Genomic DNA, 57,078 nt, shown 5'->3' with positions numbered 1-57,078 from the left:
CCCGCATGACGCCGCTGACGGATTCCCAGCAGGTGGTGCTGGAGTCCGTGGTAAAGGTTTCGCCGTCGCAGGCTGCCGTGAGCACCTACCGGGACTACTGGGGCACCAGGGTTACTGCCTTCGACATGCAGATGCCGCACGATCACCTTGAAGTTGTTTCCAACATCACGGTGGAGGTCCACCGGGCCGAGAAGATCCCGTCGGAGTCGGACATTGCCGGCTGGGACGTCCTGGCCTCGCCCGAGACGCTCAATACCTTCAGCGACTGGCTTCCGCAGTCCAGGCTGAGCGGGCCAGGAGACGAAGTCCTGGGCATCATCCCGGGCGTCGTGGCCGGGAAGAACCCGCACGAGGCCGCCATGGCAGTGTTCGAGTGGATGCGCGGCGAAATGACCTACATGTCCGGTTCCACCGCGGTCACCACCAACGCGGAAGAGGCCTGGGGCCAGCGCCAGGGCGTGTGCCAGGACCTTGCCCACCTGGCCATCGGTGCGCTGCGCAGCTGCGGCATCCCGGCGCGTTACGTCTCCGGTTACCTGCACCCCCGTTCCAGCGCCGGAATCGGCGAAACCGTGGCCGGCCAATCCCATGCATGGCTGGAGTGGTGGGACGGCGACTGGCGCAGCTGGGACCCCACCAACCACAAGCCGGCCGGCGACTTCCACGTGACGGTGGCCCGGGGCAGGGACTACCGCGACGTGCCGCCGCTGAAGGGCATTCTTTCCGGCGGGGGCGGTTCAGCCCTGAGCGTCAGCGTGGAAATCACCCAGCTCGCCTGACGGGCCCGCGGGCTTTTACTCCTGCGCGGTCCTCACAGCGCCGCTGAGCTGGGTCCACCAGGTCATGGGTTCGGTCACCTTGAAGCGCCGGCCGGTGATGGAGTCCGGCGTGATCCGGACGAAGATGTCCTTTTTCCCTGCCTGCCAGGGAAAGAGGAAGAGCTGGGTGGTTTCCAGGACCTGCTCCGTGCCGGTGACGATGGCGGCCGTGCCCTTCACCACCACGCTCCAGGCCAGTCCCGTATTGGGGTCCACCCCGTCCGCCTCCAGCGCCACCGGGGCGTCCTCTGAGGCGCCGGAAAGCTTGGTGCCCTCGCTGGTGCGGAACACCAGGGTGCCCCGGTCAACCGTGTAGTTGATGGGGAAGATGTCCGGGCGTCCCGCCACCAGGACCGCCAGCCGGCCGACGGACACGGTGCGGAGCACGGCCCAGCACTCATGGTGTTCAAGATTCTGTACTTCAGATACGGGTTCGGCACTCATGCGGCGAGCTTACTCTCACCAGGGGCTGGGTTTGTAGTCCTTGAGGAACACGCCGTACTGGTCCTCGCCGTTCTCCCCCATGACGATGGGATCGTAGACGCGGGCGGCACCATCAACGAGGTCCAGGGGCGCGTGGAAGCCTTCCTCCATGAGCCTGACCTTGGTGTAGTGGGGACGCTCGTCGGTAATCCAGCCGGTGTCCACGGCGGTCATCAGGATGCCGTCACTGTCCAGCATCTCCTGGGCGCTGGTGCGCGTCATCATGTTGAGCGCTGCCTTGGCCATGTTGGTGTGCGGGTGGCCCGGACCCTTGTAGGCGCGGGAGAACTGGCCTTCCATCGCCGAGACGTTAACGATGTACTTCCGGCGGGCGGTGGATCGCTTCATGGCTCCCCGCAGCCGGCTCACCAGCAGGAAGGGCGCGGTTACGTTGCAGAGCTGCACCTCGAGCATCTCGAGCGGATCCACCTCGTCCACCACCTGGGTCCAGCTGTTGATGGTGGCCAGGTCCGGTACCAGCCCGCCCGCGTCGATGGCCGTTCCTGACGCAATGCGCTCCAGCGAGGCCGATCCGGTGGACAGTGCCAGCGACGTGATGGCGTCCCCGGCCAGGACCGGGTGTTCTGTCACGCTGCTGGCAAGCGCCAAGGGGTGCTTGTCATGGGCGTGGCCGAACGTCACCAGTTCCGGGCCGCCGTTGGCCTGCTCCAGCGCGGCCGGAAGCGGTTCATCCTCGGCGTCCACCAACGGCTTGTAGGCATTGCCGGAACGGCGGACCGTCTGCGCCGCGTTGTTGATGATGATGTCCAGCGGGCCTGCCTCATTGAGCGAGTCCGTGAGGGCCATGACCTGGGCGGGGTCGCGGAGGTCGATGCCCACGATCCGGAGCCGGTGCAGCCATTCGCCGCTGTCCTCCATGGCGGCGAACCTGCGGGCGGCGTCCTTGGGGAAGCGGGTGGTGATGGTGGTGTGGGCACCGTCGCGGAGCAGTCGAAGCGCGATGTACATCCCGATTTTGGCCCGCCCCCCGGTCAGCAGGGCGCGGCGGCCGGTCAGGTCGGTCCGGGCGTCCCGCTTGCTGTGGCTGAAGGCAGCGCACTCCGGGCACAGCTGGTGGTAGAAGGCGTCAACCTGGGTGTAGTGCTGTTTGCAGATGTAGCAGGGGCGTGAGCGGATCAGGTGCCCGGCAACCTTGCCGGTGGCCGAGGTGGCCAGCTTGTTCCCGCGGGTCTCGTCGTCGATCCGGTCCGGCGCGGCGGTTGCCGTCCGGGCAATGACTGCCCGGTCCGCCTCGGAGATCAGGTCGCGCTTTGTGACCCTGCGGTGCCGCTTGACGGCCTTGAACATCTTCCCCGTGGCGCGCCGCACCGAAACATAGTCCGGGTGCTCCTCGTCATAGGCATGGATGGTATTCAGGACCTTGAGGCAGGCCTGGATTTCCTCAGGGGTCAGATCGGGGGAGCTCACCGTATCGATTTTACAGCCTGGGATCAAGCCGGCCGCACCCCCTTGGGGTGGGCCGGCCCGCTGAACGATGTCAGGAAATCCGCGCCCCCTGCGCAGAGTCTGCAGCAGCCGCTGCGTGGTTCTGGGCGACCCTGTCCACGGACTCCCGCACTCCGGGGTGGAGGTCTGCAGCCGCCTTCACGGCGTTCGGGACGAGGTGGAGGTTCCTGGCAGCGAGCGTCCGTTCCTCCTCGCCGGGCTCGGGAACGTTCTGTCCCTTGGCGAGCACCGTGATGCCCGAGTCGGTGACCTTGAAGCCGCGGGCCCGGTCCAGCTCCGCGTCCAGGCCAATGGCCGCGCCTGCCGGTACCTTGACGTTCTTGTCAATGATGGCCCGGTTGATCACCGCGCCCTCGCCCACCTGCACTTTGTCCATCAGGACCGAGTCGATGACACGGCTGCCGGTGGCCACGTAGACGTCGTTGGACAGGACGGAGCCTTCCACGATGCCGCCGGAGATCACGACGCCGCTGGAGACGATCGAGTCCAGGGCCGTGCCCACCGTGTTGTTCTGGCCGCGGACGAACTTGGCGGGCGGCGAGATGCTCTGCCGCGTGTAGATGGGCCATTCCGAGTTGTAGAGGTTGAAGACCGGGAGCGGGGAGATCAGGTCCATGTGGGCGTCGTAGAAGGAGTCGATGGTGCCGACGTCGCGCCAGTACGTGCGGTCGCGTTCGGTGGAGCCGGGAATGTCATTGAGCGTGAAGTCGTACACGCCGGCCTCGCCCTGGTTCACGAAGTAGGGGATGATGTCTCCGCCCATGTCGTGCTTGGTGTCCAGCCGCTCGGCGTCCACGTGCAGCGCCGCTACCAGGGCATCGGCGTCAAAGACGTAGTTGCCCATGGAGGCCAGGAACTGCGACGGGTCCGCGGCCAGTCCGGGGGTGGTGGCAGGCTTTTCCACGAACGCGGCAATCTTTTGGGGATCGTTCTGGTCCACTTCGATCACGCCGAACTGGTTGGCCATGTGCAGTGGCTGCCGAACAGCGGCCACTGTTGCCTTGGCGCCGCTGTGGACGTGCTGGGCCACCATCTGGGCGAAGTCCATGCGGTAGACATGGTCCGCGCCGACCACCACAACAATGTCCGGGTTGGCGTCGTGGATCAGGTTCAGGGACTGGTAGATGGCGTTTGCGCTGCCCAGGAACCAGCTCTTGCCCACGCGCTGCTGGGCCGGAACCGAAGCCACGTAGTTGCCCAGCTGGGTGGACATGCGCCAGGTCTCGGAGATGTGGCGGTCCAGGCTGTGCGACTTGTACTGCGTCAGCACCACGATCTGCAGGTAGCGGGAGTTCACCAGGTTGGACAGCGCAAAGTCGATCAGGCGGTAACTCCCGGCGAAGGGGACCGCGGGTTTGGCCCGGTCCGCCGTCAGCGGCATCAGCCTGTTTCCCTCGCCCCCTGCGAGGACAATGGCCAGGACTCTTTTGTTCAACGGCATAATGGTCGCTCCTGTACGCCTTCGTATCTCCCCAAGACAGTCCGGCATGCCCGGACTCCTTCACACTAGAACAGTTAAGCGTGAAGGACTACCTTGGGTCTTGTGCGAATAGACATTGTGACTAAAGAGTTCCCGCCGGAGATCTACGGTGGCGCCGGAGTCCACGTAGCCGAATTGAGCAGGGTGCTTAGTAAGCATGTTGACCTGCAGGTTCGTGCTTTTGGCGCTCCCCGCGATACCGACTATCATGGCGCCACCGTGACGTCCTACCAGGTGCCCGAGGACCTTGGCGGGGCCAACGCCGCGGTGCAGACCCTCGGGGTGGACCTCCGGATCGTCCCGGACGTGGAAGGCGCGGACCTGGTCCATTCGCATACCTGGTACGCCAACATGGCAGGGCACCTGGCATCCCTGCTGCACGGCATCCCGCATGTCCTCAGCGCCCACAGCCTGGAGCCGCTGCGCCCCTGGAAGGCGGAGCAGCTCGGCGGCGGGTACGCGCTCTCTTCCTGGGTGGAGAAGACGGCTTATGAGGCTGCGGCAGCCATCATCGCTGTTTCCGAGGGTATGCGGCAGGACATCCTGCGCAGCTACCCGGACGTTGATCCCGCGAAGGTCAAGGTGGTCCACAACGGCATTGACGTCGAGCTGTGGCAGCGCGACGAGAATGACGACGCCGTCCGCGCCCTGGGCATTGATCCGGCCAAACCCAGCGTGGTTTTCGTGGGCAGGAACACCCGCCAAAAAGGCGTTCCCTACCTGCTGCGGGCTGCCGCGAAGCTGCCCGCCGATGTTCAACTGGTCCTGTGCCTGGGCGCAGCGGATACCCCCGAGCTCGCTGCCGAGACTGCCCGCCTGATCGAGGACCTGCAGAGCCAGCGAACCGGCGTGGTGCTCATTGAGCGCATGTTGCCCCGGCACGAGCTCATCCAGGTCCTCAGCCACGCCACCGCGTTCGCCTGTCCCTCGATCTACGAACCCCTCGGCATCGTGAACCTGGAAGCAATGGCCTGCGGCGCCGCAGTGGTGGCCAGCGCCACCGGCGGCATCCCGGAGGTGGTGGAGCACGGCCAGACGGGCCTCCTCGTGGACCTTGAGCAGGTCACCGACGGCACCGGGACCCCCCTTGATCCGGAGAAGTTCGTCACCGAATTCGCGGCCGCCCTCACCGAGGTTGTGTCTGATCCGGAGCGGGCACGCGCCATGGGCCAGGCCGGCCGGCTGCGCGCCGAGAAACACTTCTCCTGGGAGTCCATCACCGAGACCACCCTGGACGTGTACCGCTCGGTGCTGCCGTCCCACGGCTAACGACCCCTCACTATTAATTACGACGGCGCCGCTCCCCTCACGAGGGGGCGGCGCCGTCGTTCATTAGGCCGTTGGCCGTCAGTTCCGTTTCGCCGCAGCGGTCCTGGCCAGCAGGACCTTCTCATCCACCGGGGACTGGCCGCTTGCCCGCTGGCTGCGGAAGTAGGCCCGCGCCTCATCCTGCCGCTTCTTCTCCGCACCGGTCGCGATTGCGGCGCGCACGTGGTCGCCGCCGTAGCCAAAGGCGTCCACGAGGTCCAGCGCATGCGGGCGGATCTTCACCAGCAGCCTGTTGATGTATTCACCCACCGTTCTGGCCCGCTGCATGGAAAGGCGGCCGTTCATGAGGTACCAGGACAGGTTCTTTTCAATCAGCGACAGGCCGAAGAGGTCACGCAGCCACGTCAGCACCGTCCTGGTGCCTGGGTCCTCCACCTCGCGAAGCGCGTCGGTGAAGGCCTCCCATTGCAGCAGTTCGGCGTGCGCCTGGGCGGCATCGATGAGTTCGTTCTGGTGACGGTTGAAGAGTGCTGCGCCCTTTTCCTGGGAAAGCCGGTTGCTGCCTTTAAGGGCTGTTGCCGCTTCCGCCACCATGGTCTGCACCCTGTCCGTAAGGAGGGCACGCTGGCCCTCCTCGTCACGGAGGGCGATGGCGGCTTTCTGCACCGAGCCGGTGTCCGCCATGAACTGGACCACCTGCCGCAGTCCTGTCCGGTGGATTGCAGCGCCGGTTGCCTGGCCCACCACATAGCGGGCCAGTACCCCGAAGTCCACGTTCCGGAACTCCTTGGCGTAGTCGGCCAGGAGGCGCTTGGCCACCAGCTGCAGCAGCACGGTGTTGTCGCCCTCGAACGTGGCGTAGACGTCAAGATCGGCCCGCAGCGACGCAAAGCGGTTCTCGATCAGGAAGCCGGCACCGCCGCAGGCTTCGCGGCATTCCTGCAGGGTGTCCAGCGCATGCCAAGTGCTCAGGGCCTTCAGTGCGGCGGCGAGTGTTTCCAGGTCCTGGCGGTCGGCGTCGGTGTCGTGGGCGCCGGAAAAGACGTCGTCGAACTTCTCCAGGAGCTGCTCATGGGCGAACCCCGCTGCGTAGGTAGTGGCGAGCCGGGTGAACAGCCGGCGCTGGTGGCGCTGGTAGTCAAGCAGGACTTCTTCGTCCGTATGGGAGGAGGCGTTGAACTGGCGGCGCTCGGTTGCGTATCGGATGGCCGCCGTCAGGGCCACCCTGGACGCAGCCACGGCGGCGCCGTCCAGCGACACCCGGCCCTGGACAAGGGTTCCCAGCATGGTGAAGAACCGCCGGCCCGGGCTGGCGATGGGGGAGGTGTATGTGCCGTCCGGGGCTACGTCGCCGTAGCGGTTCAGGAGGTTCGTCCGGGGGATCCGGACGTTGGTGAAGTGCAGCCGCCCGTTGTCGATTCCGTTGAGTCCACCCTTGATGCCGTCATCCTCGCCGCCGATGCCGGGCAGGAACTCCTTGGTTTCCGGGTCCCGCAGGTCCACGTAGAGGGCATGTACGCCGTGGTTGACGCCGCGGGTGACAAGCTGGGCGAACACCACGGCGCCCAGTCCGTCGTTGGCCGCGTTCCCGATGTAGTCCTTCCAGGCGGCGCGGAACGGCGTGTGCACCACGAATTCTTCAGTGGACGGATCGTACGTGGCCGTGGTCGCGATGCTGGCCACGTCGGAGCCGTGTCCCGTCTCGGTCATGGCGAAGCAGCCCGGGATATCCAGGTTCATGATGCCGGGAAGCCATTTCGCATGGTGTTCGGCGGTGCCAAGGTGCATGACGGCGGAGCCGAACAGGCCCCACTGCACGCCGGCCTTGATCTGCAGCGAGGGATCGGCCACCACAAGTTCCTCGAAGCCGGCGATGTTTCCGCCGTGGTCGTCGGCGCCGCCCAAGGCTGCCGGGAAGGCGCGGTGCACCGCCTCATTGTCCACAAGGTACCTCAGCTGTCCGAACACCCTGGTCCGGTGCTCGGTGTGGGTCAGGCCTTCAATCTTGTGAAGCTCGGGGCGTGCGGCAAGGTCCCGGGCCTGCAGCCGGACGGCCGACCACTTGCCGAGCAGCTGCTTGCCCAGCGTTTCGACGTCGACGGCGGGCTGGGGCCGGGCGGCGGTGCCGGGGACCGCTTTTTGCGGTGCTTCCGGGCGCTTCCCCTTGCCGGTGGGACGGTCCACTACTTCAGTCATGTCAATGTCCTTCGTTGGTGCTGACAGTGTTTGGTGGTTTGCATTGGAGTTAGGTCATTCCCGCGCGGCCGGGGTGAGCTCGGGAGCTATGCCGACGCAGAGCCAGGCCGTGATCTGGCGTGCCATTGCTTCCTGGTCAGGTTTGGCGGGGGAGTCCGGCGTGCTGAGCCATTGCTCGCCGGCATTCCGTACCAGTCCAATCGCGGCCTTCGGCCAGTAGCCGATCACGGCGTGCTTGCCGTCCCCCAGGTGGGACCGCATGGGCGTAGCGATCATCTCCGCGATGGCGTCGAAGAAGTGCCCCAGCGCCCCGGAGACAGCTCCCGATGAACCCTCCGGGTCGCCGCTGCCATGCCGGGTGACAAACGTATAGACGTTGGGGCTGGTCTCCGCCATTTGCAGGTAGGCCGAGACCATGGCCAGAAGCCCTTCACGGGGGGTATGGGCGCTCTGCGCGGCTTCCTTGATCCTGCGCTGCATCTGGCTCAAGACCACTTCACCCACCGCCTGCTGAAGCCCGGCCTTATCGCCAAAATAGCGGTAGAACACGGACTTTGAGGTTCCTGCAGCAGCGGCAATCTCCTCCATGGAGGCGTCACTTCCCAGCAGGTGCACAGCCCGCCGCGCCGATTTGATCAGCTCCCTCCGGCGCTCCTCCCGATGGCTCTGCCAGCGCGAAGAACGTCCGTCGGGGCTGCCTGGCACAGAGGCATCCGGGGGGTCCGTGTGGGTGATGTTCACGATACCCAGCGTATCAGGTACGCTGGGTATCGGTAACCGAACGTGACCCGAGGAGAACCCATGTCCATTGACGGACAGTCCAGCACCGGACCCGAAGACCCAAACACCCGCACGGCAGGCACCCCTGCCACGCGCCGGGCCGTGATCGTCGGCGGGAACCGGATCCCGTTTGCCCGCGCCGGCGGATCTTACGCAAAATCCTCCAACCTGGACATGCTGACCGCCGCCCTTGACGGCCTGATCGCGCGCTTCGGCCTCCAGGACGAGCGCATCGGCGAAGTGGCCGCAGGCGCCGTCCTCAAGCACTCCCGGGACTTCAACCTCACCCGCGAAGCGGTCCTGGGTTCCGCCCTCTCCGCCGAGACCCCTGCCTATGACCTGCAGCAGGCGTGCGCCACCGGGCTGGAGACCGTGGTGGGCCTGGCCAACAAGATCAAGCTGGGCCAGATCGATTCCGCCATCGCCGGCGGGGTGGATTCGGCGTCCGATGCTCCGATCGTGGTCAGCGAGGGCCTCCGCGAGGTGATCCTGGACCTGAACCGGGCCAAGACCCTTACGCAGCGCCTGCAGGTACTCGGGCGGCTGCGGCCGAAGGATCTCGCCCCGCTGGCACCCGGCACTGCCGAGCCCCGGACCGGACTTTCGATGGGCGAGCACCAGGCCCTGACCACGGCGCAGTGGAAGATCTCCCGCGAGTCCCAGGACGAACTGGCCTACAACAGCCACAGGAACCTCGCCGCCGCCTACGAGTCAGGGTTCTTCGATGACCTCGTCACGCCCTACCGGGGACTGGTGCGGGACGGCAACCTCCGTGCAGACACCTCGCTCGAAAAGCTCTCTACCCTGAAGCCGGTCTTCGGCAAGAACCTCGGTGCTGCGGCCACCATGACTGCCGGCAACTCCACCCCCCTCACCGACGGGGCGTCCACGGTCCTGCTGGCTTCCGAGGCCTGGGCAGACGCCCGCGACCTGCCCAAGCTCGCTGCCGTGGTGGATGCGGAAGCCGCGGCCGTGGACTTTGTCCATGGCAAGGACGGCCTGCTGATGGCCCCCGTGTTCGCCGTGCCCCGGCTGCTGGCCCGCCAGGGCCTCACACTGGCGGACATTGACTTCTTCGAAATCCACGAGGCATTCGCAGCCACGGTCCTCGGCACCCTGGCGGCCTGGGAGGACGAGGAGTTCGGCCGTACCCGCCTTGGCTTGCAGGGCGCTTTCGGCAGCATTGACCGGTCGCGCCTGAACGTAAACGGGTCTTCGCTGGCTGCCGGCCATCCCTTCGCCGCCACCGGCGGCCGGATCGTGGCTTCGTTGGCCAAGCAGCTGCATGCCACGGGCAGCACCGCCGGCCGGCCCGCGCGCGGACTGGTCTCGGTCTGCGCGGCCGGCGGCATGGGCGTCGTCGCTGTTCTCGAATCACTGTAGGAGGTTCCGGTGACAGACAAGTACGCACAACTGGTTAACCAGGGCCCGGGCAGGAATGTGGCCAAGAAGCTCGGCCTGCCCCAGCCCGCGGTCCTTCGCCGCTACGAGCCCGGGCAGCCCTTGATCAACGGCCCCATCCTGGTCCAGGGAAGCACGGCGGGTGCCGATGCCCTGTCCGCGGAACTGCTTTCCTGGGACCTTGATGTCCGGCGGCACGCCGTACCGCGCGAAAAACTCGGTGCCATCATCCTGGTGCTGGATGAAGTGGCGCACCCCGGGGACCTCGAGAAGCCGATTCTCCCGGCAGCGGCTTCCCTGCGGGACCTTGCCGCCGGCGGACGCGTCGTCACGGTCTCCCGGCCGGCGTCGGACGCCGATTCGCCTGCAGCTGCCGCTGCCAGGCAGGGGGTTGACGGGTTCCTCCGCTCGCTGGCCAAGGAACTTCGGGGCGGCGCCACGGGCAACGGCATCATCCTGAGGGACGGTATCGAGCCGACCAGCCCCAGCGCCCTGGCAGCCCTCCGATTCTTCCTCTCCGGCCGTTCGGCATTCGTGGACGGGCAGTTTGTGACCGTGTCCGGCACCTCCGGAGAACTTGCCGGGGACCCGGACAAGCCGCTGGCCGGCAAGATAGCGGTGGTGACCGGAGCGGCACGCGGCATCGGAGCGGCCATCGCCCGCACCCTGCACCGCGACGGCGCAACCCTGGTCCTTGTGGACGTCCCCGCGGCCGGCGACCAGCTGGCGGCGGTTGCGAACGAGGTGCGGGGGACCGCGCTCCAACTGGACATCAGCAGGGAGGACGCGGGACAACGCATTCTTGAGCACGCCGCGCAGCGCCACGGACGACTGGACATCATGGTCCACAACGCCGGGATCACCCGGGACAAACTGCTGGCCAACATGGACCAGCCCCGGTGGAACTCGGTCATCAGCATCAACATAGCCGCGCAACTCCGCATCAACGAGGCTCTCCTTTCCTCAAAGCACTTCCGGGAATCGCCGCGCATAGTGTCAGTTGCTTCAACCAGCGGCATTGCCGGCAACCGGGGGCAAACCAACTATGCGGCGTCCAAGGCCGGGGTGATGGGAATGGTCAGGGCCACCGCTCCGCACATGGCCGCGCTCGGCGGCAGCATCAATGCGGTGGCCCCGGGCTTCATAGAAACCGAGATGACCGCCAGGATCCCGTTTGCCCTCCGCGAGATCGGCCGGCGGCTGAACTCCCTGCAGCAGGGCGGCCTGCCATTGGATGTTGCCGAAGCCGTGTCCTTCCTTGCCAGTGATGCAGCGGCCGGCATCAACGGCGAGGTGCTCCGGGTCTGCGGGCAGAACATGGTGGGGGCATGATGCCCGCCCAGCCGGTCATCCTGGGGGAAATGCCCTCGCTCTCCAAGCTCTACGTCAACGCCGCTGCCCAGGCCGCACGCCGCCGGCTGCTGGGCAGCCAGGATGGATCCGTCCTGCCGGCCGAAAGCCATGAAGTACGCGGGGTCAGCGTGGACGTTGCCACGCTCACCGCGTACCAGCACCTGATCGGCGAGACGGCCAGCGACGTGCTGCCTGCCGGGTTCATCCACGCACTCGCCTTTCCGCTGGCCATGAGCGTGCTGAACAGGGACGACTTCCCTTTGCCCCTGCTCGGCATGATCCACCTTCGGAACAGCGTGCAACAGCGTTCCCCGGTACTCTTCACCGACAGCCTGGACGTCTCCGCCAGGGTGGAAAATCTCCGGGGTCACCGTGCGGGGACGGTGGTGGATGTGGTGGCGGATGTGCGGTTGTCAGGGGCACCCGAGGCCTCCTGGCGGGGGGTGTCCACCTACCTGGCCAAGGGAGTCTTCCTGCCCGGGATCGACAAACCGTCCCCGGCCTCCGCCCGGGCGGAATTCAAGGCGCCGAACCCCACCGCTATCTGGCAGCTTGGTGTTGACACCGGCCGGGCTTACGCGGCGGTATCGGGTGACTTCAATCCCATACACCTAAGCGTGCTTTCCGCCAGGGCTTTGGGGATGCGGCGGTCCATAGCCCACGGCATGTACCTGGCGGCCAGGGCGCTCGCCGACGTCGGCCCGTCCCGTGGCGATTCCTTCACGTGGGATGTGGATTTTGACTCCCCGGTGTTTCTTCCCGGCATGGTTGCCCTGGAGATCAATACCGGAGAAGGGGACTCCGGCGCGCGGACGCGTTCCAGTTTCGTGGCATGGAATCCCAGGTCGGGGCGCCGCCACTTCAGCGGTTCGGTCAGCGCCCTCTAGTCGCGTGTCCGGACAGCGCGCAGGATGCGGTGGAGGCTCAGCAGGACCGATTCGGACGCGGGGACCATTCCCTGCTCCGCATCCCTTCCGGCGGTGGCAGCCATGCAGGCTTCCACCGCCTCCTTTGCCGCCCCGAAATGGCCGTCCTGCGCGGAGGTGTCGTCGTCGCTGAACGAGCGGAGAAGGTTGCCGGTGGCTGACAAAGCATCGGCTAGCGGACCGGTGTCCTGCAGGGGAACGCTGTAGGGTGCCTCGCTCTCCCAGATCACGTCCGAAAGCACGTCGGTGATGTCCTGGATGTGGAAGGTCACCCTCTCCAGTTCGCGCAGGTTCCGGTAATCAAGATCGACGTCGCGGGGGTGCAGTTTGCGCCTCGGATTGGCCCGCCGGCTTGCGTCAGCCTCCTTGACCAGGTGCCGGACTGAGCGGGCCGCCTCCGCCAGTTCGTCTGAACGGCTTGACCAGTCCTCGTGTTTGGGCGGCCATTCTTCCTTTAGGGCCGCCCCCATGTCGGTGAGCTGGCGGCCAAGGGCTTGGCGGAGCTCATCCAGGCTGGCCGCGGCGGCGTTCAGGTGCAGCGGCGGAAAGATCAGGAAGTTGACGCCGATCCCAACGGCGACTCCAAAGCCCATCTGCAGGAGGTAACCGAACGAAAAGTCGTCCGGATTACTGCCGCCCACGAGCAAAACCAGCAGCGCCGCCGTCGGAATCCAGTCACTGCCCGAACCGATTCCCGGCAGGCCCCCAAGCAGGACGCCTATTCCCATGATCAGCGCGACGGCGAGCGGCGACGGATCCGTGACGGTAACCAGCACATACGCCAGGCCGATGCCGACTGCGAGTCCGGCAAGGGCCTCGAGGCCCTGCCGTACCGAGCCGGCAACGTTGTGGTACATCGCCACCAGCGCACCCAGGGGGGCGTAGTAGGGATAGTTCGCAGCAGCTCCGGGCAGATGCGGTGCGATGGCGAAGGCCAGTCCGGCTGCAAAAGCCGCCTTGGCCGCCAGTTGCAGCCGCTGCGCGGCAAAGGCCGACGACAGGCCGGACACCGCCTGTTTGAGAAAAAGGGTCCCCCTGGCCCACCTGGTATCCGGGCGTGCTTGAGACTGGCGCATTCGTACCACCCTACGGCGCCCCGGCGGCTGCCTACAAAGGTGCTGGTCAGGGAGGCGGGCACAGTGTTCCCGGGGTGCGGTTCAGGACAGATCTGCCGCTGAACGGCGCACCTCTGCCGCCAGCCGGTGGGCACGGCCGGGCGTTCTTCCGTCCTCCTGCCGCCGCGGAATGTAACCGAAGCCCAGGCCGTAGGCAGGATCCGCGAACCCGAGCGCCGCGTTGGCGCCCTCATGCCCGAACGCGCGATGGCTCCCGAAGCTCCGCGACGGGTGCGGCTTCATGAACACGACGGCGAACGCGTTGTCCAGGCCTGAGGACCGGTCAAGGCCCCACACCTGTTCCTGCGACATCTGCTCGACGGTGGCTGCGGTGAGGAACGGTTCGCCGCCCTGGATTCCGGTGGTGGCTGCCGCGTAGAGGCGGGCCAGGCCCGAGGCTGCTCCCACGCCGCCTGCCGCGGACATCCCCGCGGCCCGGACCGGGCGGATATTGGGAAGCTCCATGATGGTGCTGACCGGGGCGTTGCTGTTCAGGCCCTCGAGGCTGAGCGGATCGAGCCAGGGCTCCACCGGTCCGGCCGCATAGAGGACGTCGCGGTAACGGTACTCCTGTTCCTCAGGCAGCCCAAGGAAAAAGTCGATACCGTACGGGCTCCTGATTCGCCCTTCATAGATCTCCTGCAGGGTTTCCCCGGCTGTGCGCCGGCACAGCTCTTCCATGATGATCCCGATGGTGAGCGCGTGGTAGCCAAACTGCCGGCCGGGCTGCCAGGTTGGAACAGCCCTCGCCAGCCGGGCCGCGGCGGCAGGGGTGGTGAACTCGTCCAGCCCGAAGCCGCCCTCGATGCCCATGAGCCCGGCCTGGTGCGACAAAGCCTCTCGGACCAGGAGGCGGTCCTTGCCATGCACGCGGAATTCCGGCCAGTAGTGCGCTACGGTTTGGTCGAGGTCGAGCAGACCGTCCTGAACCAGCAGAGCAATGACCATGGCAGCCACTCCCTTCGAACAGGAGTACGCCCCCGTCAACGTGTCCGGCGCCATGTCCGGCCCGCCCGTCAGTTCCACGACCGGGACCCCGTCCCTGTAGACGGCCAGCTGTGCACTGTACTGCGGATCCTCGCGCAGGAATGTATCGAACAGTTCCAGGACGTTGTTGAAACCGGACGCTACGAAGCCGTGATGTCTATGCATGGCACCCAGCTTATCCAGAAAACGCTTACTGCCCTTCGGCGTCCGCCCCGTGCCCTGGCATGACCTCTTCCCCTGCCCTTACGGGCCCGGGCGGTGTCCCGTCCCCGAAGGGGCGGCCCCCCAGCGCTTCCCGGCCATGGGGCTCCAGCCAGCCCCTCAGATCCGGTCCTGCGGGGACTATGCCCGTGGGGTTGATGTCCTCATGGACGATGTAATAGTGCTGCTTGATCTGGACAAAATCGATGGTGTCGCCGAAGCCTGGCGTCTGGAACAGGTCCCGTGCGTAGCCCCACAGGGCTGGCATCTCGCTGAGTTTTTGCCGGTTGCACTTGAAGTGGCCGTGGTAGACGGGATCGAACCGGGCAAGTGTGGTGAACAGCCGCACGTCGGCTTCAGTGATGGTGTCACCCACCAGGTAGCGCTGCCCCGAGAGCCGGTCTTCGAGCCAGTCCAGGGCTGTCCACAGCCGGGCGTAGGCCGAGTCGTAGGCTTCCTGGGATCCTGCGAAACCGCAGCGGTAAACACCGTTGTTGACCTCGGTGAAGACGCGTTTATTGACCTGGTCGATTTCTTCGCGAAGATGCTCCGGGTACAGGTCCGGCGCCCCTGCGCGGTGAAACTCGGTCCACTGGGTGGAAAAGTCCAGCGTGATCTGCGGAAAGTTGTTGGTCACCACGGCACCGCTGGCAACGTCCACGATCGCGGGAACGGTGATGCCGCGGGGATAGTCCGGGAACCTCTTGAAGTAGGCGTCCTGGATCCGTTCGATACCGAGGACGGGGTCCGTCCCGCCTGGATCGAGGTCAAAGGTCCACGAACGGGCATCGTGGGTGGGACCCGGCTGTCCCAGTGAAATGGCGTCTTCGAGGCCAAGCAGGCGCCTGACGATGACGGTCCTGTTGGCCCAGGGGCAGGTACGCGCCGCGATCAGCCGGTACCGTCCAGCTTCCACCGGCCAGCCCGGTTCGCCGTTCGGACCCGGAGTTGCGTCCCTCGTGATGCGGTCCTCAATGTAGTTGGTGTCGCGGTTGAACTCCGCTCCACCTGTGACGTAGGCGCCGCGGGTGCTGTGTTCTGCGCTCTTTCCCAAGGCATGTGCCTCTTCCGCCTGCTGCGTGGTGTCCGTTTCCTGGGTCATGGGACCACCCTATGCTCCGCGGGCAGGACAGTGGAGATCGGCTGCCAGGCCCACAGCCACGAGCCGGCCACCAGGGCCGCGAACAGAAGGATCCAGACGCCGGAGGGAACGGACGTGGCACGCCAGAGCAGGTATGCGTCGGAACTGGCCAGCCGGTCCCGGCGGCGCAGGTGCACATGGGTGAGCTTGATGAGGTCGCGCACGGCAGCCACCAGCAGTGCCAGGCCCAGGATGACAGCCACGTGGCCAACAAAGGCAGCCGGCACAAAGAGGATCAGGGCCAGGGTGATGGCAATTGCGGCCGAAGTGATAACGACGCCGGCGAGGTTCCGGAGGAACACCAGCGAGGCAGCCAGGGCCACGGCGCCGCCTGAGATTGCCGCCGGTCCCCACCCGTTGAAGCCGGACCACACGAACGCCGCACCCACCAGTGCCGGTACGGGGTACCCCCAAAAACATGACCAGGCGGTGGCGAGCCTGCTGCGGCTGTACGTGGTGGTGGTGCCTGAGTGGTCAAGGAGGAGCCGGATCCCGGCCAGTCGCTGGCCGCTCAGCACCGCAGCAACAGCGTGCCCCATCTCATGCGTGGCCGTGGCCAGCAGGCCGAAGTACCGCCAGGAGCGGCGGGGCACTGACAAGGCGGCAGCTGTCATCACCGCCAGTGCCAGTTCCGTCAGTGTCACGTTGGGAGGATCCGCGCGGCTGAATGCTGCCAGTAATGTATCCCAGGGGTCTCCGGGCATCGTCATCAGGGCCTCTCGCCGGCAGGGTCGTGGTGAGCCATAGCCGCCACGGTACCCGGCCTGGCTGGGTGCAGGCTTAAAACCGAAAGGCACGCCGACTGCCGGGCGTGCCTCAGGATCGACGGGACTGCGGACGTTCCCGCAGCCCCACGTCGGCTGTATTAACTAGCCTTCGCACTCAGTGCAGTAGCTGTGGCCATCCTTCTGGCGCGCAATCTGGGACCGGTGACGGACCAGGAAGCAGGAGTAGCAGGTGAATTCGTCTTCAGCCTGCGGGATGACCTGTACCACGAGCTCTTCGGCCACGAACTCGCCTCCGGGCACGCCGGCGCCGTCAAGCCCGTCAGCTTCATCCAGTTCCAGCACAACGCTGCGTGCGTCGGGAGCATTTGCTGACTGGAGCTGCTCGAGAGAGTTGTCCTGCGATTCCTTGACGTCGGAGCGCAGTTCATCGTAATCGGTTGCCACTTTAGGTGCTTCTCTTTTCTTTGGTTCGCCTGTCGCGTATGAAACGTACAGCATCATGCGGGTATTCCCCAATAGCCGGAGTATATTGACCGTCCCCTGGGTAATGGTTCAAAGGAGGCAGCCTGCGGTGTTAGCGGCGAAATAGGGCTGCATGGCAGCGGATGGCGCCGCAAACGGTGCAGTCCGCACTACTGGTAAGGGGTGCACGTGGAGCAGCTCACTGCGGAATTCGGTGGTTCGGCGCGGGTGGGTACCGGTGTTGGTCCTGTCCTGGAGAAATTCGAGTCCGTGTCAAGGATCGCAGTGTTGCGGGGCGGAGGGCTCGGCGACGTGATCTTCGCCATACCCGCCATGGCCGCGCTCAAGGCAGCCTACCCCGCCGCAACCCTTACCTTGCTGGGAACTCCCGTGCACCAAGCGCTGTTTGCCGCAACCAAGAGCCCGGTGGATGAGGTGTGCATGCTGCCACACGCTGAAGGCGTCCGCCCGGGAGAGGAGGACCCGGCGGAGCTGGACGCGTTCTTTGATGACATGCGCGGACGCCGGTACGACCTGGCCGTCCAGCTCCATGGCGGTGGCCGGTACTCAAATCCGTTCCTGCTTCGGCTGGGGGCCCGGCACACGGTAGGCACGCGGACGTCGGACGCTGCCAGTCTCGAGCGGACGGTTCCCTATGTCTACTACCAGCACGAACCACTCAGGGCGCTGGAGGTGGCCGGCATGGCCGGCGCTTTCCCCGTTGACCTGGAGGCCCGCCTGGCGCCGGCGGACAGCGGCGCTTCCGCCGCCGTCCAAATGCGCGACGGCGGCGCCGGCCCTTGGGTGGTGCTGCATCCCGGCGCCACTGATCCCCGACGGCGCTGGCCCGCCGGCCGGTTCGCTGAACTTGCGGCAGCATGCGCCGCGGATGGCTTCCGTGTTGCGGTCATCGGGGATGAGAGCGAACGCGCCCTTGCCGAACAGGTTGTGGAGCAGGCAGCCGCCGCCCACGTCCATTCATTCGCCGGGGACCTTGACATGGGCGGGCTCGTGGCACTGTTGGTCCGGGCCGCCGTAGTTGTGGGGAATGACAGCGGACCGCGGCACCTTGCCCAAGCGCTTGGGGTTCCGACGGTGGGAATCTTCTGGGCGGGCAACGTCATAAATGCCGGAGCGCTGGGCAGGAGCCTCCACCGCATCCACGCCTCCTGGGTGACCGCCTGCCCCACTTGCGGTATAGACATCACCCAGGTTGGCTGGACGGCGCCGCGGTGCCCGCACGATGACTCGGCGGTGGCCGGTGTTGCGGTGCGGGAGGTGCACGAGGATGTACGCAGCCTGGCAGCCACCGAGTTGACGAAAGTGGACGCATGAGCGGCACGGACGTTTTGACGGAGACGGCCCCGGGCAACCGCGTGGACAGGAAGCCGGAGCTTCTTGTCCTGCGGGCCTTGAAGCTCGGGGACCTGCTGGTTGCGGTGCCTGCCCTGAAGGCCCTTCGCCGCACGTTCCCCGAACACCGGCTGCGGTACGCGGCCCAGGGCTGGCTCACGGAGGCCCTGGGGCTGGTCGGCGGCTACGAGCTGCTGCCCACCCACGGCCTGGACGAGCCGCTGGCCCTGGAAGCGGGCGTCGTTGACGTGGCAGTGAACCTGCACGGCAGCGGCCCGGAAAGCCAAGGGCGCATCGAAGCCCTCAAAGCGCGGCAGACCATCGGCCACCGCAGCGGGCACAGGGACGGGCCGCCCTGGCGTGCAGAACTGCATGAGCGGGAACGGTGGGTAAGGCTCCTGGAATGGCACGGGATCGACGCCGACCCCTTGGACGTGGGCTTGAACACACCGCATGTACCCAGCCCGGTTCCCGATGCGACGGTCCTTCATGTCGGCGCCGCCTACGGCAGCCGGCTCTGGCCCGCTGATCGCTTCGCTGCTGTTGCGGCAGCGCTGGATGCGGCAGGACACAACGTTGTCTTCACCGGGGGCAGCGGGGAACGGGACAGGGCGGTTGACGTCTGCCGGCGTGCGGGCCTCCCGGATGGAGCGGTGCTGGCCGGGCGGCTTGGACTGGGGGAGTTCGCTGCAACCATCGCTGCCGCGCGCCTGGTGATCTCAGCTGACACCGGCGCTGCACATCTCGCGTCGGCTTATGGCACGCCGTCGGTGGTGCTTTTTGGACCAGCCCCGCCCGAGATCTGGGGGCCCCCGCCAGGACCGCACGTTGTCCTGACCCGTGCGGAGCTGCGGCGGGGGGACACTTTTGCCGACCAGCCCGACCCCGCACTGCTGGGAGTCACTGTGCCGGATGTCCTCGCCGCGGTCGGCGGGCTGGGTCTGCTGTAGCGCTGGCGGGCACGTGAACCGGTCCGTTTGGGGCTCCTCCACGGGGCGGCAAAGTCCTAAGATGGGTTATGGGCGCTGACATTGAGATTGCGTTGGTTCTTGCAGTGGCGTTCCTCTGGATGACGGGAACGTTCGCGATCCTGTCCCGGATAGACCGCCCGGAACGGAAGGCCCGGCGTCAGGAGCGGAGAGCCAGGCGGTCAGGGAAACGGTGGGTCAGGTACCGCCCGGCTGTGCACGACTCCCGGCCGGAGGAACGGACCAGGCGCCACCGGCCCCGCAGGCTGCGGGTGCACTGACAGCGGACACCCAGGCGCGGGGCAGGCCGGCCGCCGCTCTCAGCGCACGATCACGATTGAGGCTGCCTCCCGATTCGCTGCCGCCGTGAAGGATGCGATGGCCCGGGCGATCTTCCGTCCGCCTTGTGATGACGGTTCGATCACGTTTGCGTAGTCCGCGTCCTCGCTGCAGATGAGCCGAAGGTCGATAAGGGCAGCACCGCGGGAAAAGGCGGCCCTGGCGATGGCATCGTTGAAGAGGCACAGTGCTGCCTCGATGACATTCCTGCCGGGCGCTGACGGGGGAGTGTCATAAATAGTGCATACCGCATACGGCAGGCCGGCCGCTTCGACCTGATCCACCATTTCCTCATAGTCCGCTGCAAATCTTTCCCGGGCTTTACCAAGCAACGCGAGCGCATCACCGACGGAGGGCGCACGCTCCTGCAGCAGTGGCGCATAGCCCAGGGCGTCGTTGCCGCCCGCACTTACCACCAGATGGGTTGCGTCGGACGGCAGTGCAGCCAGTTGCCGGGAAACGCCGGGGAGCACGTCGCCGTCGACCGCCAGGAGCGTGCACTGCCATCCCTGAAGTTCCTGCCTCAGCTGGGCGATGACGGCAGGCCCGCCACCGACATAGGCGCCGTTGTCAAAGATGGAATCGCCCAGCAGGACGATGTGGCCATTGCCGGCGACCGCCGTCGGACGTTCCTCCATGAGCTCATACTGCACCGTTCCCACCTGCCCTGCCATGGGCACGGCGGTGTGACCGGCACAATGCCCAAGCCTGCCATGGGCCGGAAGACAGTCCGGGTAGCGTGGAGGGAACCCCAATTATTCGAAGGAAACAACCATCAACAGGTCCGCCGCCACCACATCTGCCGTCCTGACCGGCCTCCTGCTGGCAGGCGCGCTCGCCGGCTGTGAAGCGGCAGCACGGGCAGGAAGCGAAATTGCCGAAGTCCTGGCAGGAAGTCCGGAAGCCGCTGTTGAACCTCCCGGAGGTCCTGGAGCCGATCCGGCTTACGAGGGGGATGCGGCCGCTGCTGCGCTCTCGCAGCTGGAAACGATTCCGGTGAAGGGCCGCGCACCGAGGACGGGATACACCCGGGAAGAGTTCGGTCCGGCGTGGGCCGACGTCGACCGAAACGGCTGCGACACCCGCAACGACATCCTCGCCCGCGACCTTGAAGCTGAGACGTTCAAGCCCGGAACGCACGACTGCGTGGTGGCCTCAGGCGTTCTGGCCGATAAGTACACCGGAACCACCATAAACTTCGTCCGTGGCGACGGGACCAGCTCCGCCGTCCAGATTGACCACCTCGTTCCGCTAAGCGACGCCTGGCAGAAGGGGGCCCGGCAGCTTGGAACGGAACAGCGGAAGCAGTTCGCCAACGACCCCCTGAACCTGATGGCGTCGGACGGCGGCACCAACGGTGCGAAGGGAGACAAGGATGCTGCCTCGTGGCTGCCGCCAAACAAGGCCTTCCGCTGTGAGTACGTAGTGCGTCAAACCGCCGTCAAGGCCAAGTACCAGCTGTGGGTCACCCAGGCCGAGCACGACGCCCTCGCCGGGATCCTGGCCGGCTGCCGCCACTGAGTCCTGCCCAAGCGGTGGGACGGACAGAAGAAAGCGTCAGAGCCGCTTCCTTGAAGGCAACCGGCATAGGCCATCAGAATCCAAGGGCGAAGTAGGCCAGCGGAGCCCCCACCAGCCCACATGCCACAGGTGCGCCGGCCAGGCAGAGGGCCGCGACCGCCCACGGCTTCCCGTCGCGTCTGCGGATCGCACCCACCGCGAAAATCTGGGAAGCCACCAGCAGCAACAAGGCGAGCACCGTCAGGGCCAGGCCCCAGTCGAAGGCGGTGCTCTGGAATATGGTGCAGGTCCACAGGCAAAAGTTGGCCCAGAGTAACCAGACCCCGCCAGCGACTCCCGACACTCCGATGAGCGCGGCTAAGAACGTGGCCCGGCCGGAAAATCCCTTCCCCATGCCGCCAATCATGAACGACAAAAAGCGGTTCGTGGTGAAGGCATGGCCGGAGACACAAAAAACCCCGGATTCCTGGGATGGAATCCGGGGTTTTCCCTGTGTGCGCGGAGGGGGACTTGAACCCCCACCCCCTTTCGAGGACTAGCACCTCAAGCTAGCGCGTCTGCCATTCCGCCACCCGCGCAGGTGGTATTCGGTGAACGTTTCCGCCTTTCAGCGTTTCGCGTTTCTCCGAAGCAGCGAGAAAAACTCTAACACGAACTTTCGGGAAACATGGAATCGGCCCCAGTGGGTAGGCTGAGGGCAACGATTCAGCACCGTTCCAACCCGCCAATCCAGTGAGGAGCTTTCCATGCCTGACGTCCTGCCCGAGGATGAAGTTGTCCGGATCTGCCAGGAACTCATCCGGATAGACACGTCAAACTACGGTGACGGTTCGGGGCCGGGCGAGCGGGCTGCGGCTGAATACGCCGCGGGGCTGATTGAGGAAGTGGGCCTTGCGGCGGAAATCTTCGAGTCCGCACCGGGCCGCGCCAATGTGGTGACGCGCATGGCCGGTGAGGATCCCTCCGCCAGCGCCTTGGTGGTGCACGGCCACCTGGACGTCGTGCCTGCGCTGCGGGACCAGTGGTCCGTAGACCCGTTCGGAGCCGAACTGAAGGACGGGCTGATCTGGGGCCGCGGCGCCGTCGACATGAAGGACATGGACGCCATGATCCTCTCCGTCCTGCGCAGCTTTGCCAGGTCCGGCACAAAGCCGAAACGCGACATCATTTTCGCCTTCTTCGCGGATGAGGAAGCGGGCGGCGCCTACGGAGCCCGCTACGCCGTGGACAAGCGCCCGGAACTGTTCGAGGGCGCCACGGAAGCCATCTCCGAGGTGGGCGGCTTCTCGGCCACCATCGGCGGGCAGCGCACGTACCTGCTGCAGACAGCGGAGAAGGGCATCTCCTGGCTCCGCCTCGTGGCCCACGGCAGGGCGGGCCACGGCTCACAGATCAGCACCGACAACGCCGTAACGCGGCTCGCCGCAGCCGTGACGCGCATCGGCGAGTACAAGTGGCCCATCGAGCTCACCCCCACCACCCGGCAGTTCCTGGACGGTGTGACCGAACTCACCGGCGTTGAGTTCGATGCCGACAATCCGGACATCCTGCTAAGCCAGCTGGGCACGGTGGCCCGCTTTGTGGGCGCCACCTTGCAGAACACCACAAACCCCACCCTGCTCAAGGGCGGCTACAAGCACAACGTCATCCCCGAATCCGCCGAGGCCCTGATCGACTGCCGGACACTTCCGGGCCAGCAGGACCACGTCCTGGAGATCGTTCGCGACCTCGCGGGCGCCGGCGTTGACGTCAGTTACGTGCACAAGGACGTTTCCCTTGAGGTCCCTTTCGCCGGGAACCTGGTGGATTCCATGATCGATGCCCTGCACTCCGAAGACCCGGGCGCCAAGGTGCTGCCCTACACTCTCTCCGGCGGCACGGACAACAAGTCGCTGAGCCGGCTCGGCATCACAGGCTACGGCTTTGCGCCCCTGATGCTGCCGGATGACTTGGACTTCACCGGCATGTTCCACGGCGTGGACGAGCGCGTACCTGCCGACTCCCTCAAGTTCGGCGCCAGGGTGCTCAACACCCTCCTCACCAATTACTGAGCCAGGCTGCCATGACGCCGGAAGAGATCCTGCCGGAGGAGCTGCTGGAGCAGATCCGCGGCCGCGCCGCCGGGTATGACAGGGACAACGCCTTCTTCCATGAGGACCTTAAGGACCTCGCGGCGGCCGGCTACCTGAAGCTGTTCGTTCCAGGGTCCGACGGCGGGGCAGGGCTTGGCCTTGAGGCGGCGGCGCAGTGCCAGCGGAGGCTGGCAACGGCCGCCCCGGCCACCGCGCTGGCCGTCAACATGCACCTGGTGTGGACCGGCGTCGCGCATGTCCTCGGCGCCCGCGGCGACGGATCCCTGGACTTTGTGCTCAAGGAAGCGGCCAACGGCGAGATCTTCGCGTTCGGCAACTCGGAAGCCGGCAACGACTCGGTCCTGTTCGACTCCCGGACCACGGCCGCGCCGCTGCCGGACGGCGGCTACTCCTTCACGGGAACCAAGATCTTCACCAGCCTCTCACCGGCGTGGACGAGGCTGGGAATCTTCGGGAAGGACCCTTCCGGCCGGGACGGCGAGGGGGAGCTGGTCCACGGCTTCATCACGCGCCAAACGCCCGGCTACCGTATCCTCGACGACTGGGACGCGCTTGGGATGCGGGCCAGCCAGTCCTGCACCACCGTCCTGGACGGCGCCGGCGTTCCGCCGGAGCGCATCTTCCGCAGGATCCCCGTCGGCCCCAGCCGCGATCCCCTGGTTTTCGCGATCTTTGCCTGTTTCGAGACGCTGCTCGCCGCCGTCTACACCGGGCTGGGGGAGCGGGCCCTGGCCCTGGGCGTGGAGAACGTCAAGCGCCGCACCTCCTTCAAGAACGGCGGACGCAGCTATGCGCAGGACCCCGACATCCGCTGGAAGGTTGCCGAGGCGGCAATGGCCATGGATAACCTCTACCCGCAGCTGCGGGCCGTCGCAGCCGACGTGGATTCCCTGGTGGACCATGGCCAGCAGTGGTTCCCCAAGCTGGTGGGGTTGAAAGTGAACGCGACGGAAACGGCGCGGCGCGTAGTGGACCTGGCCATCCGCGTCAGCGGGGGATCCAGCTATTTCCGGGGATCGGAACTGGAGCGGCTCTACCGGGACGTCCTTGCCGGCATGTTCCATCCGTCCGATGACGAATCTGCCCACAACACCGTGGCCAACGCCTGGCTGGGTCCGCTGGAGGATTGACCTAAACGGTCCTTTGAACCTGCAGCACCCGGCGGCGCAGCCAAAAGCGCCGTCCTCCGCCCACGTACAGCTTGCTGCGCTCCAGCTCCCACTTGCCGTACTCGGAGTGTTCCACCAGGCGGCGCCGTGCCTCATGCAGGGAATCGACAGGGCTGACCGTCAGTACGAGGTACTCGTACTGCCTCAAATAGTCCCGTTCCCGCTGGACCGAACTGGTGAGAAATTGTTCCTTCATTTGCCCTCCATTCTCGTCCTTTTCCGGCTAACGTGAAGTCATGAGCATCGATCCGCGTGTCGCGCTTCAGTCCTTGACCACCGCTTTGGAAGAACACCTTATAGCAGCATCCAACCGCCGCGGAGACGGTGATCCCTCCGTGGAGGCGGCATTCTTTGCAGTTGCAGACGCCTTCGAAGTTTACGAAGACGCACTCTATGAGGCCTACAACGAGGTCACGCCGCTCCAGGTCTTTGATGACGAGGACGAAGAGGACGAGGAAAGCGACGTGGACGACGACGAGGACCTGGAAATCGTCCAGGAGTAGGACCGCGGACCTAGTGCGGGGCTGACACATCCTCCAGGGCCCGGGCAATTTCCGGCGGCAGCGGCGAGAGCTGGGCATCCACCAGTTCCTTCAGCTGGGCCGGCGTCCGCGGGCCCACAATGGCGGTTGCTACGCCGTGCTGCGACAGAAGCCAACTGAGGGCAACGTCCTGCGGAGTCCGGCCCAGGCCTTTGGCTGCCATGCAAACAGCTTCCACCGTCCGGGACGGCTGCTCCTCCAGGTACGGCTCAACGTACCCGGCTTCGGTTGCGGAGGCAGCCCTTGATCCGGAGGGGATGCTGCCGCGGTACTTGCCCGTGAGCACGCCGCGGCCAAGCGGCGCCCACGCCATCAGGCCCATGCCGGCGTCCTCGACGGCAGGGATCAGTTCGGCTTCCGGCCTGCGCTGCAGGAACGAATACTCCGCCTGCGCGGCGACAAGGGGGAAGCCGGCGATGGCTGCGGCCTTCGCCGCCTGCCAGCCGTTGAAGTTGGAGACCCCCACATACCGCGCACGGCCGGTACGGACAGCAAATTCCAAAGCTGACAGCGTCTCGTCCAACGGCACATTACGGTCCCAGGCCTGCGCGAACCAGATGTCCACATAGTCGGTGCCCAGCCTGGCGAGGCTCGCTTCCAGTCCGGTGAGCATCGCATTACGCGACGTGTCCACGCCGAGCCGGCCATCCGGCGTCGTCATTCCCGCTTTGGTGGAGATGGAAATCTCCGTCCGGGCCACGACGTCGCCCAGCATGGAGCCGATCATCGCCTCCGAGCGCCCGTCCGCGTAGGAGGCGGCGGTATCGACGTGCCGGCCGCCGGCATTAAGGAAGGTGCGCAGCAACTCAGAGGCGTCCTGTTCGTCCGTTTCGCCGGCCCAGGACATGGTGCCGAGGGAAAGGGCGGAAACCCGCAATCCACTGTTGCCGACGTAACGCTGCTGCATAGCAGCAAGCTTACGGGCAGAACCGGCGCTGCCCATGACGTAGGGTCTTAGCGTGAACTGGTTTGAGGCGGCCCTGCTGGGCCTAGTGCAGGGACTGACCGAATTCCTTCCGATTTCATCGAGCGCGCATCTGCGGATTGTGGGGCAGTTCCTGCCCAATGCCGAGGATCCCGGCGCTGCTTTCACCGCCATCACCCAGCTGGGCACCGAGACGGCGGTGCTCATCTATTTCTGGCGGGACATCGTCCGGATCGTCAAGGCATGGGCCGGTTCGCTTACCGGAAAAGTCTCCCGGCAGGACCCGGATGCCCGGATGGGCTGGCTTGTCATCCTGGGCAGCCTCCCCATCGTTATCCTGGGACTGCTGTTCCAGGACCAGATCGAATCGGTGCTCCGCAGCATGTGGATCGTCGCCACCATGCTGATTGTCTTCGGTTTGATCCTGGCGGTCGCCGACGCAGTAGGCAGGCAGGAACGCGACCTGACCCGGCTGACGTACAAGCACGGCATCCTCTACGGCTTCGCCCAGGCCATGGCGCTGATCCCCGGCGTGTCCCGGTCCGGCGGCACCATCACCGCCGGCCTCCTGATGGGGTACACCCGGGAAGCGGCCGCACGGTACTCCTTCCTGCTGGCCATTCCGGCGGTTTTTGGCAGCGGCCTCTTCCAGCTGTACAAGACGGTGTCCAAGGAAGGAATCACCGGCCCCTACGGCCTGCCGGAAACCGCGCTTGCCACCGTCATCGCCCTGGTGGTGGGCTACATCATCATCGGCTGGTTCCTGAAGTTCGTTTCCACCCGCAGCTACCGGCTGTTCGTCTGGTACCGGATCTTCCTGGGCCTGGCCCTGTACCTCCTGCTCGGTTTCAATGTCATCAGCGCCTAGCACTAGGCTTGGCGTGTGAAATCCTGGAAATCCCGCCCCGTTCCCGACGTGCCCGGAAGCATGCCCGCCCTCCGGCTGTTCGACACGGCGGCAGGCCGTGAAGTTGCCCTGGAGAATGAGGGACGCCCCTCGATGTACGTCTGCGGCATCACGCCGTACGACGCCACCCACATGGGCCACGCCGCCAGCTACGTGGCCTTTGACCTCCTGAACAGGGCCTGGCGGGACGCCGGCCACGAGGTTGACTACGTGCAGAACGTCACGGACGTGGACGATCCGCTCCTGGAACGCGCCACGGCCACCGGCGTTGACTGGCAGGAGCTCGCCGCCAGCCAGATTGAGCTTTTCCAGACGGACATGGAAGCCCTCAACGTGCTCGCTCCGGACCACTACGTGGGTGCAGTGGAATCCATCGGCCTGATAGTTCCGGAGGTGGAACGGCTGGTCAGCCTCGGGCTGGCCTACAAAGTGCAGGGCACCAACGGCGAGCCTGACGGGGACGTTTATTACGACGTCGAAGCGGCCGGAAAGCACTCCGTGGCACCGGACGCGTGGACCCTGGGATGCATCTCCGGGTTGGCTGAAAGCGAGATGCTTGAGCTGTTCGCGGAACGCGGCGGCGATCCCGGGCGGGCAGGAAAGCGGCAGGCACTTGATCCGCTGCTGTGGCGGGTGGCACGGGAAGGCGAGCCAAGCTGGCCCGGCGGCAGCCTGGGTGCGGGCCGGCCCGGCTGGCACATTGAGTGCACCGTGATCGCGCAAAAGTACCTGCCCTCGCCCTTCACCGTTCAGGGCGGCGGCTCGGACCTGATCTTCCCGCACCACGAGATGGGTGCCGGCCACGCGTATTCACTTGCCGGTGTTCCACTTGCCAGGCACTACGCCCATGCAGGCATGGTGGGCCTGGACGGCGAGAAGATGAGCAAATCCAAAGGAAACCTGGTCCTGGTGTCGAAACTTCGGGCAGCGGGGGAGGACCCTGCCGCCATCCGCCTTGGCATCCTTGCCCACCACTACCGCTCCGACTGGTCCTGGACGGATGAAGGGTTCCTGGAAGCCAAGGCCACCCTGGCCGCGTGGCGCCGGGCGCTGGGCCGCGCTCCCAAGGGGTCTGCCGTCCCGCTTGTTGCCGAGATGCGGGAGGCTCTGGCTGCGGACTTGAATGCCCCGGCTGCCGTCGCGGCCGTGTCCCGCTGGGCGGAGCAGGCAAACAACGACGCCGGCCCGGCAAGTCCCGTAGACCAGGCAATGGTCAAGGACGCGGTGGACGCCTTGCTTGGTGTGGTTCTCTAGGCTGCCCGTTCAGGGCCGGTCCTGGCCCCGCCGCTTGAGATAGCGCTCAAACTCGCGGGCAATCGACTCGCCGGTGGCCTCGGGCAGGTCCGCCGTGTCCTTTGCCTCCTCAAGCTGCCGGACATAGGCGGCGATTTCGGGATCTTCCGTGGCGAGTTCGTCCACACCCCGTTCCCAGGCGTCTGCCTCCTCTGCCAGCTCATGCGTGTCCAACGGCACCTGGAGCAGTTCCTCGATGCGGTTCAGGAGCGCCAGCTGGGCCTTCGGTGACGGCGCCTGGGCAACGTAGTGGGGGACCGCGGCCCAAAGCGAGACGGTGGGAATTCCTGCCAGCAGGGCGACCTCCGAGAGCACGCCGACGATTCCCACCGGGCCTTCATACTGCGAAGCCTCCAGGTTCATGCGCTCCCGCAGGGGGGCGTCGTCAGAAGAAGTGCTGACCGGAATGGGCCTGCTGTGCGGAACATCCGCCAGCAGCGCCCCGACCAGGACGACATAGTCAACGTTCAGCGCTTCAGCGTGCACCAGGAGTTCGGCCGTGTAGGCGCGCCACTTGTAGGACGGTTCAGTTCCCTGGACAAAAATGACGTCCACGTTCGAATCCGGTGCGCTGGCCTTGTAGATCCTCGTGGAGGGCCACTTTATCTTGCGTTCACCGGCAGCATTCCGGCGCACGGTGGGCCGCGTGAACTGGAAGTCGTAATACTCGTCCGCGTCGATGGACGCCACCTTCTTGCCGCCCCACAGTTTGTTCAGGTAGCGCAACGAATCGCTTGCCGCTTCTCCGGCGTCGTTCCAGCCTTCAAAGGCGGCAAGCATCACTGTTATGCGCTGTCCGTCAGCGACCGGCTGCAGGAACCGCTCGGGTCCGGCACCTGGTTCGGCGGTGTCTCCCTCGAAGCTATTCATTTCTTCACCCTACGTCCAAGGACCGCAGCTGTGCATTGAATGAAGCGCCGCAAAATCCGCCGAAAGCAGGGTCGGTGGCGCGAACGAGCCCGATATTCGCCGAAGGCGTAGCCGTCAGCCTGCGTCCGGGCTGTCCCCGTAGACTGAGGACATGCGATTGCCAGCTGACAGTTCCCCGCTCAAAGCCGTCCTGTGGGACATGGACGGCACGATTGTTGACACGGAGCCGTACTGGATTGCTGCCGAACACGCACTGGTGGAAGCCCACGGCGGCACCTGGTCCCATGAACAGGCCATGCAGTTGGTCGGGCAGTCGCTGACCTTTTCCGCCGGCATCCTGCAGGAGGCCGGCGTGGACCTTGAAATACGCGAAATCATTGACACCCTGACCGGGGCCGTCGTGAGCAGCGTGCAACGCCAGGTGCCATGGCGGCCCGGTGCGCGCGAACTCCTCGAGGAGCTTCACCTCGCAGGGGTCCGCTGCGCCCTGGTCACCATGTCCGAGGGGCCGCTGGCCCGCCAGGTGGTTGCCAGCCTTCCACGGCCGTACTTTGAAGTCCTGGTCACCGGGGACACAGTGGCGCAGGGCAAGCCGCACCCCGAGGCGTACCTGACCGCCGTCGAATGGCTGCAGGACTCGGATCCGGAGCTGGCCATCCATCACTGCGTCGCGCTGGAGGACTCAGCCCCGGGTGTGGCGGCGGCCGTGGCGTCCGGCGTGGCAACCGTGGCTATTCCGCACATCGTCCCGCTTCCCGAGGATGATCGGTACACGCTCTGGGACTCACTGTCCGGCCGCTCCGTGACGGACCTTGAAACCCTGGTCCTGGCCGGCCCTGAGCTCTTGGGGTCCTCATCTGCGCCTGCCCGCTCGCCGGAGATCTCCGGTGGCTGAATCCAGTGCGCCGGTCCGGCGCGAGGGCATCCCGCTGGGCAGGATTGCCGGAGTTCCAGTGGTGCTCGCCTATTCGTGGTTCGTCATCGCCGCCTTCACCGTGATCGTGTATGGCCCTGTCCTGGGCCAGGAGAACCCCGCCCTTGGCGCCAGCGCATACATTGTGGCGTTCGCCTACGCCGTCCTGCTCCTCATCTCGGTATTGGTCCACGAGCTCGCCCACGCGCTGACAGCGAGAATCTACGGCTGGCCGACCCAGAAGATCGTGCTGAACCTCTGGGGCGGGCATACCCAGTTCGAGAGCTTTACCGCGACGCCGGGACGGTCAGTCCTGGTGGCCCTGGCCGGGCCCGCCGCGAATTTCGTCCTGGCCGCGGGCGCCTGGCTGGTGCTCGGCACAGTGGCCCTGGGCAGCGTTGCCGAAATCCTGGTCAACATTTTCATGTGGGCGAACTTCCTGATTGGCGTCTTCAACGTGCTCCCGGGACTTCCCCTTGACGGTGGACGGCTGGTCGAATCCGCCGTATGGAAGGCAACCGGTAGCCAGGCAAAAGGCACTGTGGCCGCCGGGTGGGGCGGCCGCATCATCGTCGTCGCCATCTGCTATTGGTTCGTTGCGCGGCCCCTGCTGGCCGGAAAGTCGCCCGACTTCAGCCTGCTGATGATCACGGTCCTGGTGGCCAGCTTCCTCTGGGTGGGTGCCTCGGCGTCCATCCAGCAGGGAACCCTCCGGGGACGGCTCCACCTTGTCAGCGCCGCAGGGCTGTCGACGCCGGCTACCGGGCTGCCTGCCACGGCAACGGTGGAGGAAGCCCTCCGGCACGAGGGTGCCGGTGCCCTGTCACTGGTGGTTTGCGGGCCGGACGGCCGGCCGGAGGGAGTGGTGGATGCCGCCGCCCTGTCCTCTGTCCCTGCGCACGCTGCGGCTTCCACCCCCATCACGGCTGTTTCCTTCGCCCTCGCACCGGGGGCTTACGTTCCCGAATGGTCGAAAGGACAGGAGCTGCTCCAGTTCCTCTCCCAGCTCGAAGGGCGGCATTACGCCGTGGTGGACCACAACGGCAAGGTCACCGGGCTTCTTTCCCAGGACGCGGTCCTGGCCGCCGTTACTGGAAAACCCCGGTGGCCCGATACACGCCGGCAGGGCCAAAACCGGTAGAGTTACCTGCCGGCCGGTGCATCGCCGCCGCAGAAGCCGGATTGTCTGCAATGGGACATCCAGGCGCCATGTTTTACAGGAGCGAGGAAATTCATGAGCAGCGAAACTGCCGTCAACGAGGCCACAGCAGCTTCCGGTCAAGCCGGTGATGCTACCGGCGTCTCGCAGCCCGTCGGCGCTGCCCGCCGGCGTGGTCCTTTCCGCGAAGGTGAGCGCGTCCAGTTGACCGACGAGCGCGGGCGCATGAATACCATCACCCTTGAGAGTGGCGGAGCATTCCACACGCACCGCGGCTTCCTGAACCACGATGACATCATCGGCAAGGCGGACGGGTCGGTGGTTGTCAACAACGTCGGCCAGCAGTACCAGACCCTGCGCCCCCTGCTCTCCGACTTCGTCCTGTCCATGCCGCGCGGGGCCGCAGTGGTGTACCCCAAGGACGCCGGGCAGATCGTGACGATGGCTGATATCTTCCCCGGTGCGCGCGTCGTGGAAGCGGGCGTGGGCTCCGGGGCGCTGTCGATTTCCCTGCTCCGGGCTGTAGGCGACCAGGGCTACCTCCACTCTTTCGAGCGCCGCGAGGAGTTCGCCGACATTGCCCGCGGCAACGTCGAGACGATTTTCGGCGGGCCGCACCCGGCCTGGCAAATCTCCCTGGGCGACTTCCAGGACGAGGTGGTCCGGAGCGAAGCGCCGGGCTCCGTGGACCGCGTGGTCCTGGACATGCTGGCTCCGTGGGAATGCCTGGACGCCGTGGCAACCGTCCTGGCGCCCGGCGGTGTCTGGATCAACTACGTGGCCACGGTGACCCAGCTTTCCCGCACCGCCGAAGCCATTCGTGCAGACGGCCGCTTTACTGAACCGGATGCCTGGGAATCCCTGGTCCGGGGCTGGCACCTCGAAGGACTGGCCGTCCGGCCGGACCACCGCATGGTGGCGCATACCGGGTTCCTGCTGGTCACCCGGCGCCTGGCCGACGGCGTTACCGGCATCTCCGTGAAGCGCCGCCCCTCCAAAACCGACTTCAATGAAGAGGACGTCAACGCCTGGACCCCCGGCGCGGTCGGGGAACGGCAGGTCTCCGACAAGAAGCTCCGGCGCGCAGCGCGGGACGCCATCGCCGGAACGAACGTCAAGGACGAGCCCGAGGTCACGAAGTAGTCCACATTTCGGGAGTCGCCATCCCTACCTGCCGTGTTGGGGCTAATGTCTTAATAGAAGCGCAGGAAGGGGCTGATACATCATGGAGACGCCAAACCAGGACTCCGGACGTACACCGGCAGAGCAGTCTGCCGCCAATGACCTCTCGGTTGCCGACCGCCAGGTCAACATCCTCCGGGACAAGCTGAGGCACATTGACCGCCAGCTGGCTGCGGCGACGCAAAACAACACCAAGCTGGTCAGCATGCTTGAAACCGCGAAGGCCGAGATCCTTCGGCTGAAAAATGCGCTGGACCAGGAGGGGCAGCCACCCTACAGCTTCGGTACCATCCTGCAGTTGAACCCCAAGCGCCAGCCCTCACCCGGCAACAGCGGACAGGCCGCAACCGAGGAATCGGTGGACATCTTCAACGCGGGACGGAAGATGCGAGTGGGCATCAGCCCCCTGGTGAACATCAACCAGCTGGCCGTTGGGCAGGAGGTCCTGCTCAACGAGGCCCTCCTTGTGGTCGCCGGGCTGGGATACGAGCGGGCCGGTGAACTCGCCACCCTGAAGGAAATGCTCGGTGCCGATCGCGCCCTCGTGGTGGGGCGTGCCGATGAAGAGCGGGTTGTGCGGCTTTCCGGAGCGCTCCTTGCCGAAAAGCTGCGGGTGGGCGATGCCCTGTCGGTTGACTCCAGGACCGGATACGCCCTCGAAAAGGTGCCCCGCTCCGAGGTGGAGAACCTCGTGCTGGAGGAAGTCCCTGACATCACCTACGAGGACATTGGCGGCCTTGGGCCCCAAATCGAGCAGATCCGTGACGCCGTCGAACTGCCGTTCCTCCACCCTGACCTCTACCGGGAACACGGCCTCAAAGCTCCCAAGGGCATCCTGCTGTACGGCCCTCCCGGCTGCGGCAAGACCCTCATCGCCAAGGCCGTGGCCAATTCCCTTGCCGCCCGCGCCGCCGAGCGTTCGGGCAATGTGGACCTGAAAAGCTATTTCCTGAACATCAAGGGGCCGGAACTCCTGGACAAGTACGTCGGTGAGACCGAGCGCCACATCCGGCTGATCTTCTCCAGGGCACGCGAAAAGGCCTCCGATGGCAGCCCGGTCGTGGTGTTTTTCGATGAGATGGATTCCCTCTTCCGCACGCGCGGCACAGGGATTTCGTCCGACGTCGAAACAACCATCGTGCCGCAGCTGCTCAGCGAGATTGACGGCGTGGAGCGGCTGGACAACGTGATCGTCATTGGCGCGTCAAACCGTGAGGACATGATCGATCCGGCAATCCTCCGTCCGGGCCGGCTTGACGTTAAGGTCAAAATCAACCGTCCGGATGCGGAGGCTGCTGCGGACATTTTCAACAAGTACATCACTCCGGACCTGCCGTTCCACGAATCCGATCTCGCTGAGCACGACGGCGATGTCCAGGCGACGGTGGATGCGATGGTCCAGCGCACTGTCGAAGCTATGTACTCCACCGACAAGTCCAACGAGTTCCTTGAGGTCACCTACGCCAACGGGGACACGGAAATGCTCTACTTCAAGGACTTCAACTCCGGTGCCGTGGTGCAAAACGTTGTGGACCGGGCGAAGAAGTATGCCATCAAGGACCTTCTCATCACGCAGCAGAAGGGTCTGAGGATCGAGCACCTGCTGCGCGCCGTCGTGGACGAATTCCGCGAGCACGAGGACATGCCCAACACCACCAATCCGGATGACTGGGCACGGATCTCGGGCAAGAAGGGCGAACGGATCACATACATCCGGACCATCGTCCAGGGCAAGGCGGGCCAGGAGCCAGGCAAGTCGATCGAAACCATGCCGACCACAGGGCAGTATCTATGACCGCTGCACGGGAACCCGCGGCCGGGGGGACTCTGCCGGCCGGCGGGGCCATGCGGGTGATGGGGGCGGAAACGGAGTATGGCATCCATGCCCCCTCCGCCCCTACTGCCAATGCCACCATGATGAGCGCCAGGGTGGTCCAGGCCTATGCGCAGGTAACCCGGCAGCGCGCCGCCGGCGGAGCGGAAACCCGCTGGGACTATACGGATGAGGAGCCGCTGCATGACGCCCGCGGCTGGACAGTGGACCGACGCTCAGCCCATCCGAGCCAGCTCACCGACCAGCCGCCGGTGCTGGATGCGGAAACGGTGGCACTGGCGTACGGGCGGGAGGAGCTGGAGCTCGACGGGCAGGACGAGTCCGGAACACTGCTGATGAACATGGTCCTCGGCAATGGCGCGCGGCTGTACGTCGACCATGCCCATCCCGAGTACTCCAGCCCGGAGGTGACCAACCCGCGGGACGCCGTGAAGTGGGACGCCGCCGGAGACCTTGTTGCGCTGGCCACCGTTCGCCGGCTGGCCGCAGATCCGGACCTTCCGCCGGTCAACCTGTACAAGAACAACACGGACAATAAATCGGTGTCCTACGGCTCGCACGAGAACTACCTCATGCCGCGTTCCGTTCCCTTCGGCGACATCGTGCGGGGCCTGACGCCCTTTTTCGTCAGCCGCCAGGTCCTGTGCGGATCCGGCCGGGTGGGCATCGGCCAGGACGCCTCCACCCCGGGTTTCCAGATCAGCCAGCGGGCCGACTTCTTCGAAGCGGAAGTGGGACTGGAGACCACTATCCGCCGGCCCATTATCAATACCCGGGACGAGCCGCACGCAACAGCGGACAAGTACCGGCGCCTGCATGTCATCATCGGCGACGCAAACCTCAGCCAGGTTTCCAATTACCTGAAGTTCGGAACCACGTCGATGGTCCTCAGCCTCATTGAGGCAGGGCTGGCGCCCAAGATCGAGGTGTACGAGCCGGTTTCTGCACTCCAGGCGGTAAGCCACGATACTTCGCTCACCGCAAAACTGCGGCTGCTGGACGGCAGGCGGGTCACCGCCCTTGACCTCCAGTGGATCTACCACGAGGCCGCGGCCAAGCTGGCGCAGGATACGGGGGTTGGCGACGCCGTGGACGGGGACGGCCACACGCATGACGTGCTGGAGCGTTGGGCCACCGTCCTGACCCAGCTCGACAATGACCGGGCCGCCGCAGCTTCCTCGGTGGAGTGGCTTGCCAAACTGTCGCTGCTCGACGGCTACCGTGAACGCGACGGACTTGAGTGGAACGACGCCAGGCTCGGCCTCGTCGACCTTCAGTGGGCTGATATCAGGCCCGAAAAGGGACTCTATTACCGGTTCCTCGCCAGGGACAGGATGCAAAGAATCCTTGAAGATGACGCCATCGTCTCCGCCGTCACTGAACCACCGGCCGATACCCGGGCATACTTTCGGGGCAAGTGCATCAGCAGCTTCGGCAAGGACGTCGTAGGTGCCAGTTGGGACTCCGTCATCTTCGATGTTCCGGGATACGGCCGGCTGCAGCGCGTGCCCACCAGGGAACCGCTTCGGGGAACCAAAGCCCTGACCGGAGCGTTGTTTGATCGCTACCGGGACGCAGGCCCGTTCCTCGCGGAGCTTCTGGGACATAACGCTCCGCCTGCGGCGTAAACCGCCCCGGTTGGCCCACACCGTGGCAGGATGGGCATATCGGAGGATCCGCCGGATCCGAAGACAGAAATAAGGAGGGGTAGCAATGGCAGGCCAGGAGCAACAGCAGCCGCAGTCACGCGACAGCCAGGTCGAAGAGGACATTCCCGAGTCGCCGCCCACGCCGCCTGAGGCGCAGGCATCGGCATCAACGGAAGGCGTGGACGACCTCCTCGACGAGATCGACGGCGTCCTCGAATCCAACGCCGAAGAATTCGTACGGGCATTCGTCCAAAAGGGCGGTCAGTAACCCGGACCCGGAGGCTGGCGGAAGCCGCGGACGGCCGAATCTGTACCGACGTTGAAGTACCACGTTCAAGGAGTGCATGAGTGCAGGAATCAACCGCCAACCAGGTAGCCGCCAACGCCACGTCATCGTTCACCGAACACCTGCAGCGGGACCGGCCAGAGCTTCTGCCCTACAACCGGTCCCTCCAGGCGGGCGCGGCCGCCGCCCCGTTGCAGGTTCCGCACGCCACCACGATCGTTGCGATGAGCTACGACGGCGGCGTGCTGATGGCGGGGGACCGGCGGGCCACCATGGGCAACGTCATAGCGAGCCGGCACATCGAAAAAGTCTTTCCGGCCGACCGCTACTCCGTCCTGGGGATCGCGGGAACTGCCGGCATTGCGATTGACCTCACCAGGTTGTTCCAGGTGGAACTCGAGCACTACGAGAAGATCGAGGGCACGCTCCTCAGCCTGGAAGGCAAGGCCAACCGGCTTGGCGCCATGATCAGGGGAAACCTGCCCCTGGCGCTGCAGGGACTGGCAGTGGTGCCACTCTTCGCCGGGTTCGACACCAGCGCCGGTGTCGGCAGGCTGTTCTCCTACGATGTCACCGGGGGCCGGTACGAGGAACACGAGCATCATACGGTGGGATCCGGCGCTGTCTTCGCACGCGGTGCTTTGAAGAAGCTCTGGCGGCCAAACCTTACGGCAGCGGAAGCTACCGCCGTCGCGGTCGAAGCACTGTACGATGCCGCCGACGACGACTCAGCCACCGGCGGTCCTGACACCGTGAGGCAACTCTGGCCTGTCATCTACACGGTGGATAGCTCGGGTGCGCGGCGGGTTCCGGACAGCGAACTGGCAGCTGCCGCGAGGAATGTCATCGAAGCCCGCACCATCGCTGGACGGGAGGCCTGAGATGACACAGCAGTTCTATGTATCACCCGAGCAGCTCATGAAGGACCGTGCCGACTTTGCACGGAAGGGCATCGCCCGCGGCAGGTCCGTCGTCGTCGTCAGCTGCGAGGACGGCATTGCACTCGTTGCCGAAAACCCCTCGCCGTCGCTTCACAAAATCGGTGAGATCTACGACAAAATCGCGTTCGCCGCCGTCGGCAAGTACAACGAGTTCGAAAGCCTCCGCCAGGCCGGGGTCCGCTACGCCGATGTGCGCGGGTACTCCTACGACCGGGAGGACGTGACGGCCAGGGGACTGGCCAGTGTCTACGCGCAGAGCCTTGGTGCGGTGTTCACCGCTGAACAGAAGCCGTTCGAGGTGGAGCTCGCGGTGGCCGAGGTTGGCCCTACGCAGGCGGAGGACCACCTCTACCGGCTGACGTTTGACGGCTCCATTGCCGATGAGCACTCCTTTGTTGTGATGGGCGGCCAGGCAGACAAGGTCTCAGCCGTGATTGGCCAGGGCTGGCGCAGCTCGCTGAGCTTCGCAGAGGCTGTGCGGCTGGCAATGGCGGGACTGGTTCCGCCCGCGGAGGGAGAGGAACCGGCGAAGGCACTGCCGGCTGGAGCGCTGGAGGTGGCAGTCCTGGACCGGCAGTCAGAAAGCAGCCGCGGATCAAGGCGTGCCTTCCGCCGGCTTACTGACGCAGATATCACTGCAATGCTGGCCTAGGAGGACAGGACAGATGGACAAGAGAATTTTCGGCATCGAAACCGAATTCGGCATCTCATATTCGAGCCCCGACTCGAGGCCTCTCGCTCCCGAGGAGGTGGCCCGGTACCTTTTCCGGAAAGTTGTCAGCTGGGGGCGCTCCTCCAACGTCTTCCTGACCAATGGCTCCCGGCTCTACCTTGACGTGGGGTCCCACCCGGAATATGCCACCGCCGAATGCGATGACTTGGCGCAGCTCATTGCCCATGACAGGGCCGGGGAGTTGATCCTTGATGACCTCGTGGACGAGGCACAGGCCCGCCTTGCGGCCGAAGGGTTCAACGGAACGGTCTACCTGTTCAAGAACAACACTGACTCCGCCGGAAACTCCTACGGCAGCCACGAAAACTACCTCATTCCCCGCCGCGGCGAATTCTCGCGGCTGGCAGAAATCCTGATCCCGTTCCTGGTCACCCGCCAGCTGATCGCCGGTGCCGGCAAGATCCTCAAGACACCGCACGGGGCAACGTACGCCTTTTCGCAGCGGGCCGACCATATTTGGGAGGGCGTATCCTCCGCCACCACCAGGTCCCGCCCCATCATCAACACCCGCGACGAGCCGCATGCGGATGCGGAATTCTACCGGCGCCTCCATGTCATCGTGGGCGACTCAAACATGTCTGAAGCCACGGCCATGATGAAGATCGGCACCGTGGACCTCGTGCTGCGCATGATCGAGGCCGGGGTGATCATGCGGGATATGCGGATGGAAAACCCGATCCGCAGCATCCGTGAGATCTCCCACGACCTCAGCGGCCGCGCACTGGTCCGGCTGGCGAACGGACGCCAGCTGACGGCACTGGAAATCCAGCAGGAGTACCTGACGAAGGTCACGGCATTCGTGAAAGAGCATGGTGCCCACAACCCCCACGTCCCCTTGATCCTGGACCTTTGGGAGCGCGCGCTCAAGGCCATCGAAAGCGGCGACTTCCGCAGCATCGACACCGAAATCGACTGGGCCATCAAGAAGAAGCTCATGGACAACTACCGTGAACGCCACGGGCTGGGCCTGGACGCCCCGCGGATTGCCCAACTGGATCTCACGTACCATGACATCTCGCGCAGCCGCGGCCTCTACTACCTGCTTCAGGCGCGCGGGGCAGTCCGCCGCATCGTGGAAGATACGGTCATCAAGGACGCCGTTGACGTTCCGCCGCAGACAACCCGGGCAAAGCTGCGCGGGGACTTCGTGCGCCGCGCCCAGGAGCTGGGCAGGGACTACACGGTTGACTGGGTGCACCTTAAGCTGAATGACCGTGCGCACCAGACCATCCTGTGCAAGGATCCGTTCCGCAGCGTCGACGAGCGTGTGGATGCGCTCCTTGACTCTATGGGCTGACACCCAGCTTCAGGGGCTATTCTGGATAGGGCCCTTTATCCGGGCCCTGCGCGATGCCGGCCGTTGCCATGCGGAACATCGCATCCATCCTGCCCCGACGAAAGTTTTATACGTGCGCCGACTACTAGCAATCCTTCTTCCCGGCCTGCTGTTGCTGACCGCCTGCGGCGGTTCAACCGCAGAGCCGGAACCCACCAGCGTATCCGCCGGTGAGACTGCCAAGTTCGACTCCCTCAAACTGACCGACAACGGGGACAAGAAAGCCCCCGGTGTTGAATTCACCAAGCCGTTGGAAGTGGCAGAACCCACCATCAAGGTGGTCACCGAGGGCAGCGGCGAAACGGTTAGAGCCAACCAGGTCGCCAACATTTCCATCCTGGCCCTAAACGGTACCGACGGCACGACGCTCGAGGACACATTCCCGGGTGAACCGGAACCGCTTGAGCTGAACGAGGAGCTGAAGACCGGCAGCGAGGTCATCTACAACGCGTTCGTCGGATCGAAAGTAGGCTCCAGCCTGGCACTGGCTGTGCCCGGCCAGGCCGCGTCAGCCGGAGCCGAAGCCCAGCCCACCCAGCTGCTGGTCATCAAGGTGCTGTCCGCTGAGGATGTAGCGCCGGTCCTGGAAAAGCCCGAGGGCGAGACCGTGACCCCGCCGGCAGGATTGCCCACAGTCACCGAAAAAGACGGCATCCCCGAAATCAACGTCGAAGGCGTAGCCGCCCCCACGGCCCTGGTGTCGCAGGACCTCATCAAGGGCAAGGGCCCCACAGTCAAGGAATCCGACACCCTCACCGTCAACTACGTTGGCGTGACCCTCGTTGGCGGCACCAAGTTCGATTCGAGTTTCGACCGCGGCGAACCCGCAAGCTTCCCGCTCACCGGCGTCATCAAGGGCTGGACCCAGGGCCTTGCCGGCAAGACGGTTGGTTCCCGCGTCCTCCTGGTCATCCCCAAGGACCTTGCCTACGGCGACGCCGGACAGGGCGAGGCCAAGGGGGACCTCGTCTTCGTAGTGGACATCCTCGGGGCGAAGTAGCAACACTTACAGTCGGGCCGCTGCCCCACCGCGGCATCGATCAGCAGCACCACACGTGCGCAGCAGAACACGAGCAGCACAGACCTAAAGGAGTAACCATGTCATTTGGCCAGCGTGATTTCGACCGCCAGAAGCCCGAGATCGACTTCCCCGAGGGCGATGTTCCCACGGAACTGGTGATCACCGACCTCATTGAGGGCGACGGGCGGGAAGCCAAAGCGGGCGACACCGTATCCACCCACTACGTGGGCGTTGCCTGGTCAACAGGCGAAGAGTTCGACGCATCCTGGGGCCGCGGCGCACCGCTAGACTTCCGCGTGGGCGTCGGCCAGGTCATCCAGGGCTGGGACCAGGGCCTGCTCGGCATGAAGGTGGGCGGCCGCCGCCGCCTGGAGATCCCCTCCGAGCTGGCGTACGGCTCACGCGGCGCCGGCGGAGCCATCGCTCCGAACGAAGCCCTGATCTTCGTAGTGGACCTCGTAGGCGTGCGCTGACGGAGATCAGCCCCTCAACGGTATCCATCACCGCCAGGAGCGCGGCAGGCCCGGGACTTTGAACACCCGGGCCTGCCGCGCTTTCTGCGTTCCGGCGCGGACTTTAGTAACGTAGCCAGGGTGTCCGTATCCCGTACTGAACGTCTCCTCAACCTGCTCATCGCGCTCCTGAACACCCGGTATGGCCTGCGCCGCAGTGAGCTGCGGGAGAAGGTCTACCACGACCAGTCAGGAAACGACGTTGCCTTCGGGCGGATGTTCGAACGGGACAAAAACGACCTCCGCCAGTTCGGCTTCGATGTGGAAACACTGACGGACACGGGGTGGAGCGAGGACGACCCTGCAACCACCCGCTACCGGATCGGCAAGGAATCGAACCGCCTTCCTGATGTCCAGCTGGGGCCGGAGGAATGGACCGTACTCCTCCTGGCCTCGCAGTTGTGGGAACGCGCCGCCCTGGGCACGTCCGCCCAAAGCGCGCTCCGGAAGCTCAAGGCTTCCGGCCGGATGGCGGACGTCGGCCTGCCCGCCGGCGTCCAGCCACGGATCAAACCCGCCGGACAGGCCTTCGATGACCTGGTCGCCGCAATGCACTCCCGGCACCCCGTCACCTTCACGTACCTCGCGGGCACCACCGGCAAGGAGGAACTGCGGACAGTGGAACCATGGGGCCTGGGCAGCCGCTTTGGCCAGTGGTACCTGATGGGCCACGACCGGGTGCGGAATGCCACCCGGCACTTCCGGCTCTCCCGCATTACCAGTGCGGTGACAACCCTGGACAAAGAGCTCTTTACGCCGCCCGCGGACTTCAATGTACGGCAGGAACTGGCCCGCCTCCCGGAGCTTCCGCTGCGCCCTGCCATCGTGGACGTCAGGGAAGGACGCCTGCTGGCCCTGCGCCGGCGGAGCTCTGACGCAGGCAACGCGGCCGGGCGGCTGGCCGCCGGCTATGAGCGGTTGGCCCTGCAATTCAGGGACCCCGAGAGCCTGGCCGAGGAACTGGCCTCATACGGGCCGGATGCGCGCGCGGTGTCCCCCTCCGAGCTCGTCAAAGCCGTCCGCCGCAGGCTGCGTGCCGCTGCGGACTTCAGCGCGGCTCCTGTGCCCTCATACCGCTTCGGCGAGGCCCGTGCCCGGAGTGTCCGCAAACGCACTTCCGAGGACCAGCTCAAGCGGATGCTCCAACTGGTGCCCTTCCTGGTGCACAACCAGGGCCTGCACATCCAGGACGTCGCCGATCAGTTCGGCGTCAGCAGGAAGGAGCTGGAGGACGACCTGCAGATTCTGATCTGCTCCGGGCTGCCCGAGGGATATCCCGATGATCTTTTGGACATCCAGTGGGACGACGACCACGTGTACATCACCCAGGACCTGGACCTGACGAAACCGGTCCGTTTCACCGTGGAGGAGGCCTGCGCCCTCCTGACCGGGCTGGAGACGCTGAACGGGCTGCCGGAAGTAGCCGAGGGCGGCGCCCTGGAATCGGTGACGCTAAAACTCCTGGCAGCAGCCGGCGAAGAAGGGCTCAGGGCGGCCTCCCTTGCCGGGCCCGAAGTCGCACCCGCGGATGCCGCCACTCACGCCGCCGTGCGCCAGGCGATCGAGTCACGCTCACAGCTGCGCCTGGCGTACCTGTCGCCCCAGCGGGACGCCGTGTCCGAACGCGATGTGGACCCCCTCCGGCTCTACTCCCTGGACAACACCTGGTACTTCGAGGCCTACTGCCACCTGGTCCGCGGGCTGCGGAATTTCCGCCTGGACCGGGTCCAGGAGCTGCACCCGAACGGTGCTCCCGTTTCCGCCGACATCACGCCGGCCGAAGGGGCGCCTGCAAAGCTTTTCACCGCCAACGACGACGACACCACCGTCACCGTCCAGCTCACCCGGCAGGGGAGGGGACTGGCAGATGACTACTACGCGGAACGCACGGCGGAACTGCCCGACGGCGGCCTGGTGGCGGACATCCGCTTCAGCAACACCGCATGGTTGCCGATGTTCGTGGCCCAGCACGGGGGTGCTGCCCGTATTCTTGCCCCCGAGGAGCTGGCGGAAGCTGCCCGCACCTGGCTGGCGGCATCGCTGGCCATGTATGGCGACTAGACTTCTCAGCATGCCTTGGTGGTCCTGGATCCTGATATGGGTGGCGCTCGTTGCGCTCTCGCTGCTCTTCTATGTCCTGCTGGGCATCCGGTTGTTCCGCCAGTTCATGGCAACCGTCAAGGACCTGGGGGCGGCCGGTGAAAAACTGGGGCAGCTGGGCCCCATGGAAACATCCCCGGCCTCCACAGCGCCGGCGACGCCCCACCCGGGATCCGCGGTTTTTGCCTCGCCGACTGTCATGAGACATGATTACGAGGCATCCAAGTCGTCCCGACAGGAAGAACGCCGTCTTCGGCGGGTGCAGCGCAAGATCGACCGGGGCCAGCCGCAGGCACTCGGCGATCTGGACTTCACCTCGAAGTAAAATTGTATTGAAACGAAAGGATTTCCCGTGGGAAGACTCTTTGATGGCCCCTGGCCCATCGTAATTATCATCGTTGTTGCATTGCTCCTTTTTGCCGCGCCTAAACTTCCGGCCATGGCGCGCAGCCTTGGCCAGTCCATGCGGATCATCAAGTCCGAAGTCAAGGAAATGAAGAACGACGGCAAGACCGAATCCACTGACGCCTCAGGTCCGGTGGAAGGCACCATCGTCAACCACCCGAAGGCGAAGCCCGGTGAGCCGACAGACGGCACTGACGTTCCGCCGTCGAACCGCGCCTGACCCCCAGTGGCACTGTCGCGGGCCCGTAAAGCCAACCCCGAGGGGCGGATGGCTCTTTGGGACCACCTCAAAGAGCTCAAGAACCGGCTGATCAAGTCGGCGATCGGCGTCGTCATTGGCGGCATCGGGGGCTGGATACTTTACGATCCGTTGCTGAAGGCTCTGGCCGAGCCGGTCAACCGCATCTCCGAGCAGACCGGCGGGCTCTCGGCCATAAACTTCGGAAGCATTGCATCTCCGTTCGATTTCAAGCTGCAAATGTCACTCCTCATCGGCGTGGTCATTTCCAGCCCCATCTGGATCTACCAGCTCTGGGCGTTTATCACGCCCGGCCTGACCTCCAAGGAACGCCGGTACACGCTGGGGTACATGGCGGCGGCAGTCCCGTTGTTCCTGGCCGGTATCTGGGCCGGCTGGCTTGTTGTGCCGCAGGTGGTCCACGCGCTGACGCAGTTCACCCCGGAAGGGTCCTCCAGCGTCATCGATGCCCGCACATACATCGAGTTCGTGACCCGCATGGTGCTGGTCCTGGGCGTGGCTTTCCTGGTTCCCGTGGTGCTGGTGGGCATCAACATGGCGGGCATCATCTCCGGCAGTACCATCCTCAAGGCCTGGCGAATCACAGTGTTCCTCGTGTTCGTCCTCGCTGCCATTGCTGCTCCCGGAGCAGATGCCATCTCGATGTTCATGCTGGCCGGCCCACTGCTGGTGCTTTTCTTTGCCGCGATCGGCATCTGCCTGATGAACGACAAGCGCCGCGAACGCAGGACAGCCAAACGGGCAGCTGAAACCGAGGCCACAGCGGACATCGCCACCCCCGGCAGTGAGCTCAAGAACCTCTGAGCCCCGTTAGGCTTGGGGTATGTCCTCCAACACCGGGCCTTCTTCCATTGGACCGTTCCCTGCCGGGCCCACCGACACTGAAGAGCTCTCTCCTGCCGAGCGGTACCGTGCCAGCGCCGAGCGCAGGGCCGAAGCGGCGACATACCTCGGAGCCTTCGTCCGTACCCTGGACTTCGAACTGGACGACTTCCAGCGGCAGTCATGCCGCTCCCTCCAGGAGGGCAGGGGAGTGCTGGTGGCGGCCCCCACAGGCGCCGGCAAGACCATCGTCGGTGAATTCGCCATCTACCTGGCGCTTCAGCGGGGCCTGAAGGCGTTTTACACAACCCCCATCAAGGCTTTGAGCAACCAGAAGTTCACCGAACTTTCTGAAAAATACGGCGCCCGGAATGTTGGCCTCCTCACCGGCGACACCAGCATCAACGGTGACGCCCCCGTCGTCGTCATGACCACGGAAGTCCTGCGGAACATGCTGTACGCGGATTCGGCAACATTGGACGACCTCGGCTATGTGGTGATGGACGAGGTGCATTACCTGGCCGACAGGTTCCGGGGTGCCGTCTGGGAGGAAGTGATCATCCATCTCCCCAGCGAGGTGCAGGTGGTTTCACTCAGCGCCACCGTCTCGAACGCCGAGGAGTTCGGAGCCTGGCTGGACACCGTCCGCGGTGATACTGACATCATCGTCTCCGAGCACCGGCCGGTACCTCTCTGGCAGCACGTGATGGTTGGCCGCCAGATCATGGACTTGTTCGCCGGAGAAACCAGCTTCGACGAAATTGCGCCGCCGGTGGACCAGGGGGAGACGCAGCCGGTTTCGTCGAAGGACAGCGCAAAGGGCCGCGGCGTCGACGTCAATCCCGACCTCCTCAAGGTAGCGCGCAGCGAAATCCAGCAGAGTTTCCGCAGCCGCCAGGGCGGGCCCGGCGGACGCGGCCAGCGCGGGCGGCGCGGCAACGACCGTCCCGGCCGCGGCGACGAACGTGGCGTTCGCCCCGCCAGCCGCCCCCAGGTCATCGCAAGCCTGGACCGCATGGACCTGCTCCCTGCCATTACCTTCATTTTCTCAAGGGCCGGCTGTGACGCTGCCGTGGCACAGTGCGTCGGCTCCGGGCTGTGGCTCACCACGGAGAAGGAACAGCGGATCATCGCCCAGCGCGTTGACGAAGCCGGCCAGGATATCCCGCCGGACGACCTCGATATCCTGGGCTTCTGGACCTGGCGTGACGGACTGATCCGGGGCTTCGCCGCCCACCATGCCGGCATGCTGCCCACTTTCAAGGAAGTGGTGGAGAAACTCTTCGCCGACGGCCTGGTCAAAGCGGTTTTTGCCACGGAAACCCTGGCCCTGGGCGTCAACATGCCTGCCCGCTCCGTGGTGCTGGAAAAGCTGGACAAGTTCAACGGTGAAGCCCATGTGGACATCACCGCCGGTGAGTATACGCAGCTGACCGGCCGTGCGGGCCGCCGCGGCATCGACGTCGAAGGCCATGCAGTGGTGCTGTGGCAGCCCGGTACGGACCCGACGGCGGTCGCCGGCCTGGCGTCCCGGCGCACCTACCCCTTGAACTCAAGCTTCCGGCCGACGTACAACATGAGCATCAACCTCCTGGCCCAGTTCGGCCGGGCCCGGGCCCGCGAAATCCTTGAGTCCTCCTTTGCCCAGTTCCAGGCTGACCGTTCGGTGGTGGGGCTTGCCAGGCAGGTGCGCAGCCGGGAGGAATCGCTGGCCGGGTATGCCAAGTCGATGACCTGCCATTTGGGCGACTTTACCGAGTACGCGCGGCTGCGGAGGGAACTCTCCGACGCCGAAAACGCCGGTTCGCGTACCAAGTCCCGCGCCCGGAAATCACTCAGCGATGATTCCCTGGCCCGCCTGTTGCCGGGGGACGTGGTGGAGGTGCCCGGGGGCAGGGCGCCCGGCCCGGCCATTGTGCTCAGTTCGGACCACACCAGCCGCGAGCCGCGGCCTGCCGTCCTGACGCTGGACAACCAGTTGCGGAGAATCGGAACCGATGATCTGGAAGGCCCCATTGCGCCGGTGACGCGCATCCGCATTCCCAAGTCCTTCAATGCCAAGGTGCCCAAATCCCGCCGTGATCTCGCGTCCTCGGCCCGGAATGCGTTGCGGGAGAACCGGCCGCCCGCCCCGGGCAACACCCGCAACCACGATTTCGGACTTGCCACGGCCCTGCCCAACCAGGAAAAGCGCATCGCCGACCTCCGCCGCGTCCTCCGGGCCCACCCGTGCCACGGCTGCAGCGAACGGGAGGACCACGCCCGCTGGTCCGAACGCTGGTGGAAGCTGCGGCGGGAAACCGATGGGCTGGTGCGCCAGATCCAGGGCCGGACCAACACGATCGCCAAGACCTTTGACCGTGTGTGCGACGTCCTGACCGCGTACGGGTATCTGGAGCCGGCTGCCGACGGCCGGCTGGGCATCAGTCCCGATGGCCAGCGGCTGCGGCGGATCTACGGGGAGAAGGACCTCCTCATTTCCCAGTCCCTGCGGCTGGGCGCGTTTGACGACCTGGATGCCGTGGAAGTTGCAGCACTGGCCAGTGTGCTGGTGTACCAGGCGAAAAGGGAGGACCGGGGGCTCCGGCCGCGGATGCCCAGTATTTCCCTTGAGACGTCGGTGGATATCGTCGTCCGCGAGTGGTCTGCCTTGGAGGACGTGGAAGAGGAGAACAAGCTTCCGCTGACCGGCGAACCCGAACTGGGGCTCGTCTGGCCGATCTACAAGTGGGCCCGTGGCCGCCACCTGCAGGACGTCCTGAGCGGCACGGACCTGGCAGCCGGTGACTTTGTCCGGTGGGTGAAGCAGGTTGTCGACCTCTTGGACCAGCTCGCCAAGATTCCCGGCCTGGAACCCCGCCTTGCCCGGCTCTGTGCCGAAGCCATCTCGCTGATCCGCCGCGGCGTCGTGGCCTATTCCTCCGTACTCTGACAAGCGTCGCCGGCCGCCCGCCGGCCCACACCAACTCCAGGAGCACTGCCCCGCATGTCCCAGCCTGAACCGCTGCCCGCTGCCCGAGCTAAGACTGTCCTCTACCGGAACGGGTCCGTCTACACCGCGGCAGACCCTTTTGCCACGGCCATGGTGGTTGACGGCGGCACGGTTGCCTGGGTGGGATCCGAACAGGCAGCCTCATCCATTGCTGACAGTTCAATGGAGATCATCGATCTCCGGGGCGCCCTCGTGGCGCCGGGCTTCGTGGACTCCCACATCCACCTGACCGAGACCGGCATCGCGCTGGACTCACTGCAGCTGGGCGGAATCCGTTCAGCCAAGGAACTGCTGGACGCCGTAGCCGGCGTCCCCGGCACAGGACCTGTGCTGGGCCACGGCTGGGATGAGACCACCTGGGCGGATGACACCCTGCCCACCGCCGAGGAACTGGAACGGGCGTCCGCCGGGCGGCACGTATACCTCTCGCGGGTGGACGTGCACTCCGCGCTGGTGTCCGGGTCCCTGGCCCGCTCGGCGGGCGTCCGGGAACTGGACGGGTTCGACGGCGGGGCGAGGGTCCGGCGGGCAGCGCACACGGCCGCCCGCCAGGCTACCCGCCGGCTGCCGCACGACGAGCTGCGGCGCCACCAGGGCCGTGCATTGTCCGAAGCGGCGGCTAATGGCTACGTGGCAGTCGCGGAAATGGGCGCACCGCACATCGGCGGCGCAGAGGACCTGCGGCTTGCCGCCGCATGGAACAACGGCGGCCCTGAAAGCACCGGAGTCCCTGAAGTCCTTCCCTACTGGGGGGAACTGGCGGCCTCCGAAGAACATGCCCGCAGCCTCCTGGACCAGTTTGGCTTCGGCGTGCGGGGGCTGGCCGGCGACCTCAACATCGACGGCTCCATCGGATCGCGGACGGCCGCCCTAAGGTCCGGGTACAGGGACGCGCCGGGCGAGCAGGGGAGCCTGTATCTGACTGTTGATGAAGCTGCAGCGCACCTTGCTGCATGCTCCCTTGCCGGAGTCCAAGGCGGATTCCATGTTATTGGGGACGCCGGGCTGGACACCGCGCTGGCCGCCCTCGAGCTGGCAGCACGTGAAGTGGGTGAGCAGCGGGTGCGTGCCGCAGGCCACCGCCTTGAACACGTGGAGATGGTGGACGCCGCCGCCGTCGAAACCCTGGCCCGGTACGCGGTAACAGTCAGCGCCCAGCCGGCGTTCGACGCTGCCTGGGGCGGCCCCGGAGGGCTGTACGAACAAAGGCTGGGGGAGCGGAGCCGGTCAATGAACCCCTTTGCCAGGCTCTTCGCGGCCGGGGTTCCGGTGTGCTTCGGCAGCGACAGCCCAGTGACGCCCCTGCGGCCCTGGTCCAGTGTCCGCGCCTGCCTGGAGCACCACAACCAGGATGAGCGGATTTCGGCCCGCGCAGCCTTCCTGGGCCACACCCGGGCAGGCTGGCGCGCCGCCAGATATTCCGACCCCATGGCGGGACAGCTCGTGCCCGGAGCTCCTGCCAGTTTCGCCGTCTGGGAGGTCGAGGAACTGATGGTCCAGGTGGCGGACGGCCGCGTCCAGTCCTGGAGCACCGACCCGAGGGCGCGGACACCGCTGCTGCCTGCCCTGGACACCGGCACTGATCCGGTGTGCCTGCAAACGGTCAGGAACGGCGCCGAAATTTTCGCAAGTCCAGCGCTCCGGTCCTGACCCGGCTGCCGCCACCCTATAATTGGTAGTTGCGCCTGCTGCGACCCCGATTGCGGCCGGGCGCTCTGACCGTTTCCCCCAGGAAAGGCCCTCTGTGCGCGTCCTCACGATCATTCCCACCTACAACGAGCTGGAATCGCTGCCCAAGACCCTCCAGCGGCTTCGCGCGGCGGTCCCGGCGTCGGACGTGTTGGTGGTGGATGACAACAGCCCTGACGGCACCGGCCAGCTCGCGGACCGTTTCGCTGCCGAGGATTCCCAGGTGCACGTCCTGCACCGCAAGGGCAAGGAAGGCTTGGGCGCCGCGTACATTGCCGGCTTCCGGTGGGGTCTGGACGCCGGATATGACGTCCTAGTTGAAATGGACGCTGACGGTTCCCACCAGCCCGAGCAGCTTCCCCAGCTGCTGGAAGCCGTTGAACAGGGCGCCGACCTTGCCATGGGCTCCCGGTGGGTTCCCGGCGGCAGCGTCGTCAACTGGCCCCTCTACCGCCAGGCCATTTCCAGGGTGGGCAGCACCTATGCCCGCCTCATGCTGGGTCTGAAGATCAAGGACGTCACGGGCGGCTACCGCGCGTTCCGCAGGACCACGCTGGAAAAGCTCAACCTGGACCAGGTGGACTCGGTTGGCTACGGCTTCCAGGTGGACCTCGCGTTCCGGGTGGCCCGCATGGGGCTCCGGATCGAGGAACGGCCCATCACTTTTGTTGAGCGGGAACTCGGCGCCTCCAAGATGAGCGGCAACATCGTGCTCGAAGCCATGGTCAACGTCACCAAGTGGGGCCTGCAGGCCCGCTGGCACGCCCTGACCGGCAAGAAGACACCGGCGCGGCAGCCGTAACCGCTGCAGCACAGCACGTAGAAGCCGAATTAAACAAGGAAGGGGCTGTCCCCGCACAAAGTGCAGGGACAGCCCCTTTGGTTCAAGCCCTGGGCTGGATTCCTTAGGCGGAGCGCCGTTCTCCGCGGCGTTCGCGCAGGATGGTCAGCCGGTCTTCGAGGATCTGCTCAAGCTCGGGCAGCGAGCGGCGTTCCAGGAGCATGTCCCAGTGGGTACGGACAGCTTTGTCGTTGCTGGTGTCGGGCCGTTCGCCATCAACCAGGAGCGCTTCCTTGCCGGTTTTGGAAACCCACACCGGGGGGATTTCCGCCTCTGAGGAGAAGGTGACGAAGACCTGCTCGCCGTCCTCGCACCGGTACTCGACACGCTGGCGCGGAGCCGGCTCTACTCCGGACTCGGTCTCCATGCTCTGTGCACCAAGGCGCATGCCCCGCAGGCTGCGATCGCTCATGATTTCTCCCTCTGGTCGATTCGCGGTGTACAACACCGCGCCGGCCGACGGTAAACACGTACCATCGGACTACTGTGTGCTCTGTGCTGCATCTCTAGATTCAACGCATCGCGAAGCTTTGTTGTTCCAGCGGATCTGCTCCAGCCGGACAAATACACAATTATACCGGCGTAAGGCCGGAACAGCCAAAAGAGGGGTCCGTTCAGCACGGACCCCTCCTCGTAACCGGCAAGGACCGTCAGCCGGTCCTCCGGCCGTAGCGCCTAAGGCTCCGACGGTTTGGCCCCGACTTCGTCGAACAGGCCGCCGGCGGATTCCGGGGTGGTCCCGCCCAGGGCGTTGCCGATTCCCTTGAGTGCTTCGCCGACTTCACTGGGAATGATCCACAGCTTGTTGGAGGAGCCCTCCGCCAGCTTGGGCAGTGTCTGCAGGTACTGGTAGGCCAGCAGCTTCTGGTCCGGATTGCCCTTGTGGATGGCGTCGAAGACCTTCTGGATGGCCTGGGCTTCGCCGTCGGCACGGAGGATGGCCGCCTTCGCATCACCTTCCGCTTTCAGGATGGAGGCCTGCCGCTGGCCCTCAGCGGTGAGAATCGCTGACTGCTTGGTTCCTTCGGCCGTCAGGATGGCCGCGCGCCGGTCGCGCTCGGCGCGCATCTGCTTCTCCATCGAGTCCTGGATGGAGTGGGGCGGATCGATTGCCTTCAGTTCCACGCGGGAAACCCGGATGCCCCAGCGGCCCGTGGCCTCGTCCAGGACGCCGCGCAACTGTCCGTTGATCTGGTCCCGGGACGTGAGCGCCTCCTCGAGGTTCAGCCCGCCCACCACGTTGCGCAGCGTGGTGGTGGTCAGCTGCTCCACGGCCTGGATGTAGTTGGCGATCTCGTACGTGGCGGCGCGCGGGTCCGTGACCTGGAAATACACCACGGTATCGATGGAGACCACCAGGTTGTCCTCGGTGATGACAGGCTGCGGCGGGAAGGAGACCACCTGCTCGCGCAGGTCCAGCAGCGGCAGGAGCCGGTCAACGAAGGGAATAAGGATGGTCAGTCCCGGATTGAGCGTCCGCTGGTATTTGCCCAGCCTTTCAACAACACCAGCCCGTGCCTGTGGAATGATCCGGACCGCCCGGACCAGGACAATAATCACAAACACGATCAGGACCACCAGCACAATGGCGAGTGCGGCTCCTCCTGCGTTATTCATACATTTCCTTCTTCCCCAATTGATCAGGCTGTATCAGGACTTGGTGTCGGGTTCGGATGCTGCCGAAACCACGGCGGTGGCTCCGTCTATGGCGGCCACCACAACTTTTTGGCCGGCGGGAAGGACTCCTGCCGCTGAGCGGGCGCTCCAGATATCGCCGCCGATTTTGACCAGGCCGCCGTCTGAGGAGACGGGTTCCATGACCACGGCCTGTTCACCGATCAGCCGGTCAACATTGGTGCGCTGCTCGGACGGACCCTTCTTCAAGTGGGACAGGGCCACCGGCCGGACAAAGGCGATCATAAGCAGGGAGACGACGCAGAAAACCACAATCTGCAGCCAGAGGTCAGCGCCGGCGAAATCAGCCACCAGGGCGGCGAGGGTTCCTCCGCCGAGCATGATGAAAAACAGGTCAAGGGTGATCATCTCGATCACTGCAAAGGCGAGGAAAGCGGTGAGCCACAGTGCCCACCAGTTTTCGCCCAACCATTCAAACAACATGCTCCCCCTTCGCTACGGGGAGCCGCTACCGCGGACCCTCCAGCAACTGTTCTTCCATCCTAATGCTGGCAGCCTTCCTATGGGCGGGCCGCCGGGAGTTGGCGGGGATAGTGGCCAAGTCGTTACTGCGTCCGGGCCGTCGCGGGGCGGAAGACTGTGAGGCGGAACCGCGCTTCGGCCAGGACGGGCTCCGGATGGCCCTCCAGCCGGGCGGCGATGGCGGTGCGGTCGCTGTGATGCCCCGCCGGTCCCATGAACGCAAGGTCTGCCGCCTCCTGGCGGGTTAGCGCAAGGGGGAAGTCGATGTCCCGGGCGCTTTCGATCGTGAAGTGCGGCTCCATTGCCCCGGCCAAACGGTTCTCCTTGCCTTCTTCGATACCGAGCATGCCGGCCGGCTCCGCAATGGAGGCGAGATGACCGGGCCGGGGTGTCACCACGGCCAGCAGGCCCGCTGGCCGCAGCACGCGTGCGAACTCCGGGGCGTTCCGGGGCGCGAAAATTACCGTGACCGCGTCAACCGAGTTGTCCTTCACCGGCAACGGCTGCCATACGTCCCAGGCGAGGTTTACCGCCTCCGGGTTGAGCCGCGCGGCGCGCCGCAGGGCGAATTTCGAGATGTCGAGCCCAAGGGCGGCCACCTCCCGGCCGTTGGCCGCCGCCGCATCAAGCAGAACGCGCAGGTAGTGTCCCGTGCCGGTTCCTGAGTCCAGGACGACGGCTCGGTCCCGGGGCAGGGATGGGACGACGGCGGCTGCCACCGCCTCTGCCAGCGGCAGGTAGTGCCCCTTCCCCAGGAAGTTGAAGCGGGCCTCCACCATCTCGGCGGTGTCCGCTTCGAACGCGGTGCCTTTTCCCACCAGCAGGTTGAAGTACCCCTGCCTGGCGGCGTCGAAGCTGTGGGAAGATCCGCAAAGAAGGCGGCCGTGGCCGGAGGGATGGGGTCCCGCCGGCTCCAGCGGCTGGAAGCACACAGGGCACAGCAGGGGAAGCTTGGGAGCGGGCATAGCCACCATCTTAGGGCGGCCCGCCCGGCGCCCCGGATGGGTCCGGCTAGGAGCCGGCGACGCTGACCGGGCCGGTATCGAACCCGAGCCCTGCCCGGGCCTTGCTGATCCCCGGTTCCGCCCAGTGCGCGGCGTACTCCGCGTTGCTGCTGAGCGACCGCAGCTGGGCCCGGTCCACGTACAGGACACCGTTCAGGTGGTCGGTTTCGTGCTGCACGATCCGGGCCTGCCAGCCTGCGAACTCCCGCTGCACCGGTGAGCCATCGGGTGCCTGGAAGTCCAGCAGGACGTTCTCGGGTCGGGTCACCACTGCCTGGAGCCCGTTCAGGGAGAGGCAGCCCTCGTAAAAGGAGGCATACTCCGTTCCCAGCGGCGTGTACCGGGGGTTTAGGAGTGCCAGGAACTCCAATGGACGTCGCTTGCGCAGCGCAGCGGCCTCCGGATCGACGTCGAACTGGTCCTCGACGACCGCGATTTGGAGGGGGATGCCGAGCTGCGGCGCCGCCAGTCCCACTCCGGGGGCCTCGTGCATAACCTGCCGCATGAGGGCGATGAGACGCTCCAGCTGGTCGGAGGAGAGTTGACCGTCAAGGGCGGCGGCGCGCTGTCGAAGTGCGGGGTGGCCGGCCTGCACGATGGGCGGGAGCGTTCCGGCCGAAAGGATCCGCTCCACGGTTTCCCGGATCTGTTCATCGCTGGCGGTGGTCTCCGGCGGGATGGGGTTCATGGGGAAAGCCTACTGGCCTCCGTCATCCTCCCGGCCGCAGTGGGTTAGTGTCGTTTCCATGGCTGAAGACCCTTCCCTGAGCATCTCCCCGTTGGATCGGGTCCTCGGATTCATCCGGGTACTGGAAGCAGGCGGAGGGGCCGCTGAGATCAGGCCTTTCCTGGCGGACACCTTCGTGCTGGTGGAAGCACCGCACCTCCTGGCTCCGGAAGGCTCCACGCGCACGCTCGCTTCGGTCCTTGCCGGCGCGGACCAGAGCTCCGAGGTGGTCTCGGACCAGAAGTTCCACATCAGGCGCACCACCTGTGAAGGCGGAAGGGTGGCCGTGGAGGCAGACTGGTCAGCGACGGTCCGGATGGACCTCCGCTACTGGGACCGGGGGGAGACCATCCGGGCCCGGACGTCGTCGGTTTTTGAGGTTGCTGACGGAAAAATCGTGAGCCAGGACAGCTACGACTGCTACTTCCGCTGAATCCCGCCGGGCGCCATGTCCGAGCGTTCCCGGCCCTACTGCATGGTGAAGCGCCGGGCCGTCCACCGGTTCATGGCCGGGATTGAAGCGGCTCCGCCGATGGCAAGGTTGCGAAGCCTAAGGAGCGGCGCCGGCAGCGGACGTCCCAGCAGCATGTTCACTTCGGACTGGCGCCGCGCGATCACAGCGGCACGTCGCCGCCCGGCGTCGAATGCCTTAAGCCGCCCGGCCACTGGCTTTCCCGCCACAGCCTCCCGAACCACGGGAGCCAGGGCCTGGGCGTCCAGCCAGCCAAGGTTCATGCCCTGGCCGCCGATCGGGCTGATTTCGTGGGCGGCGTCGCCCACCAGCACTACGCGCCCGGCCACGATGCGCCGGGCCATTGTGGAGCGGACGCTGAAGGCGCTCAGCATGGTGTTGGTCCGCACGTCAGGGAGGATTCCCGTCCGCCGCAGGACCAGGCGTGCCAGCCGGCCGGCGTCGGCTCCTTCCGCGGGCTGGCCGAGCCGTACCACCCACCGCCGCAGCCCGCCCGGGAGCGGAAAGGATTCTACGATCCCCTCCGGCTCGAGGAAGAGGACAGCCATCTGCCCATGGCGTCCGGAGTCGGCGAAGTCGCCCATCAGGTAGTGGTCCGGATAGGCCTTGGTGCGGACGGGCATACGGACGGCATCGCGCAGCCGTGACCTTGCGCCGTCGGCGGCGACCACAATTGACGCTTCAAAGCTGCCGCCCCCTGCCGTTGCGTCGCTGGAAGGTTCGACGACGACGGTGGCCGAAGCGCCGTCGTCGTTCACTCCTGTGACGCGCACGCCCCTGACGATGGCCCGGCTGTCGAGGGCATTGACGCGTTCCTCGAGGAGTTGTTCCGTCCGGTATTGGGGGAGGGCCAGTACGAACGGAAAGTCCTCCGAAACGCCTGCGAAGGACATGGTGCCCACGGTCCTCCCGCCGCTGAGGGCCATTCCCGCACGGATCGGCACGCCCTCCCGCACCATGGCATCGGCCAGGTGGACGCCGTCCAGCGCCTCGAGGGCGGGAGGATGGATCCCGATGGCGCGGGTGTGGATATTGCGTTCCGTCCGCTGCTCGAGGAGCCGTACGGAGACGCCCTCCTGGAGCAGGGAAGCCGCCAGGTAGAGGCCCACCGGGCCGCCGCCGACGATGACCACGTCTGTTTCCACGTCAGTCCCTCGAAAAAGCGAGGACCTGGTGGAAGGCGCTGCTCGGTCTGACCACCCAGCCGGGGGGAGCGACGGCCGCCAGTTCCCGGCGCGAATAGCTGCGCCGGATGGACGTGAGCCCGTCCGCGCGGATGAATGAATGGCGGAAGGGCAGGGCGGCGGCACTGAAAAGGGCATAGGCAACCGGGCTGCGGCGGAGATCGTTGTGCACCACGGCCTTTTCGGCCAGCACTTGCGAATGCGCCAGCAGTTCCTGCAGTTGTGCCTCAGCAAGGTGGTGCAGGACATGGTTGGAAATCACGAAGTCGTACTGCCTGCCCTCGCTCACCAGATCGGCGCTGTGGGCCTGCCGGAAAGTGAGTCCCGGGACTTCCGGGCGCCGCTTAGCGAAGGCGGCGGCCCGGGGATCGGGATCGATGCCCGTGATGTGCAGGGCGAGGTGGTCGCGCGCGGCCCAGCGCCACAGCAGGGTTGGGAGATCCCCTCCGCCTGAGCCAATGTCCAGGAGCGTCACGGGCCGGGAGCTGCCGGCCAGGAAAGGACGCAGCTCGCGCACGTACAGCCGGCGCCATCCGGAGAGCATCCGGTTTGTGACAGCGAACTGGCGGTACGTGTTGTCCAGTGCCTGCGGGTCGCAGTCGGGCAGGTCCATGATTTCCACCGCCCAGGCGGCGCGCCGCCGCAGCAGGAGATCCACGGGGATCAGGCCACCGGCGCTTCCACCGGCAGCCCCTCCTGCACCTGTTCCTCTGGAGAGTTGTGCGCCGGCCGGGTGGTGCGCGGCGCTTGCCGCAGTTTCGTGAAGACCGCCGTTTCCACAGTGAGGCCGGGGCCGAAGGCCATGGAGCAGATCCGTTCGTCACCCGGCTCCGGGTCCTGTTCCAGGATGTGCTTGATGACGAACAGGACAGTAGCGCTGCTCATGTTGCCGTAATTGCGGAGGACCTCGCGGGCCGGAACCAGCTGTTCCTGCGTGAGGCCGAGCCTGGACTCGACTTTGTCGAGGATGCTGCGGCCGCCCGGGTGGATGGCCCAGTGGCGGATGGAGGAGTAGGGGAGTGCTGCCAGTTCCGGTTCCCGCGCCAGGAGAGGCGCCAGTGCCCCGACGATGTGGTCGTCGATGATGTGCGGGACGTAGTTGCCCAGGACCATTTCGAATCCGTGGTCGCCAATGTTCCAGGCCATGGAGTCCTCGCCGACGGGGGTGAGGACTGTTTCAAAATGGTCCAGCTGCATCAGCGCGTGGTCTTCGGCGCCTTGCCGGGCAGTGACGACGGCGGCTGCCGCACCATCGGCGAAGAGTGCTGACCCCATGATGGTGTCGGGGTCGTTGGAGGTACGGACGTGCAGCGAGCACAGTTCGGCGCAGACCACCAGGACAACGGCGTTGGGGTCGGCTTCGCAGAACAGCTTTGCTGCGCGCAGCGCGGGAAAGGCCGCATAGCAGCCCATGAAGCCGAGGTGGTAGCGCTGGACCGCTGGATCCAGGCCTAGCTCCCGCACGATTTTGTAGTCGGGCCCCGGGTTGAAGAATCCCGTGCAGGAGACTGTCACCAGATGAGTTATGTCAAGTAAATTGAGTTCCGGGCAGGCGTTGACGGCGGAGCGGGCGGCTTCGACGAAGAGCTTGGTGGCTTCCCGGCCGAAGATCTCATTCCGGGCTTTGGTGCCGGGGTTCAGGAGGAGGCCGGTGGCGGGGTCGTAGAACTGCGGATCGTCCGAGCGGAACTCGTTGGTCAGTTCCTCGACGGCAGTAAAGCGGGTGTCAATGGCCGCTGAATCGAAACACGTGTTCACCAGCCGGGAACCAAGCCTGGACAGGCCAGGCTGGGCCGCAAAGACATCCCGGGCTTCCGACTGGATCAGCATCGTTTTCGGAACTGCAGTTTCAAGTGAACGCACGTAGACCGTCATTGGTTCATTCTTAGCGAGCCCTTGGAATAAGGCAACGGTGGGCGGCCCGGTGACCTGCGGAGTTGTCCGATCCGGGCGGGTGCGCCCGGCCTGGTGGACCCACTCTTCCAGGACCTTAACAAACTGGCATGCACGGGTATTCATGGGACGGGAGTAGCCGCCTCCGTCATTTGCCCGACGGTGAACGGCACTCACACT

Annotated in this window: 55 protein-coding genes and 1 tRNA gene (1 of these 56 only partly in view); 32 read left to right on the top strand and 24 right to left on the bottom strand. The window is 65.6% G+C overall.

Annotation, left to right across the window (positions count from 1 at the left end; genetic code table 11):
* Positions 1-779: the 3' portion of a transglutaminase family protein gene (locus PV768_RS11590; RefSeq protein ID WP_157242335.1), read on the top strand. The gene continues 73 nt to the left of window position 1, outside the view; only the last 779 of its 852 coding nucleotides appear in the window; the start codon falls outside the window, past its left edge; the stop codon is at positions 777-779.
* Positions 780-794: 15 nt separating this feature from the next.
* Here the strand turns inward: PV768_RS11590 and PV768_RS11585 are convergent, their stop codons facing one another.
* The 3 genes from PV768_RS11585 to glgC all read right to left on the bottom strand — a co-directional run bounded on the left by PV768_RS11585 (position 795) and on the right by glgC (position 4,209).
* Positions 795-1,262, bottom strand: a complete 468-nt coding sequence (locus PV768_RS11585; protein ID WP_421093081.1) for a pyridoxamine 5'-phosphate oxidase family protein — start codon at positions 1,260-1,262, stop codon at positions 795-797.
* Positions 1,263-1,277: 15 nt separating this feature from the next.
* Positions 1,278-2,729, bottom strand: a complete 1,452-nt coding sequence (locus tag PV768_RS11580) for an SDR family NAD(P)-dependent oxidoreductase (protein ID WP_421093080.1) — start codon at positions 2,727-2,729, stop codon at positions 1,278-1,280.
* 70 nt (positions 2,730-2,799) lie between these two features.
* Entirely contained in the window at positions 2,800-4,209 is a 1,410-nt protein-coding gene (gene glgC / locus PV768_RS11575; protein WP_321213534.1) for a glucose-1-phosphate adenylyltransferase, read from the bottom strand.
* A gap of 102 nt (positions 4,210-4,311) precedes the next feature.
* On the opposite strand from glgC, the gene glgA reads away from it, so the two are divergent.
* Positions 4,312-5,517 carry a glycogen synthase gene (glgA, locus tag PV768_RS11570; protein WP_321213535.1) on the top strand — a complete coding sequence of 402 codons (1,206 nt, stop codon included), beginning with the start codon at positions 4,312-4,314 and terminating at the stop codon, positions 5,515-5,517.
* 78 nt (positions 5,518-5,595) lie between these two features.
* On the opposite strand, the gene PV768_RS11565 is transcribed toward glgA, so the two are convergent.
* Both PV768_RS11565 and PV768_RS11560 read right to left on the bottom strand, forming a co-directional pair.
* Complete coding sequence (locus PV768_RS11565) at positions 5,596-7,713, bottom strand: acyl-CoA dehydrogenase (RefSeq protein WP_421093079.1); 2,118 nt, start codon at positions 7,711-7,713, stop codon at positions 5,596-5,598.
* Positions 7,714-7,767: 54 nt separating this feature from the next.
* Complete coding sequence (locus PV768_RS11560; protein WP_370460734.1) at positions 7,768-8,454, bottom strand: TetR/AcrR family transcriptional regulator; 687 nt, start codon at positions 8,452-8,454, stop codon at positions 7,768-7,770.
* 60 nt (positions 8,455-8,514) lie between these two features.
* Between PV768_RS11560 and PV768_RS11555 the strand changes: the two genes are divergently transcribed.
* The 3 genes from PV768_RS11555 to PV768_RS11545 are packed head-to-tail and all read left to right on the top strand — an operon-like array spanning position 8,515 to position 12,134.
* Positions 8,515-9,876, top strand: a complete 1,362-nt coding sequence (locus tag PV768_RS11555) for an acetyl-CoA C-acetyltransferase (protein ID WP_157242330.1) — start codon at positions 8,515-8,517, stop codon at positions 9,874-9,876.
* Between the two features lie 9 nt (positions 9,877-9,885).
* Positions 9,886-11,226, top strand: a complete 1,341-nt coding sequence (locus PV768_RS11550; protein WP_421093078.1) for a 3-oxoacyl-ACP reductase — start codon at positions 9,886-9,888, stop codon at positions 11,224-11,226.
* Positions 11,223-12,134: a MaoC/PaaZ C-terminal domain-containing protein gene (locus PV768_RS11545; RefSeq protein ID WP_421093077.1), complete on the top strand. Its 912-nt coding sequence runs from the start codon at positions 11,223-11,225 to the stop codon at positions 12,132-12,134. Before PV768_RS11550 ends, PV768_RS11545 begins: the two co-directional genes overlap by 4 nt.
* On the opposite strand, the gene PV768_RS11540 is transcribed toward PV768_RS11545, so the two are convergent.
* The 5 genes from PV768_RS11540 to PV768_RS11520 form a co-directional block, all read right to left on the bottom strand.
* Entirely contained in the window at positions 12,131-13,183 is a 1,053-nt protein-coding gene (locus PV768_RS11540) for an FUSC family protein (protein WP_421093107.1), read from the bottom strand. The two genes, PV768_RS11545 and PV768_RS11540, sit on opposite strands and share 4 nt — an antisense overlap.
* 147 nt (positions 13,184-13,330) lie before the next feature.
* Positions 13,331-14,440, bottom strand: coding sequence for a serine hydrolase domain-containing protein (locus tag PV768_RS11535; RefSeq protein ID WP_421093076.1), 1,110 nt, complete (start codon positions 14,438-14,440; stop codon positions 13,331-13,333).
* A 25-nt stretch (positions 14,441-14,465) separates the two neighbouring features.
* A complete protein-coding gene (locus tag PV768_RS11530) occupies positions 14,466-15,578 on the bottom strand; it encodes a glutathione S-transferase family protein (RefSeq protein ID WP_421093075.1) in 1,113 nt (370 codons plus the stop codon).
* Complete coding sequence (locus PV768_RS11525) at positions 15,575-16,327, bottom strand: M50 family metallopeptidase (protein WP_421093074.1); 753 nt, start codon at positions 16,325-16,327, stop codon at positions 15,575-15,577. The genes PV768_RS11530 and PV768_RS11525 overlap by 4 nt, the downstream gene beginning before the upstream one ends.
* 159 nt (positions 16,328-16,486) lie before the next feature.
* Entirely contained in the window at positions 16,487-16,789 is a 303-nt protein-coding gene (locus PV768_RS11520) for a DUF4193 domain-containing protein (RefSeq protein ID WP_066275770.1), read from the bottom strand.
* Positions 16,790-16,996: 207 nt separating this feature from the next.
* Here PV768_RS11520 and PV768_RS11515 point away from each other — a divergent pair, with 207 nt between their 5' ends.
* Complete coding sequence (locus PV768_RS11515; RefSeq protein ID WP_421093073.1) at positions 16,997-18,142, top strand: glycosyltransferase family 9 protein; 1,146 nt, start codon at positions 16,997-16,999, stop codon at positions 18,140-18,142.
* Positions 18,139-19,110, top strand: a complete 972-nt coding sequence (locus PV768_RS11510; protein WP_421093072.1) for a glycosyltransferase family 9 protein — start codon at positions 18,139-18,141, stop codon at positions 19,108-19,110. Before PV768_RS11515 ends, PV768_RS11510 begins: the two co-directional genes overlap by 4 nt.
* A gap of 338 nt (positions 19,111-19,448) precedes the next feature.
* Here the strand turns inward: PV768_RS11510 and PV768_RS11505 are convergent, their stop codons facing one another.
* Positions 19,449-20,141, bottom strand: a complete 693-nt coding sequence (locus tag PV768_RS11505; protein ID WP_321213545.1) for an SGNH/GDSL hydrolase family protein — start codon at positions 20,139-20,141, stop codon at positions 19,449-19,451.
* 322 nt (positions 20,142-20,463) lie between these two features.
* On the opposite strand from PV768_RS11505, the gene PV768_RS11500 reads away from it, so the two are divergent.
* Complete coding sequence (locus tag PV768_RS11500; RefSeq protein ID WP_323057159.1) at positions 20,464-20,988, top strand: HNH endonuclease family protein; 525 nt, start codon at positions 20,464-20,466, stop codon at positions 20,986-20,988.
* 73 nt (positions 20,989-21,061) lie between these two features.
* Here PV768_RS11500 and PV768_RS11495 read toward each other — a convergent pair whose 3' ends face one another.
* Together PV768_RS11495 and PV768_RS11490 are read right to left on the bottom strand one after the other, a co-directional pair.
* Positions 21,062-21,382, bottom strand: coding sequence for a hypothetical protein (locus tag PV768_RS11495; RefSeq protein ID WP_321213547.1), 321 nt, complete (start codon positions 21,380-21,382; stop codon positions 21,062-21,064).
* A 101-nt stretch (positions 21,383-21,483) separates the two neighbouring features.
* Positions 21,484-21,566, bottom strand: a tRNA-Leu gene (locus PV768_RS11490).
* Positions 21,567-21,734: 168 nt separating this feature from the next.
* Between PV768_RS11490 and PV768_RS11485 the strand changes: the two genes are divergently transcribed.
* Together PV768_RS11485 and PV768_RS11480 are read left to right on the top strand one after the other, a co-directional pair.
* Positions 21,735-23,039, top strand: a complete 1,305-nt coding sequence (locus tag PV768_RS11485; protein WP_157242322.1) for a M20/M25/M40 family metallo-hydrolase — start codon at positions 21,735-21,737, stop codon at positions 23,037-23,039.
* A gap of 11 nt (positions 23,040-23,050) precedes the next feature.
* Positions 23,051-24,211 (top strand): acyl-CoA dehydrogenase family protein, encoded by a 1,161-nt coding sequence (locus PV768_RS11480; protein WP_321213549.1) that lies wholly within the window; start codon positions 23,051-23,053, stop codon positions 24,209-24,211.
* A 1-nt stretch (position 24,212) separates the two neighbouring features.
* On the opposite strand, the gene PV768_RS11475 is transcribed toward PV768_RS11480, so the two are convergent.
* A complete protein-coding gene (locus PV768_RS11475; protein WP_157242320.1) occupies positions 24,213-24,446 on the bottom strand; it encodes a DUF5703 family protein in 234 nt (77 codons plus the stop codon).
* 40 nt (positions 24,447-24,486) lie between these two features.
* Here PV768_RS11475 and PV768_RS11470 point away from each other — a divergent pair, with 40 nt between their 5' ends.
* Positions 24,487-24,753, top strand: a complete 267-nt coding sequence (locus PV768_RS11470; protein ID WP_157242319.1) for a hypothetical protein — start codon at positions 24,487-24,489, stop codon at positions 24,751-24,753.
* Positions 24,754-24,763: 10 nt separating this feature from the next.
* Here the strand turns inward: PV768_RS11470 and PV768_RS11465 are convergent, their stop codons facing one another.
* A complete protein-coding gene (locus tag PV768_RS11465; protein ID WP_321213550.1) occupies positions 24,764-25,699 on the bottom strand; it encodes an aldo/keto reductase in 936 nt (311 codons plus the stop codon).
* Positions 25,700-25,751: 52 nt separating this feature from the next.
* Here PV768_RS11465 and PV768_RS11460 point away from each other — a divergent pair, with 52 nt between their 5' ends.
* Positions 25,752-26,585 carry an undecaprenyl-diphosphate phosphatase gene (locus PV768_RS11460; protein WP_321213551.1) on the top strand — a complete coding sequence of 278 codons (834 nt, stop codon included), beginning with the start codon at positions 25,752-25,754 and terminating at the stop codon, positions 26,583-26,585.
* 15 nt (positions 26,586-26,600) lie between these two features.
* Positions 26,601-27,878: a cysteine--1-D-myo-inosityl 2-amino-2-deoxy-alpha-D-glucopyranoside ligase gene (gene mshC / locus PV768_RS11455; protein WP_323057156.1), complete on the top strand. Its 1,278-nt coding sequence runs from the start codon at positions 26,601-26,603 to the stop codon at positions 27,876-27,878.
* 9 nt (positions 27,879-27,887) lie between these two features.
* Here mshC and PV768_RS11450 read toward each other — a convergent pair whose 3' ends face one another.
* On the bottom strand, positions 27,888-28,787 hold the full coding sequence (locus PV768_RS11450; protein WP_321213553.1) for a PAC2 family protein: 900 nt from the start codon (positions 28,785-28,787) through the stop codon (positions 27,888-27,890).
* A gap of 151 nt (positions 28,788-28,938) precedes the next feature.
* Between PV768_RS11450 and PV768_RS11445 the strand changes: the two genes are divergently transcribed.
* The 18 genes from PV768_RS11445 to PV768_RS11360 all read left to right on the top strand — a co-directional run bounded on the left by PV768_RS11445 (position 28,939) and on the right by PV768_RS11360 (position 49,422).
* Positions 28,939-29,682: an HAD family hydrolase gene (locus PV768_RS11445; protein WP_421093071.1), complete on the top strand. Its 744-nt coding sequence runs from the start codon at positions 28,939-28,941 to the stop codon at positions 29,680-29,682.
* Positions 29,675-30,841, top strand: a complete 1,167-nt coding sequence (locus PV768_RS11440; RefSeq protein ID WP_421093070.1) for a site-2 protease family protein — start codon at positions 29,675-29,677, stop codon at positions 30,839-30,841. Before PV768_RS11445 ends, PV768_RS11440 begins: the two co-directional genes overlap by 8 nt.
* 93 nt (positions 30,842-30,934) lie before the next feature.
* Positions 30,935-32,002, top strand: a complete 1,068-nt coding sequence (locus tag PV768_RS11435) for a tRNA (adenine-N1)-methyltransferase (RefSeq protein ID WP_323057154.1) — start codon at positions 30,935-30,937, stop codon at positions 32,000-32,002.
* An 82-nt stretch (positions 32,003-32,084) separates the two neighbouring features.
* Complete coding sequence (gene arc, locus PV768_RS11430) at positions 32,085-33,836, top strand: proteasome ATPase (protein WP_157242314.1); 1,752 nt, start codon at positions 32,085-32,087, stop codon at positions 33,834-33,836.
* Positions 33,833-35,503: a depupylase/deamidase Dop gene (dop, locus tag PV768_RS11425; protein WP_321213557.1), complete on the top strand. Its 1,671-nt coding sequence runs from the start codon at positions 33,833-33,835 to the stop codon at positions 35,501-35,503. Before arc ends, dop begins: the two co-directional genes overlap by 4 nt.
* Before the next feature lie 85 nt (positions 35,504-35,588).
* Positions 35,589-35,792 carry a ubiquitin-like protein Pup gene (locus PV768_RS11420; RefSeq protein ID WP_157242312.1) on the top strand — a complete coding sequence of 68 codons (204 nt, stop codon included), beginning with the start codon at positions 35,589-35,591 and terminating at the stop codon, positions 35,790-35,792.
* 80 nt (positions 35,793-35,872) lie between these two features.
* Positions 35,873-36,691: a proteasome subunit beta gene (prcB, locus tag PV768_RS11415; RefSeq protein ID WP_321213558.1), complete on the top strand. Its 819-nt coding sequence runs from the start codon at positions 35,873-35,875 to the stop codon at positions 36,689-36,691.
* A 1-nt stretch (position 36,692) separates the two neighbouring features.
* Positions 36,693-37,403, top strand: a complete 711-nt coding sequence (gene prcA, locus PV768_RS11410) for a proteasome subunit alpha (protein WP_157242311.1) — start codon at positions 36,693-36,695, stop codon at positions 37,401-37,403.
* Between the two features lie 13 nt (positions 37,404-37,416).
* Complete coding sequence (gene pafA / locus PV768_RS11405; RefSeq protein WP_157242310.1) at positions 37,417-38,781, top strand: Pup--protein ligase; 1,365 nt, start codon at positions 37,417-37,419, stop codon at positions 38,779-38,781.
* 112 nt (positions 38,782-38,893) lie between these two features.
* Positions 38,894-39,820 (top strand): FKBP-type peptidyl-prolyl cis-trans isomerase, encoded by a 927-nt coding sequence (locus PV768_RS11400; RefSeq protein WP_421093069.1) that lies wholly within the window; start codon positions 38,894-38,896, stop codon positions 39,818-39,820.
* A 98-nt stretch (positions 39,821-39,918) separates the two neighbouring features.
* Positions 39,919-40,314: an FKBP-type peptidyl-prolyl cis-trans isomerase gene (locus PV768_RS11395; protein ID WP_104997974.1), complete on the top strand. Its 396-nt coding sequence runs from the start codon at positions 39,919-39,921 to the stop codon at positions 40,312-40,314.
* A 120-nt stretch (positions 40,315-40,434) separates the two neighbouring features.
* Positions 40,435-42,414, top strand: coding sequence for a helix-turn-helix transcriptional regulator (locus PV768_RS11390; protein WP_421093068.1), 1,980 nt, complete (start codon positions 40,435-40,437; stop codon positions 42,412-42,414).
* Positions 42,415-42,424: 10 nt separating this feature from the next.
* Complete coding sequence (locus PV768_RS11385; protein ID WP_157242308.1) at positions 42,425-42,778, top strand: hypothetical protein; 354 nt, start codon at positions 42,425-42,427, stop codon at positions 42,776-42,778.
* A 27-nt stretch (positions 42,779-42,805) separates the two neighbouring features.
* A complete protein-coding gene (tatA, locus tag PV768_RS11380) occupies positions 42,806-43,078 on the top strand; it encodes a Sec-independent protein translocase subunit TatA (RefSeq protein ID WP_045731378.1) in 273 nt (90 codons plus the stop codon).
* Positions 43,079-43,126: 48 nt separating this feature from the next.
* A complete protein-coding gene (tatC, locus tag PV768_RS11375; protein ID WP_157242307.1) occupies positions 43,127-43,921 on the top strand; it encodes a twin-arginine translocase subunit TatC in 795 nt (264 codons plus the stop codon).
* A gap of 19 nt (positions 43,922-43,940) precedes the next feature.
* Positions 43,941-46,871 carry a DEAD/DEAH box helicase gene (locus PV768_RS11370; protein WP_421093067.1) on the top strand — a complete coding sequence of 977 codons (2,931 nt, stop codon included), beginning with the start codon at positions 43,941-43,943 and terminating at the stop codon, positions 46,869-46,871.
* A gap of 54 nt (positions 46,872-46,925) precedes the next feature.
* Positions 46,926-48,581, top strand: coding sequence for an amidohydrolase (locus PV768_RS11365; RefSeq protein ID WP_421093066.1), 1,656 nt, complete (start codon positions 46,926-46,928; stop codon positions 48,579-48,581).
* Between the two features lie 94 nt (positions 48,582-48,675).
* Positions 48,676-49,422, top strand: coding sequence for a polyprenol monophosphomannose synthase (locus PV768_RS11360; protein ID WP_321213565.1), 747 nt, complete (start codon positions 48,676-48,678; stop codon positions 49,420-49,422).
* 103 nt (positions 49,423-49,525) lie between these two features.
* Here PV768_RS11360 and PV768_RS11355 read toward each other — a convergent pair whose 3' ends face one another.
* From PV768_RS11355 to PV768_RS11335, 5 genes are all read right to left on the bottom strand, one after another.
* The gene (locus PV768_RS11355; protein WP_013600997.1) at positions 49,526-49,873 is read right to left on the bottom strand and encodes an RNA polymerase-binding protein RbpA; all 348 of its coding nucleotides are present in this window, start codon (positions 49,871-49,873) and stop codon (positions 49,526-49,528) included.
* Between the two features lie 263 nt (positions 49,874-50,136).
* Positions 50,137-51,078, bottom strand: coding sequence for an SPFH domain-containing protein (locus tag PV768_RS11350; protein WP_421093065.1), 942 nt, complete (start codon positions 51,076-51,078; stop codon positions 50,137-50,139).
* A 33-nt stretch (positions 51,079-51,111) separates the two neighbouring features.
* Complete coding sequence (locus tag PV768_RS11345) at positions 51,112-51,576, bottom strand: NfeD family protein (RefSeq protein WP_157242303.1); 465 nt, start codon at positions 51,574-51,576, stop codon at positions 51,112-51,114.
* Between the two features lie 125 nt (positions 51,577-51,701).
* On the bottom strand, positions 51,702-52,583 hold the full coding sequence (locus PV768_RS11340; protein ID WP_421093064.1) for a putative RNA methyltransferase: 882 nt from the start codon (positions 52,581-52,583) through the stop codon (positions 51,702-51,704).
* A gap of 46 nt (positions 52,584-52,629) precedes the next feature.
* The gene (locus PV768_RS11335) at positions 52,630-53,310 is read right to left on the bottom strand and encodes a peptide deformylase (protein WP_321213567.1); all 681 of its coding nucleotides are present in this window, start codon (positions 53,308-53,310) and stop codon (positions 52,630-52,632) included.
* Between the two features lie 58 nt (positions 53,311-53,368).
* Between PV768_RS11335 and PV768_RS11330 the strand changes: the two genes are divergently transcribed.
* Positions 53,369-53,782 carry a nuclear transport factor 2 family protein gene (locus tag PV768_RS11330; RefSeq protein WP_321213568.1) on the top strand — a complete coding sequence of 138 codons (414 nt, stop codon included), beginning with the start codon at positions 53,369-53,371 and terminating at the stop codon, positions 53,780-53,782.
* Between the two features lie 35 nt (positions 53,783-53,817).
* Here PV768_RS11330 and PV768_RS11325 read toward each other — a convergent pair whose 3' ends face one another.
* Genes PV768_RS11325 through PV768_RS11315 form a run of 3 tightly spaced genes read right to left on the bottom strand, consistent with a single transcriptional unit; the run spans position 53,818 to position 56,880 of the window.
* Positions 53,818-54,966 (bottom strand): FAD-dependent oxidoreductase, encoded by a 1,149-nt coding sequence (locus tag PV768_RS11325; RefSeq protein WP_421093063.1) that lies wholly within the window; start codon positions 54,964-54,966, stop codon positions 53,818-53,820.
* 1 nt (position 54,967) lies between these two features.
* Positions 54,968-55,663 (bottom strand): class I SAM-dependent methyltransferase, encoded by a 696-nt coding sequence (locus PV768_RS11320; protein ID WP_421093062.1) that lies wholly within the window; start codon positions 55,661-55,663, stop codon positions 54,968-54,970.
* 5 nt (positions 55,664-55,668) lie between these two features.
* Positions 55,669-56,880: a type III polyketide synthase gene (locus tag PV768_RS11315; protein ID WP_421093061.1), complete on the bottom strand. Its 1,212-nt coding sequence runs from the start codon at positions 56,878-56,880 to the stop codon at positions 55,669-55,671.
* Positions 56,881-57,078 lie beyond the last annotated feature (198 nt).

It is taken from the genome of Pseudarthrobacter sp. CC4, assembly GCF_048957775.1.
In the GTDB taxonomy this organism is placed as follows: Bacteria; Actinomycetota; Actinomycetes; order Actinomycetales; family Micrococcaceae; genus Arthrobacter.
Note: the sequence above shows the minus strand (reverse complement) of the source record. Positions and strands in the feature narration are given on the sequence as shown.

Bases quoted from the DNA above. Each gene is read 5' to 3' on its own strand.
- PV768_RS11585 (WP_421093081.1), bottom strand. From the start codon at position 1,262: ATGAGTGCCGAACCCGTATCTGAAGTACAGAATCTTGAACACCATGAG.
- glgC (WP_321213534.1), bottom strand. From the start codon at position 4,209: ATGCCGTTGAACAAAAGAGTCCTGGCCATTGTCCTCGCAGGGGGCGAG.
- PV768_RS11565 (WP_421093079.1), bottom strand. From the start codon at position 7,713: ATGACTGAAGTAGTGGACCGTCCCACCGGCAAGGGGAAGCGCCCGGAA.
- PV768_RS11555 (WP_157242330.1), top strand. From the start codon at position 8,515: ATGTCCATTGACGGACAGTCCAGCACCGGACCCGAAGACCCAAACACC.
- PV768_RS11545 (WP_421093077.1), top strand. From the start codon at position 11,223: ATGATGCCCGCCCAGCCGGTCATCCTGGGGGAAATGCCCTCGCTCTCC.
- PV768_RS11535 (WP_421093076.1), bottom strand. From the start codon at position 14,440: ATGCATAGACATCACGGCTTCGTAGCGTCCGGTTTCAACAACGTCCTG.
- PV768_RS11530 (WP_421093075.1), bottom strand. From the start codon at position 15,578: ATGACCCAGGAAACGGACACCACGCAGCAGGCGGAAGAGGCACATGCC.
- PV768_RS11525 (WP_421093074.1), bottom strand. From the start codon at position 16,327: ATGACGATGCCCGGAGACCCCTGGGATACATTACTGGCAGCATTCAGC.
- PV768_RS11510 (WP_421093072.1), top strand. From the start codon at position 18,139: ATGAGCGGCACGGACGTTTTGACGGAGACGGCCCCGGGCAACCGCGTG.
- PV768_RS11505 (WP_321213545.1), bottom strand. From the start codon at position 20,141: ATGGCAGGGCAGGTGGGAACGGTGCAGTATGAGCTCATGGAGGAACGT.
- PV768_RS11495 (WP_321213547.1), bottom strand. From the start codon at position 21,382: ATGGGGAAGGGATTTTCCGGCCGGGCCACGTTCTTAGCCGCGCTCATC.
- PV768_RS11485 (WP_157242322.1), top strand. From the start codon at position 21,735: ATGCCTGACGTCCTGCCCGAGGATGAAGTTGTCCGGATCTGCCAGGAA.
- PV768_RS11480 (WP_321213549.1), top strand. From the start codon at position 23,051: ATGACGCCGGAAGAGATCCTGCCGGAGGAGCTGCTGGAGCAGATCCGC.
- PV768_RS11475 (WP_157242320.1), bottom strand. From the start codon at position 24,446: ATGAAGGAACAATTTCTCACCAGTTCGGTCCAGCGGGAACGGGACTAT.
- PV768_RS11470 (WP_157242319.1), top strand. From the start codon at position 24,487: ATGAGCATCGATCCGCGTGTCGCGCTTCAGTCCTTGACCACCGCTTTG.
- PV768_RS11465 (WP_321213550.1), bottom strand. From the start codon at position 25,699: ATGCAGCAGCGTTACGTCGGCAACAGTGGATTGCGGGTTTCCGCCCTT.
- PV768_RS11450 (WP_321213553.1), bottom strand. From the start codon at position 28,787: ATGAATAGCTTCGAGGGAGACACCGCCGAACCAGGTGCCGGACCCGAG.
- PV768_RS11445 (WP_421093071.1), top strand. From the start codon at position 28,939: ATGCGATTGCCAGCTGACAGTTCCCCGCTCAAAGCCGTCCTGTGGGAC.
- PV768_RS11435 (WP_323057154.1), top strand. From the start codon at position 30,935: ATGAGCAGCGAAACTGCCGTCAACGAGGCCACAGCAGCTTCCGGTCAA.
- arc (WP_157242314.1), top strand. From the start codon at position 32,085: ATGGAGACGCCAAACCAGGACTCCGGACGTACACCGGCAGAGCAGTCT.
- dop (WP_321213557.1), top strand. From the start codon at position 33,833: ATGACCGCTGCACGGGAACCCGCGGCCGGGGGGACTCTGCCGGCCGGC.
- PV768_RS11420 (WP_157242312.1), top strand. From the start codon at position 35,589: ATGGCAGGCCAGGAGCAACAGCAGCCGCAGTCACGCGACAGCCAGGTC.
- prcA (WP_157242311.1), top strand. From the start codon at position 36,693: ATGACACAGCAGTTCTATGTATCACCCGAGCAGCTCATGAAGGACCGT.
- pafA (WP_157242310.1), top strand. From the start codon at position 37,417: ATGGACAAGAGAATTTTCGGCATCGAAACCGAATTCGGCATCTCATAT.
- PV768_RS11395 (WP_104997974.1), top strand. From the start codon at position 39,919: ATGTCATTTGGCCAGCGTGATTTCGACCGCCAGAAGCCCGAGATCGAC.
- PV768_RS11385 (WP_157242308.1), top strand. From the start codon at position 42,425: ATGCCTTGGTGGTCCTGGATCCTGATATGGGTGGCGCTCGTTGCGCTC.
- tatC (WP_157242307.1), top strand. From the start codon at position 43,127: ATGGCTCTTTGGGACCACCTCAAAGAGCTCAAGAACCGGCTGATCAAG.
- PV768_RS11370 (WP_421093067.1), top strand. From the start codon at position 43,941: ATGTCCTCCAACACCGGGCCTTCTTCCATTGGACCGTTCCCTGCCGGG.
- PV768_RS11365 (WP_421093066.1), top strand. From the start codon at position 46,926: ATGTCCCAGCCTGAACCGCTGCCCGCTGCCCGAGCTAAGACTGTCCTC.
- PV768_RS11355 (WP_013600997.1), bottom strand. From the start codon at position 49,873: ATGAGCGATCGCAGCCTGCGGGGCATGCGCCTTGGTGCACAGAGCATG.
- PV768_RS11350 (WP_421093065.1), bottom strand. From the start codon at position 51,078: ATGAATAACGCAGGAGGAGCCGCACTCGCCATTGTGCTGGTGGTCCTG.
- PV768_RS11340 (WP_421093064.1), bottom strand. From the start codon at position 52,583: ATGCCCGCTCCCAAGCTTCCCCTGCTGTGCCCTGTGTGCTTCCAGCCG.
- PV768_RS11335 (WP_321213567.1), bottom strand. From the start codon at position 53,310: ATGAACCCCATCCCGCCGGAGACCACCGCCAGCGATGAACAGATCCGG.
- PV768_RS11330 (WP_321213568.1), top strand. From the start codon at position 53,369: ATGGCTGAAGACCCTTCCCTGAGCATCTCCCCGTTGGATCGGGTCCTC.
- PV768_RS11315 (WP_421093061.1), bottom strand. From the start codon at position 56,880: ATGACGGTCTACGTGCGTTCACTTGAAACTGCAGTTCCGAAAACGATG.